Annotated in this window: 44 protein-coding genes, 2 tRNA genes and 1 pseudogene (2 of these 47 running past the window's edge); 13 read left to right on the top strand and 34 right to left on the bottom strand. The window is 70.0% G+C overall.

The features are described 5' to 3' along the window. Positions 1-625, bottom strand: partial view of a leucine--tRNA ligase gene (leuS, locus tag OG700_RS27815; protein ID WP_405618190.1) — the beginning only. The gene continues 2,276 nt to the left of window position 1, outside the view; the window shows 625 of its 2,901 coding nt (coding positions 1-625); the start codon lies at positions 623-625; the stop codon falls past the left edge of the window. Positions 626-1,132: 507 nt separating this feature from the next. Between leuS and OG700_RS27810 the strand changes: the two genes are divergently transcribed. Together OG700_RS27810 and OG700_RS27805 are read left to right on the top strand one after the other, a co-directional pair. Beyond that, positions 1,133-2,875: a hypothetical protein gene (locus OG700_RS27810; protein WP_405618188.1), complete on the top strand. Its 1,743-nt coding sequence runs from the start codon at positions 1,133-1,135 to the stop codon at positions 2,873-2,875. Further along, positions 2,872-4,467, top strand: coding sequence for a ferredoxin (locus OG700_RS27805; protein WP_405618185.1), 1,596 nt, complete (start codon positions 2,872-2,874; stop codon positions 4,465-4,467). Before OG700_RS27810 ends, OG700_RS27805 begins: the two co-directional genes overlap by 4 nt. A 28-nt stretch (positions 4,468-4,495) precedes the next feature. Here OG700_RS27805 and OG700_RS27800 read toward each other — a convergent pair whose 3' ends face one another. Both OG700_RS27800 and OG700_RS27795 read right to left on the bottom strand, forming a co-directional pair. Further along, entirely contained in the window at positions 4,496-5,395 is a 900-nt protein-coding gene (locus OG700_RS27800; RefSeq protein ID WP_405618183.1) for a putative RNA methyltransferase, read from the bottom strand. A gap of 123 nt (positions 5,396-5,518) precedes the next feature. Beyond that, a tRNA-Ala gene (locus OG700_RS27795) sits at positions 5,519-5,591 on the bottom strand. Positions 5,592-5,710: 119 nt separating this feature from the next. On the opposite strand from OG700_RS27795, the gene OG700_RS27790 reads away from it, so the two are divergent. After that, entirely contained in the window at positions 5,711-6,940 is a 1,230-nt protein-coding gene (locus tag OG700_RS27790) for a glycosyltransferase 87 family protein (protein WP_405618180.1), read from the top strand. Here OG700_RS27790 and OG700_RS27785 read toward each other — a convergent pair. From OG700_RS27785 to OG700_RS27775, 3 genes are all read right to left on the bottom strand, one after another. Beyond that, positions 6,919-7,152: a hypothetical protein gene (locus OG700_RS27785; protein ID WP_405618177.1), complete on the bottom strand. Its 234-nt coding sequence runs from the start codon at positions 7,150-7,152 to the stop codon at positions 6,919-6,921. The genes OG700_RS27790 and OG700_RS27785 overlap by 22 nt on opposite strands. Positions 7,153-7,155: 3 nt before the next feature. Next, positions 7,156-7,320, bottom strand: coding sequence for a hypothetical protein (locus OG700_RS27780; RefSeq protein WP_382569210.1), 165 nt, complete (start codon positions 7,318-7,320; stop codon positions 7,156-7,158). Between the two features lie 113 nt (positions 7,321-7,433). Then, positions 7,434-8,885, bottom strand: coding sequence for an MFS transporter (locus tag OG700_RS27775; RefSeq protein WP_405618174.1), 1,452 nt, complete (start codon positions 8,883-8,885; stop codon positions 7,434-7,436). Between the two features lie 94 nt (positions 8,886-8,979). On the opposite strand from OG700_RS27775, the gene OG700_RS27770 reads away from it, so the two are divergent. Further along, on the top strand, positions 8,980-9,864 hold the full coding sequence (locus OG700_RS27770) for a helix-turn-helix transcriptional regulator (RefSeq protein WP_405618172.1): 885 nt from the start codon (positions 8,980-8,982) through the stop codon (positions 9,862-9,864). Positions 9,865-9,890: 26 nt separating this feature from the next. Here OG700_RS27770 and OG700_RS27765 read toward each other — a convergent pair. From OG700_RS27765 to OG700_RS27740, 6 genes are all read right to left on the bottom strand, one after another. Continuing rightward, positions 9,891-9,963: transfer RNA gene (locus OG700_RS27765), tRNA-Ala, on the bottom strand. 117 nt (positions 9,964-10,080) lie between these two features. Next, positions 10,081-10,734, bottom strand: a complete 654-nt coding sequence (locus tag OG700_RS27760) for a histidine phosphatase family protein (RefSeq protein ID WP_405622019.1) — start codon at positions 10,732-10,734, stop codon at positions 10,081-10,083. Further along, a complete protein-coding gene (gene rsfS, locus OG700_RS27755; protein ID WP_405618169.1) occupies positions 10,731-11,162 on the bottom strand; it encodes a ribosome silencing factor in 432 nt (143 codons plus the stop codon). Before rsfS ends, OG700_RS27760 begins: the two co-directional genes overlap by 4 nt. A gap of 75 nt (positions 11,163-11,237) precedes the next feature. Then, positions 11,238-12,944 carry an LCP family protein gene (locus tag OG700_RS27750; protein ID WP_405618167.1) on the bottom strand — a complete coding sequence of 569 codons (1,707 nt, stop codon included), beginning with the start codon at positions 12,942-12,944 and terminating at the stop codon, positions 11,238-11,240. A 19-nt stretch (positions 12,945-12,963) separates the two neighbouring features. Further along, the gene (nadD, locus tag OG700_RS27745) at positions 12,964-13,590 is read right to left on the bottom strand and encodes a nicotinate-nucleotide adenylyltransferase (RefSeq protein WP_405618165.1); all 627 of its coding nucleotides are present in this window, start codon (positions 13,588-13,590) and stop codon (positions 12,964-12,966) included. A gap of 38 nt (positions 13,591-13,628) precedes the next feature. After that, a complete protein-coding gene (locus OG700_RS27740) occupies positions 13,629-13,793 on the bottom strand; it encodes a hypothetical protein (RefSeq protein WP_405618163.1) in 165 nt (54 codons plus the stop codon). Positions 13,794-13,998: 205 nt separating this feature from the next. Here OG700_RS27740 and OG700_RS27735 point away from each other — a divergent pair, with 205 nt between their 5' ends. Beyond that, on the top strand, positions 13,999-15,132 hold the full coding sequence (locus OG700_RS27735; RefSeq protein ID WP_405618161.1) for a M48 family metallopeptidase: 1,134 nt from the start codon (positions 13,999-14,001) through the stop codon (positions 15,130-15,132). Between the two features lie 37 nt (positions 15,133-15,169). Here OG700_RS27735 and OG700_RS27730 read toward each other — a convergent pair whose 3' ends face one another. The 5 genes from OG700_RS27730 to proB all read right to left on the bottom strand — a co-directional run bounded on the left by OG700_RS27730 (position 15,170) and on the right by proB (position 20,283). After that, positions 15,170-16,264 carry a hypothetical protein gene (locus OG700_RS27730; RefSeq protein WP_405618159.1) on the bottom strand — a complete coding sequence of 365 codons (1,095 nt, stop codon included), beginning with the start codon at positions 16,262-16,264 and terminating at the stop codon, positions 15,170-15,172. 141 nt (positions 16,265-16,405) lie between these two features. Further along, the gene (locus tag OG700_RS27725; RefSeq protein WP_405618157.1) at positions 16,406-17,002 is read right to left on the bottom strand and encodes a hypothetical protein; all 597 of its coding nucleotides are present in this window, start codon (positions 17,000-17,002) and stop codon (positions 16,406-16,408) included. 71 nt (positions 17,003-17,073) lie between these two features. Further along, positions 17,074-18,366 carry a glutamate-5-semialdehyde dehydrogenase gene (locus OG700_RS27720; protein WP_405618155.1) on the bottom strand — a complete coding sequence of 431 codons (1,293 nt, stop codon included), beginning with the start codon at positions 18,364-18,366 and terminating at the stop codon, positions 17,074-17,076. 116 nt (positions 18,367-18,482) lie between these two features. Continuing rightward, the gene (locus OG700_RS27715) at positions 18,483-19,010 is read right to left on the bottom strand and encodes a hypothetical protein (RefSeq protein WP_405618153.1); all 528 of its coding nucleotides are present in this window, start codon (positions 19,008-19,010) and stop codon (positions 18,483-18,485) included. A gap of 145 nt (positions 19,011-19,155) precedes the next feature. After that, entirely contained in the window at positions 19,156-20,283 is a 1,128-nt protein-coding gene (proB, locus tag OG700_RS27710) for a glutamate 5-kinase (protein ID WP_405618151.1), read from the bottom strand. 340 nt (positions 20,284-20,623) lie between these two features. On the opposite strand from proB, the gene OG700_RS27705 reads away from it, so the two are divergent. Further along, the gene (locus tag OG700_RS27705; protein WP_405618149.1) at positions 20,624-22,108 is read left to right on the top strand and encodes a hypothetical protein; all 1,485 of its coding nucleotides are present in this window, start codon (positions 20,624-20,626) and stop codon (positions 22,106-22,108) included. A gap of 94 nt (positions 22,109-22,202) precedes the next feature. Here OG700_RS27705 and OG700_RS27700 read toward each other — a convergent pair whose 3' ends face one another. The 8 genes from OG700_RS27700 to OG700_RS27665 form a co-directional block, all read right to left on the bottom strand. Beyond that, positions 22,203-24,353, bottom strand: a complete 2,151-nt coding sequence (locus OG700_RS27700) for a hypothetical protein (protein ID WP_405618147.1) — start codon at positions 24,351-24,353, stop codon at positions 22,203-22,205. 138 nt (positions 24,354-24,491) lie between these two features. Continuing rightward, complete coding sequence (locus OG700_RS27695) at positions 24,492-25,994, bottom strand: SDR family NAD(P)-dependent oxidoreductase (RefSeq protein WP_405618145.1); 1,503 nt, start codon at positions 25,992-25,994, stop codon at positions 24,492-24,494. 304 nt (positions 25,995-26,298) lie between these two features. Further along, positions 26,299-28,335, bottom strand: a complete 2,037-nt coding sequence (locus OG700_RS27690) for a glycosyltransferase family 4 protein (RefSeq protein ID WP_405618143.1) — start codon at positions 28,333-28,335, stop codon at positions 26,299-26,301. A 406-nt stretch (positions 28,336-28,741) separates the two neighbouring features. Then, a complete protein-coding gene (obgE, locus tag OG700_RS27685; RefSeq protein WP_405618141.1) occupies positions 28,742-30,178 on the bottom strand; it encodes a GTPase ObgE in 1,437 nt (478 codons plus the stop codon). Between the two features lie 149 nt (positions 30,179-30,327). Beyond that, positions 30,328-30,585, bottom strand: a complete 258-nt coding sequence (rpmA, locus tag OG700_RS27680) for a 50S ribosomal protein L27 (protein ID WP_405618139.1) — start codon at positions 30,583-30,585, stop codon at positions 30,328-30,330. Positions 30,586-30,599: 14 nt separating this feature from the next. Further along, a complete protein-coding gene (gene rplU / locus OG700_RS27675) occupies positions 30,600-30,923 on the bottom strand; it encodes a 50S ribosomal protein L21 (RefSeq protein WP_147873018.1) in 324 nt (107 codons plus the stop codon). A gap of 275 nt (positions 30,924-31,198) precedes the next feature. After that, on the bottom strand, positions 31,199-31,456 hold the full coding sequence (locus OG700_RS27670; RefSeq protein WP_405618137.1) for a hypothetical protein: 258 nt from the start codon (positions 31,454-31,456) through the stop codon (positions 31,199-31,201). Positions 31,457-31,625: 169 nt separating this feature from the next. After that, on the bottom strand, positions 31,626-36,335 hold the full coding sequence (locus OG700_RS27665; protein ID WP_405618134.1) for an RHS repeat domain-containing protein: 4,710 nt from the start codon (positions 36,333-36,335) through the stop codon (positions 31,626-31,628). 95 nt (positions 36,336-36,430) lie between these two features. Between OG700_RS27665 and OG700_RS27660 the strand changes: the two genes are divergently transcribed. The 7 genes and pseudogenes from OG700_RS27660 to OG700_RS27630 all read left to right on the top strand — a co-directional run bounded on the left by OG700_RS27660 (position 36,431) and on the right by OG700_RS27630 (position 43,727). Continuing rightward, the gene (locus OG700_RS27660) at positions 36,431-36,841 is read left to right on the top strand and encodes an FG-GAP repeat domain-containing protein (RefSeq protein ID WP_405618131.1); all 411 of its coding nucleotides are present in this window, start codon (positions 36,431-36,433) and stop codon (positions 36,839-36,841) included. Beyond that, positions 36,822-36,968 (top strand): hypothetical protein, encoded by a 147-nt coding sequence (locus OG700_RS27655; protein ID WP_405618129.1) that lies wholly within the window; start codon positions 36,822-36,824, stop codon positions 36,966-36,968. The genes OG700_RS27660 and OG700_RS27655 overlap by 20 nt, the downstream gene beginning before the upstream one ends. Positions 36,969-37,108: 140 nt before the next feature. Beyond that, on the top strand, positions 37,109-38,194 hold the full coding sequence (locus OG700_RS27650; RefSeq protein WP_405618127.1) for an acyltransferase family protein: 1,086 nt from the start codon (positions 37,109-37,111) through the stop codon (positions 38,192-38,194). Positions 38,195-38,260: 66 nt separating this feature from the next. Next, positions 38,261-38,860 carry an acyltransferase gene (locus OG700_RS27645; protein WP_405618125.1) on the top strand — a complete coding sequence of 200 codons (600 nt, stop codon included), beginning with the start codon at positions 38,261-38,263 and terminating at the stop codon, positions 38,858-38,860. A 413-nt stretch (positions 38,861-39,273) separates the two neighbouring features. After that, a pseudogene (locus OG700_RS27640) lies at positions 39,274-40,145 on the top strand (UDP-N-acetyl glucosamine 2-epimerase). Between the two features lie 115 nt (positions 40,146-40,260). After that, complete coding sequence (locus tag OG700_RS27635) at positions 40,261-41,589, top strand: glycosyltransferase (protein WP_405622017.1); 1,329 nt, start codon at positions 40,261-40,263, stop codon at positions 41,587-41,589. Beyond that, the gene (locus tag OG700_RS27630; RefSeq protein WP_405618123.1) at positions 41,586-43,727 is read left to right on the top strand and encodes a glycosyltransferase family 1 protein; all 2,142 of its coding nucleotides are present in this window, start codon (positions 41,586-41,588) and stop codon (positions 43,725-43,727) included. The genes OG700_RS27635 and OG700_RS27630 overlap by 4 nt, the downstream gene beginning before the upstream one ends. Positions 43,728-43,758: 31 nt before the next feature. Here the strand turns inward: OG700_RS27630 and galE are convergent, their stop codons facing one another. From galE to OG700_RS27585, 9 genes are all read right to left on the bottom strand, one after another. Continuing rightward, complete coding sequence (gene galE / locus OG700_RS27625; protein ID WP_405618121.1) at positions 43,759-44,784, bottom strand: UDP-glucose 4-epimerase GalE; 1,026 nt, start codon at positions 44,782-44,784, stop codon at positions 43,759-43,761. Between the two features lie 83 nt (positions 44,785-44,867). Continuing rightward, positions 44,868-46,151: a nucleotide sugar dehydrogenase gene (locus OG700_RS27620; RefSeq protein WP_405618119.1), complete on the bottom strand. Its 1,284-nt coding sequence runs from the start codon at positions 46,149-46,151 to the stop codon at positions 44,868-44,870. After that, positions 46,148-47,785 (bottom strand): glycosyltransferase, encoded by a 1,638-nt coding sequence (locus OG700_RS27615; RefSeq protein ID WP_405618117.1) that lies wholly within the window; start codon positions 47,783-47,785, stop codon positions 46,148-46,150. Before OG700_RS27615 ends, OG700_RS27620 begins: the two co-directional genes overlap by 4 nt. Then, positions 47,782-49,362, bottom strand: a complete 1,581-nt coding sequence (locus tag OG700_RS27610) for a glycosyltransferase (RefSeq protein WP_405618115.1) — start codon at positions 49,360-49,362, stop codon at positions 47,782-47,784. Before OG700_RS27610 ends, OG700_RS27615 begins: the two co-directional genes overlap by 4 nt. Beyond that, positions 49,352-50,374 carry a Gfo/Idh/MocA family protein gene (locus OG700_RS27605; RefSeq protein WP_405618113.1) on the bottom strand — a complete coding sequence of 341 codons (1,023 nt, stop codon included), beginning with the start codon at positions 50,372-50,374 and terminating at the stop codon, positions 49,352-49,354. Before OG700_RS27605 ends, OG700_RS27610 begins: the two co-directional genes overlap by 11 nt. Next, positions 50,371-51,489 (bottom strand): DegT/DnrJ/EryC1/StrS family aminotransferase, encoded by a 1,119-nt coding sequence (locus OG700_RS27600; RefSeq protein WP_405618111.1) that lies wholly within the window; start codon positions 51,487-51,489, stop codon positions 50,371-50,373. Before OG700_RS27600 ends, OG700_RS27605 begins: the two co-directional genes overlap by 4 nt. 368 nt (positions 51,490-51,857) lie before the next feature. Beyond that, complete coding sequence (locus tag OG700_RS27595) at positions 51,858-55,949, bottom strand: Rne/Rng family ribonuclease (protein ID WP_405618109.1); 4,092 nt, start codon at positions 55,947-55,949, stop codon at positions 51,858-51,860. Between the two features lie 246 nt (positions 55,950-56,195). After that, entirely contained in the window at positions 56,196-56,978 is a 783-nt protein-coding gene (locus OG700_RS27590) for a TIGR03936 family radical SAM-associated protein (RefSeq protein WP_405618107.1), read from the bottom strand. A 131-nt stretch (positions 56,979-57,109) separates the two neighbouring features. Continuing rightward, positions 57,110-57,671 carry the 3' portion of a hypothetical protein gene (locus OG700_RS27585; RefSeq protein ID WP_405618105.1) on the bottom strand. 551 nt of this gene lie beyond the right edge of the window, so 562 of the gene's 1,113 nt are visible here — the last part of the coding sequence; its start codon lies off the right edge, out of view; its stop codon occupies positions 57,110-57,112.

The following is a 57,671-nucleotide window of genomic DNA, read 5'->3' as shown; positions in this document are numbered from 1 at the left end:
AGCTCCGGCCGTCCGGCGTCGCGCGCCCGCCGCTCTCGAACAGCGCCACCAGCTCGGTGATCGGGCGGGCCTTGTCGGCGTCCGGGTCGTACCAGGAGTTGAAGATCTGTACGAAGATCCACTGCGTCCAGCGGTAGAAGCCGGGGTCGATCGTGGCGACCGAGCGCCGCTTGTCGTGCCCCAGGCCCAGCCGGCGCAGCTGCCGCGTCATGTTCTCCATGGCGGCCTCGGTCGACACCCGGGGGTGGGTGCCGGTGCTGATCGCGTGCTGCTCGGCGGGCAGGCCGAAGGCGTCGAAGCCCAGCGTGTGCAGCACGTTGTAGCCGCTCATGCGCTGATGGCGGGCGTAGACGTCGGTGGCGATGTAGCCGAGCGGGTGGCCGACGTGCAGACCGGTGCCGGAGGGGTACGGGAACATGTCCATGACGTACCGCTTGGGGCGTGCCACGACGGCCGGGTCCCCGGCCAGATCACCCGTCGGGTTCGGCGCCTCGTAGGTGCCGTCGGCGTCCCAGAAGTCCTGCCAGCGTGCCTCGATGTCGGCGGCCATGGCAGCCGTGTAGCGGTGGGGCGCGGTCGGCGCGGTCGTCTCCGCGCCGGCGGCGGCCGGATTCGTCTCGCTCATGTCCTGAAGCTCCATCGATCGTCTCTGCCGCGGGAATGAAAAAACCCCTCACACAGGAGGGGGCAGCCACGCTGATTCCGACCGGATCTGTCATCCGTCGGTACTGATCAGCGCGGCTCGCTAAGCAGAAGGCGTACGGCACGCATAGCGGCAGGGTACCGCAGCGGGCACAGGGCCCGCACGGCGCATTCGCGCCGGTGACGGCTCAGACGGGCCGTTCGAGGGCCATACGCGGGCCATACAGGATCGTTCGAGACCGGAACAGGCAATCGGTGGCTATGTGATTCATCGAACCTTCGATGCCCGAACCACTCCGCGTATCGCCCCTATCCGGGGCAACCCCAGGGGCAGTTGACACTCGATGCCCTCGGTAAACATGCAAACGACGAACTCCCCAGCAGGGGGCGACCTAGCATGCGGCAACGGGACCGCTTTGCCGAGCCATTCGGAGTTGCCCCTATGAACCTTCAAAGAAGGATCCGTTCATCGCTTCCCCCGAGCCACGGCATGGGCCGCTCGGTCCGAGGAGGGCTGTCGGTCGCCGCACTCGTCCTCGTCCCCCTCCTCGCCGTAGCGGGAAGTGACGGGTTCCGCGCGATGCTCGACTTCACCACCGGCGTTCTGTCGCTGGTGTCCCTGACGGCGGCCGTCGCCTGGGGACTGATGGCCACCGACCGGCTGCTGCTCTCCCCGCGCCACCGGCTGCTCGCCCAGGGCATCCACCGGTTCACGGCGATGGCCTCCCTCGGCTTCCTGCTGCTGCACGCCACGGTGAAGGTCTCGCTGGGACATGTCGCCCTGGTCGGCGCCGTACTGCCTTTCGGCCTCGGGATCACCGGCACCGACGGCCTCATCGGCTTCGGCTCGCTGGCCGGCTTCCTGATGGTGATCGCCGCCGCGACCGGCGCGCTGCGCAGTGCCTTCGCCGTCCCCGGCAAGATCGCCGGCCGCTGGCGCGCGCTGCACATGCTGGCCTATCCGGCCTGGTGCTTCGCGCTGATGCACGGGCTGTACGCCGGGCGTGCGGCCGCGACCTGGGTGATGACCCTGTACTGCCTGGCGCTCGTCACCGTCATCGGCGCGGTCTCCGTACGACTGCTGCCGCGGCCGGCCCAGCGCCGTATCGCCGACAAGATCCTGAAGCTGACCGGCGGCGTACGCGAGAGCCCCGAGCAGGAGCAGTCGGGGCGCCGTGACCCGGCCCGCGAAGCGCTGCCGGGTGCGGCGCCGGGTACGGCGGGTATGCCGCGGGTGGAGTTCGAGCAGCGGTTCCCGCGCCGGCGGCCCGCGTCCGCACCGGCCGCTCCCCCGGCGTCGGCGGCGCCGCTCGGTCCGCCGCTGGGCGCGGGGCGCGTCCCGCCACGCATCGCCCCGCCGTCGCCTCCTCTTTACGAGGCGACGGCGGGGCGCCCGCCCGGCGCCGACCCGTTCACGGACACCGTCGTCCCCGGCTCCTTCGCGCCCCCGTCCGCCGCGCCGTACGCCGCCGCGCCGCCGTCGCCGACCCCGGCTCCCTACCCGGACCCGCTCGCGGACACGTTCGTCGATCCGGGACGTGGCTCCCGTACGGGCCGCCCCGGCCCCGGTACGGGCCTGTCGGCCGGGTACCGCGCCGTCTCGCTCGGCGCCGATCCCTCGGCCGGCACCGGAGCACCGGCGCCCTCGCCCTTCGCCGGCCCGCCCCTCGCCGACCTTCCCTTCGCCGGCCCGCCCCTCGCCGACCTTCCCTTCGCCGACCCGCCCCTCGCCGACCTTCCCTTCGCCGACCCGTCCGATCCGCTGACGCCGGTCGAGATCCCGTACGCCGAACGCGTCCCGGTGACCGAGGAGATACCGGTCATCGGCGAGCCGTCGGCGGCCGGGGCCGGTCTGTGGCCGACGCCGTCACCGCCGCCTCCCGTCCAGGCCCATGCCCAGGCCCGTGTCCAGGCCCGTGTCCACGAGCCGGGCGCCGCCGCCGCGCCGCCCGTGGCCGACCCGTACCAGCGGCAGGAGACCTACCGACAGGACCACCAACGGCAATTCCAGCAGGAGTACCAGCGAGCTGAGACAAACCAGCGGTCCGACACGTACCTACAGTCGGCCCCCTACCCGCAGCCGCAGCCCGACGCCGCCCCCGGGCCCGACCTGTACCAACAAGCCGATCCGTACCGGCAGTCGGACGACGCCTTCCAGCAACCTCCCGCCAACGGCGGGGGAACCCCGAGTGCCGGTGAACCCTGGTACCCACCCGCAGGAGACCGACCGTGAACGCCCCTCTCCCCGATGTCCCCGAAGTCCGTGTCGTCGGCCTTCCCCAGCTGACACAGGGATTCGACCTCGTCGAGCGAATCGACCTCTCCATGCACCTGAAGGTGCACGGGCCGCTGGAGCCGATGACCGGGGAACTGCTCGCGCAGCTCGCCGAGAACATCACCCTGCGCGGACGCGGGGGCGCCGGCTTCCCCTTCGGCAAGAAGCTCCGCGCCGTCGCCAAGGCGTCGATCCGGCGCGGGGTGCGCCCCGTCGTCGTCATCAACGGCAGCGAGGGCGAACCGGCCTGCCGCAAGGACACGGTGCTGCTCAACCGCGCGCCCCATCTCATCCTGGACGGCGCCCTGTTGGCGGCGGAGGCGCTGGGGGCGCGCACCCTGGTCGTCGCCGTCACCCGCAACTCGACCGAGATATCCATGCGGGCCGCACTCGCCGAGCGCGGCCTGTCCGACCGGCGCGGGCAGCGACTGCGGGCACGGGTGGTCCGTACGCCCGAGCGCATGGTCTCCGGCGAGGCCTCGTCCGTCATCCGCGCGGCGAACGGCGGGCCGGCCCTGCCGCCGGGCCGCCGCGAGCGGGCCGCCGAATCGGGCGTCGGCGGCGCCCCGACGCTGCTGTCCAACGCCGAGACGTACGCGCAACTGGCCATCGGCGCCCGGATCGGCGCGCGCCGTTACGGTCACACCGGGCTCGACGCGGAGCCGGGCACCGTCATGCTCACCGTCTCCGGCGCCGTCGCGCGCCCGATGGTCGTGGAGGTGCCGACGGGCGTGCCCCTGCGGTACGTGCTCCAGCTCGCCGGGGCGCCGCCGCTCCCCCAGGGTGTGCTGACCGGCGGCTACCACGGCGACTGGATCGACTCGGTGGCCGCGCACGACGCCGTCGTCTCGCGCGAGTCCCTCGCTGCGGTGGGAGGTCCGCTCGGCGCGGGCGCGATCCTGCCGATCGGCCCGGAGACCTGCCCGCTGGGTGAGGCGCTGCGGGTGGCCAACTGGCTCGCCGCCGAGACGGCCGGTCAGTGCGGCCCCTGCAAGCTCGGCCTGCCGGCCGCGGCGGGCGGTCTGAGCGACGTGCTGAACGGGGGCGGTCCCGCGGCCCTGGAGGCGCTGCGCGAGGTCACCCAGGCGGTACGGGGACGGGGGGCGTGCAAGCATCCCGACGGGTCCGCGCGGTTCTTCATGTCCACCCTGTCCGCCTTCACTGACGACCTCGCCGCGCATGTGCTGGACGGCGGCTGCGGGCGCGACACCACCGGTGTCCTGCCGCTACCGGGTCCGGACCACCAGAGCGCGGAGGAGTCCATCCCGAGCGGCGAGAGGCTGGCCGTGGACTGGACGCTCTGCCAGGGCCACGGGCTCTGCGCGGACATCGTGCCCGAGCTGATCCGGCTCGGCCCCGACGGCTACCCCGCGCTCGCCGACGCCTCCGTACCGATGCATCTGCGGGGCCGCGCCCAGCGTGCCGTACGGCGCTGTCCGGCGCTCGCGCTGCGTATCGAGCAGCCCGCGCCGCGGCGCCCCGCGCGGCAGGGAGGCCCGGCGGCCCTGCCGCCGGGCGGTGGCAGGAAGGCTCTCGGCAGCGGGCGCTGACGCGCCCGCCTCCTAAGGAGGCCGGTCGTCAGTGCGGCCGGTAGACCGAGACGAGGAACGAGACGGTCACCGGGAGCGGAGTGGTGAGCGACGCGACGCTCCGGTGCACGTCTTCGACGCTCAGATGGTGGGCGCTCGGACCCATCAGGATCAGATTCCGTACGTCCTGACCGGTCATGGCCGCCTCCCGCTCCACGACATCCGTACGCTCCTGCCGGAAGTGACCGGACAGCGTGCGGCGCAGCCGGTCCTCCTTGGCCGTGTCGACGGACAACATGCCCAGGCTCGCGGGGAGTTCCGCGAGATGGCGCGCGGTGGGGGTGACGACGACGAGGGCGCCGTCCGGCCGCAGGACGCGCTGGAACTCCGGGCCGTTACGGGGCGCGAAGACGTTGATCACGACGTCGGCGGCGCCGCTCACGACGGGCAGCGGCTTCCAGATGTCCCCGGTCGCCGCGCCGGCGCGCGGGTGGGCACCGGCGGCCCGGCGCAGCGCGAACTTGGACGCGTCGAGGCCCAGTCCCACACCGTCGGGCAGGGCGTCGAGCACGGTGGCCAGGTAGTACCCGGTGCCTGCGCCGGCGTCCAGGACGGTGCCGTCCGGCGGGCACAGTTCCGCGACGGTGTCGGCCAGCGCGCGGGCGAGCGGCTCGTAGTGGTCGGCTTCCAGGAACAGCGTCCGGGCGGTCACCATGTCCGCGCTGTCGGCGTTCGCCGTGTTCGTGTTGCCGGTCAGCAGGCTGACGTAGCCCTGGCGGGCGACGTCGAACGAATGGCCCCCGGCGCATCCCAGGGACTTGACGCCCCGGAGGGTCTTCAGGGATGCCGCGACGCCGTGCGGGGGTGCGAGCGGTCCGCCGCACAGGGGGCACCTGAGCACACCGAGCAGCCGGTGCCAAAGGTCGGGCGCGGTGGGCGAGTTGGACACGGCGTTCCTCCGCGACGGGCGGTCAACGAGAAGGGCGGTTTCAACGAGAAGGGGCTGTCAACAAGAAGGGGCAACAAGAAGAACCCGCCCGGACGCGGCGTCCGGACGGGAACTTCTGAGATGTGGAGCTAAGGAGAATTGAACTCCTGACCTCCTGCATGCCATGCAGGCGCTCTACCAACTGAGCTATAGCCCCTTGTGAGGTACCGCACTTCGGGCATCCCCTGAGCGGCGGTGCCAACATTACACGGTCCCTCGGGCCCACCGCCAAATCGTTTCCGATTTGTACCGATAAGACTGCTACTGTCACCCTTCGTGACCGTATCAACGCCCGTGCTCACGCGAGTCACCGCCGGTCGGCGGTCCGTCCTCGCCGGCGCCTGTGTCTGCCTGTTGTCCTTCGCCGGGTTCTGGATCGCGCAGCGCCTCGCCGCGGTCTCGATGATCGACCTGATGGTCTACCGGGCCGAGGGCCGCACCGTGCTCGACGGGCTCGACCTGTACGCGATGCGCGCGACCCGGGCGGGTCTCCCGACAACCTATCCGCCCTTCGCGGCACTGCTGTTCACGCCGCTGACCCTGCTGCCCGTCCCGGAGATGCGCACCCTCGCCACGGTGGGCAATCTGCTGCTCCTCGTCGCGTTCGTCCACCTCTCACTGAGGCTGACGTTCCGGGACGCGGTGCGGCCCGGCGCCGCGCTGTGGGTGGCCGCCGCCGCCGTCTGGTGCGAGCCGGTGTGGACGACCCTGCGCTACGGACAGATCAATCTGCTGATCGGCGTCCTGGTCCTGTGGGACCTCACGCGCCGCGGCGGCCACCGCTGGGCGGGCGTCGGCATCGGTCTCGCCGCGGCGATCAAACTGACCCCCGCGCTCTTCGCCGTCATGCTGCTGATCACCGGCCTGCTGCGGTTGCGCGAGGCCGGCTGGAACCCCTGGCTGCGGCAGGCGGCCGTGGCCACCGGCGCGTTCCTCGCCGCCAGCGTCGCGTCGGCCGTCGTCCTGCCGCACGACTCCCACCGCTTCTGGACCGAGATCGTCTTCCGGGCGGACCGGGTGGGGCGCGTGGAGGCCGCCGCGAACCAGTCGCTGCGCGGGGTGTTCGCACGGGCGCTGCACACCACCGATCCGTCGCTCTGGTGGCTCCCCGTGGCCACCGTGGTCGCCGTGGCCGGGCTGGCCGTGGCGGTGGCCGCGGCCCGTCGCGGCGGGACGGCGGAGGCCACCGTCGCCTGTGCGGCCACCGCACTGCTGATCAGCCCGATCTCGTGGTCCCACCACTGGGTGTGGTGCGTGCCGATGGTGCTGCTGCTGGTGGCGCACGGGCGGACGGAGTGGGCGGCGGCGGTGGGGATGGGCTTCTACGCGTACGCGCTGTGGCGGGTGCCGCACGGCGCGGCCGAACGGCTTGAACTCGCCCAGAGCCGTTCGCAGATGGTGCTCACGGCGCTCTATCCGACGATGGCGCTGGGGCTGCTGGTGTATCTGTCGGTCGCCGACCGGAAGGAGCGGGCGCCCGCGGGTTACGCGGTGGCGAACGAGTAGAAGCGCTTGAGCGCGCAGTGCTCGTCGAGGAGCCGGCCGTAGATGGGCTCGCCCTCCAACTCCCGGTAGGTCTCGATGGGGTCGCCTTTTATGATGAGCGCGCGGGCGCATTCCTCGCACCAGTACTGGAACGAGACGTTGAGCGGATCCATGTCCCGGACGATGGGGGTGCCGCTGCCGCACCAGTCGCATTTTCTCCTGTGTGCACCCATCACTCAGCTCCAGCTGTGGCCGCAGGCCGTGCACACGTAGGAAACTCCGCCGTTGTCGCCGAGCACTTGGGCCACATGGAAAGAACCGCACGACGGGCAGCTCAGGCCGGTGGCCGAATCCGCCGCCGCGAGCAGGTCACCGACCTTGTCGATGCTGCTGGCGGGCATCGCGCTCGCTCCTCCCCATCCGTGCCGTCATCCCCCTCCGGCTGTCCGATTCTGTCATGGCTTGGCAAGAAGGACACCATGATCAGGCCGGGTGGTCGCCTTCGGCGGGGCCTTTACGCCGTCCCGGACCGGCGGCCGTACCGCACCGCGCCGAGAACCGCGCCGAGAACCGCGGCCCCGGCCAGCGCGAGTGCGCCGGCCCACAGCGCGTGGCCGGACGCGACAGGCCCCGGCCCGTCCAACTGGTTGAGGTAGAGCGTGCCGAAGGTGGCGACGCCGATCAGCTGGCCGAGCTGCGTCACGGTCATCAACAGCCCACTGGCGTCCGTCGCGTCCTCCTTGACGACGGTGGCGAGCGCGCCCGTCAGCGTGGGGCTGTACCCGAGCGCCAGGCCCGCGCCCAGGCCGAGGAACGCGACGTACATCCACACGCCGCCCTCGCCGCCGTCACGCAGCACCAGTCCGACAGTCACCGTGAACAGCGCGATGAGAGTGAACCCGGCCGGGATCAGCCTCCTTTGGAGGCGGACGGGCCAGCCGCGCCAGGTCAGCCCGACCACGCCGAAGACCACGGCCGTCGGCGCGAAGCTGAGCCCGGTGCGCAGCGCGCTGTGCCCGAGGCCGCCCTGGAAGTGCAGCGCGAAGATGAACAGGAAGCCCGCGTTCACCGCCATCACCAGGGTGATCCGCAGGGCCGCGTGACCCATTCCCGGCAGACGCAGCACATGCGGTGCGATCAGCGGGGCGCCGCCGCGCCGGGCGAGCCGGGACTCGTACCCGAGGAAGGCACCGAAGGACAGGGCCGCGGCTCCGAGCGACAGCCAGGTCCACAGGGGCCAGTCCTGATCCTGCCCGAGGACGAGCGGGACGGTGAGCAGCGAGACGGCGGCGGCCAGCAGCACGAGACCCGGCAGATCCAGGCCACGGGTCCGGCCGCCGGACGTGGGCCGGTCGTCCGGCAGCAGTCGCGCGCCCAGGACGAGCAGGGCGAGCCCGACGGGGACGTTGACCAGGAACACCGGCCGCCAGCCGGTGCCGAGGAGATCGGCGCTGACCAGGAGTCCGCCGGTGACCTGCCCGGCCGCCGCGCCGGTGGCGATCACCGCCGCGTACGCGCCCAGCGCCTTCATCCGCCGCTCGCCGGCGAATTCGCGCTGAATGATGCTGAGCACCTGCGGGATCATCAGGGCCGCGCCCGCGCCCTGCACCAGCCGGAAGGCGATCAACTGGCCGGTGCCCGCTGCCAGTCCACAGGCGAGCGAGGCCGCCGTGAACACCGCGAGCCCGCCGAGATACGCGCGGCGGTGGCCCAGTATCTCGCCGAGCCGGGAGCCGGTGATCAGCAGGACGGCGTACGAGATGGTGTATCCGGCGATGACCAGTTGCAACTCGGCTCCGGAGGACCCGAGTTCGGTACGGATCGTGGGCGCGGCCACATTGACGATGAAGCCGTCGAGCAGGGCCATGAACTGCGCGGCCAGCACGACGGCGAGCAGCGGGCCGGGCCGTCTGTCAGTGCCACCGGCTTTACTGGGTACCGGGGTTACGGATGAGGTGGTCGTCATGGCCGTGAGCCTCACCCGATTCGGACACCGGTGCCGAGAGCCCCCTGATACGGGTACTGGCAGCACCTGGCAAGGGCGGGGCGGGCGCGGCACGATGGGGGACATGACGGCGATGACGGTGACACACACGACGGGAGGGCGACGCCCCCAGCTGGCGGCGTTCCTGCGCGGGCGGCGGGCCCGGGTGACACCGGCGGACGTCGGGATGGCGCCGGGGCTGCGACGGCGCACGCCCGGTCTGCGCCGTGAGGAGGTCGCCCAGCTCTCCGGTGTCGGGGTGACCTGGTACACGTGGCTGGAGCAGGGCCGCCCCATCAACGCGTCCGCGCAGGTGCTGGACGCGGTGGCGCGCACGCTCCGTCTCGACCAGAGCGAGCGCGAGCATCTCTACCAGCTGGCTCAGGTGCCGTACGCGCCGGACCGGGAGGTCGCCGCGCACCGGGTGAGCGATGAGGTGCGGAGCATCATCGACGGCCTCGACCCGCATCCGGCCGTCGTCTACAACGCGCGCTACGACATCCTGGCCGCCAATGCCGCCTATCTCGATCTGTTCGATCTCCCGGCGCTGCGGGAGATCGGGGTGCGCAATGTGCTGTGGATGCTCTTCGCCGTCCCGGAGGAGGACTGTCCGCTGGTCTGCCGGGAGAAGGAGCTGCCGGTGATGGTGGCCACGCTGCGCGGTGCGTACGGACGGCATGTGGGCGAGCCCGCGTGGGAGTCGTTCGTACGGCGCCTGTCGGCGGCCAGCCCGTATTTCGCGGAGCTGTGGAGCGGCGGCGACGTGGTGCCGCCGGGCCCCCGGGTGAAGAGGTTCCGGCACGAGGTGGTCGGTGAGATACGGATGACGTCGGTGTCGCTGTCGATCGACGGGATGCCGGACTGCCGGATCGTGGTCTACACCCCGGACGACGAGGAGAGCCGCCGAAGGACGGCCGCGCTGCGCAGCCTGCGCCCGCGACAAGAAATCCCGCCCTCGTGATGAGGACGGGATTCAAGGTGAAGGTGTGGAGCTAAGGAGAATTGAACTCCTGACCTCCTGCATGCCATGCAGGCGCTCTACCAACTGAGCTATAGCCCCTCATGTTCTTCGCGCTCCGCGCTGTGAACAAGAAGAACTTTAGCCTGCGATCTGCCGGAAAGTGAAATCACGCCCGGCGGGGTCCGGTGCCCTCGGCGGCCGTCGGTCAGCCACCGGTCAGTCGTCGTCGCCGAGCACCGGCTCGGGGAGTGTCCCCGCGTTGTGCTCCTGAAGACGCCAGCCGCGCGCACCCTCGCCCAGGACGGACCAGCAGCAGTTGGAGAGCCCGCCGAGACCTTCCCAGTGGTGGGCCTCAAGACCGAGCAGCCGGCCGATCGTGGTGCGGATCGTGCCGCCGTGGCTGGCCACGACGAGCGTGCCGTCGTCCGGCAGCTTGTCCGCGTGGTGGAGCACGACGGGCGCGGCCCGGTCGGCGACCTCGGTCTCCAGCTCGCCACCCCCGCGCCGTACGGGCTCACCGCGTTTCCACGCCTGATACTGCTCGCCGAACCGCTCCACGATCTCCTCGTGGGTCAGGCCCTGCCAGGCACCCGCGTACGTCTCGCGGAGCGCGGAGTCGTAACTCACGGGGAGCCCGGTCAGCGAGGCCAGCTCGTTGGCCGTGGCCACGACGCGCTGGAGGTCGGAGGCGACGATCGCGTCCGGGCGCAGCGACGCGAGCAACCGGGCGGCGCGACGGGCCTGCGCGACGCCCTCCGCCGTCAGCTCGATGTCCGTCGTGCCCTGGAAGCGGCGCTCCACGTTCCACGCCGTCTGGCCGTGCCTCCACAGGATGACGCGGCGGCCCCTGCCGGCCTTGCTGCCGTTCAGCTCAGCTCACCGTCCACGGTGCCGTTCACCTCGGCGTGCTCGGCGCCCTTGCCACGGGTCTTGGCGGCGTCGTCCGGCAGCGGCAGCTCCGGGCAGTCCTTCCAGAGGCGTTCGAGCGCGTAGAAGACCCGCTCCTCGCTGTGCTGGACGTGGATGACGATGTCGACGTAGTCCAGGAGGATCCAGCGGGCGTCGCGGTCGCCCTCGCGGCGCACCGGCTTGGCGCCGAGCTCCTTGGAAAGGCGCTCCTCGATCTCGTCCACGATCGACTTGACCTGACGGTCGTTGGGCGCGGAGGCGAGCAGGAACGCGTCGGTGATCGACAGCACGTCGCTGACGTCGTACGCGATGATGTCGTGCGCGAGCCGGTCTGCTGCCGCCTGAGCGGCGGCGCTGATGAGCTCGATGGAGCGGTCCGTGGCGGTCACAGGCGATGCTTTCGTCGGCGGTCTGGAGACCCCCAGGGTCTCACGGACCGCCGACAAGCCGACGCAGCTTTTTGATCAGCCGCTTTCGTAGTCCGCGCCGAGGGTGACCGAGACATCGGCGTTGGGTGCGGCCTTGCCCTTCTTGACCGCGCTCACCGGCAGCCCGAGCGTCTTGGCGACCTCTTCCGCCTGCGCCTTGTTCTTCGCGTCACCGTAGGTGACCTGCGAGGACGCGGCCGGATCGGCCGTACCGCCGTCCACGAAGGCGTAGCCGCCGTTGATGATCGAGACCCGTGCGGCATCCGTGTCCGCCTTGTCGCCCGTGGCGTTCTTCACACCGACCCGCAGGGCGGCGCCCTGCTCGGGGGCGCTGACGTTGCCGCCGAGGACGTCCTTGACGACGGTCTCGGTCGCCTTCTCGCCGAGGACGCCGTCCCCGGCGACGGGCAGGACCGTCGTCTTGTAGTCGCCGACCTTGGCGTAGGCCGCGAGCTTCGCCAGGGCAGCGCCCAGATCCTTCTCGGTCATCGGCGGTTCGAGGATCTGCGCCAGGGTCTCGACGGTGATCGTGGCGCCCTTCGGGTCCTCCGAGATCTTCCGCAGGACGCCCTGCATGACCGAGCCGAAGCGCTCCAGCTGCTTCACCTCGGACTCGCCGGGACCCAGATACGTGGCGTAGGCGACGGCGGCGGGGCCGTTCAGCGTCTGTTCCTCGCCCTTGGTGACCAGCGGGTCCTCGCCCTTCTTGGCGGCCGGGACCTCGGTGTTCGTGGTGATGTCGACGTTGCCGACCAGCTCGACGAGCATCTCCAGATACGGGGTGTCGAGCCGCCAGGTGCCGGAGATCTTGGTGCCGAGCAGGGTGTCGACGGATTCGCGGGTGCCCTGGGAGCCGTGGTCGGCGACGGACTTGGCGAGGGTGCCGGTGGTGCCGCTCTCCGCGTCGGCCACGACGAGGGAGTTGGGCAGCAGGACGGTGGTGCCCCGCTTGGTCGTGGAGTTGTTGACGAGCAGCGCCGTGGAGGTGTCCTTGTTCTTCGTGTTGTGCAGATTCACCATGATCACGTCGCGCTTCTGCGGCCCGGTGGCGGTGTTCCCCTTCTCCGCGTCCGCCGAGAAGCCGGGCAGCTTGCCCGCGTACCAGAGGTAGCCGACGCCGCCGACGACCACCAGCGCCATGACGACGACGAGGGCGACGACGCGGCTACGGCCGCGGCGGCGGGCCTCCTCGCGGCGCTCGGAGCGGCTTTCGGTGAACTTGAGCCAGTCGATGACGTCTTCGGATTCGGCGTCCGGCTCTTCTATGAAGGAGAACTGCTCGGTCTTGTACTCGCCGTCGGGCGCGGACCGCCGCTGCCCGGGTACGGCGGGCTCGGGGGCCAGTACGGGGGTGGGCGCGGGTGCGGGTGCGGGCTCTGCGACCGGCGCCGACTCCTGCTGCTGGTGTTGTTGCTGCTGCTGCTGCTGCGGAATGTTCCACTGCGTGGTGTCGACAGCCGCGGGCTGCTGGCCGGTGTCGTAGCCGTAGCCCTGCTGCTGTTGTTGCGGCTGCTGTTGCTGGGCGTACGGGTCGTACGGAGCCTGCTGCTGGGCGTACGGGTCGTAGCCGTACCCCTGTTGCTGCGCGTACGGGTCGTACTGCTGCCCCTGAGGCTGCTGTTGCTGCTGTGGATCCTGCTGTTGCTGTTGCTGGTACACCGGTTGCCCGTACTCGTCGTAGCCCACGATCTGCGGCTGCTGGTAATACGGGTCGTACGGGTCGTACGGCTGCTGGTCGTTCACCGGTGCCCCTCTCCGTGGCTCATTCGCCGCGGTACAACTGGCGCTTGTCGATGTAGCGCACCACACCGTCCGGCACCAGATACCAGACCGGATCGCCCTGCGCGACCCTTCCCCGGCAGTCGGTCGACGAGATCGCCAGCGCGGGCACCTCCACCAACGAGACGCCGCCCTTGGGCAGTCCGTCGTCCGTCAGATCGTGTCCGGGCCGGGTGACACCGATGAAGTGGGCCAGCGCGAACAGCTCTTCCGCGTCCCGCCAGCTGAGAATCTGGGACAGCGCGTCCGCCCCGGTGATGAAGAAGAGATCCGCGTCGCCGTGCAGGGAGTGCAGATCCCGCAGCGTATCGGTGGTGTACGTCTTGCCGCCACGGTCGATGTCGATACGGCTGACCGAGAACTGCGGGTTGGAGGCCGTCGCGATGACCGTCATCAGATAGCGGTCCTCCGCCGGCGAGACCGCCGAGTGGCTCTTCTGCCACGGCTGCCCCGTCGGTACGAACACCACCTCGTCGAGGTCGAACAGCGCGGCCACCTCGCTGGCCGCCACCAGGTGTCCGTGGTGGATCGGGTCGAACGTCCCGCCCATCACCCCGAGACGGCGCTTGCCGCCACCTCCCGCGCCGGCCGGCGCTGCCTGCTTTCCCATGCCTGCGGAGCCTACTGGCACGGCGTTACGGCTCCGTCTCAGCGGTCGCGGTTGAAGCGGGTGGTGATCCACAGCGCCAGAAGCAGCGCGAACAGCGCGCCACCACCGGTGAGGTACGCGTTGAGGCTTTCGTGGTTGCCGCTGTGCTCGCCGCCTTCGGCGGCGACGGTGACCAGGTTGGCTGCGGTGCTGTAGAGGCTCATCTTCGGCGGGACCTATTCGATCGGGAGCATCGGGAGCGGAGACTTCGCGCACATCGTATGCGGGCCCTCCGGGCACGCTCACGCCGACTCGGACGTTGTTGTCGACGACGGCGCACCGCGGCCCACGCACAACCGTAGCCGCAGCACATACGGTGGGGGCTGTCAGGGGGACGAGCCGACGACTCGTACGAACAGGGGATTTTCCATGACCGAAGACAGCCACGAGGCAGCCAGTCACGAGAATGTGCCGAGCAGGCAGCGCAAACGCTTCCCCGGCATCTCCTCACGGGCGTACGAACATCCCGCGGACCGCTCGGCCCTGGTCGCGCTGCGCAAGCTGAGCGGTTTCGACACGGTCTTCAAGGCGATGAGCGCCCTGCTGCCCGAGCGCAGCCTGCGACTCCTCTTCCTCTCCGACTCGGTGCGGGTCAGCGACGTGCAGTTCGCGCATCTGCACACGATGCTGCTGGACGCCTGTTACATCCTGGACCTGGAGAAGGTCCCCACGATGTACGTCGCGCAGAATCCGATGCCCAACGCCATGTGCATCGGTCTCGACGAGCCGATCATCGTGGTCAACACGGGTCTCGTCGAGATGCTGGACGAGGAGGAGATGCGGGCGGTCGTCGGGCACGAGGTGGGCCACGCGCTGTCCGGGCACTCCGTGTACCGCACGATCCTGTTGTTCCTGACGAATCTCGCGCTCAAGGTCGCCTGGATCCCGCTCGGCAATGTCGCGATCATGGCGATCGTGTCGGCGCTGCGCGAGTGGTTCCGCAAGTCCGAGCTGTCGGCGGACCGGGCGGGCCTGCTGGTCGGCCAGGACGCCCAGGCGTCGATGCGCGGCCTGATGAAGATCGCGGGCGGCAACCACCTCCACGAGATGAACGTCGACGCGTTCCTGGAGCAGGCGCGGGAGTACGAGGCCGGGGGCGACCTGCGCGACTCCGTACTGAAGATCCTCAACGTCCTGCCGCGTACGCACCCGTTCACGACGGTGCGCGCCGCCGAGCTGAAGAAGTGGGGCGAGAGCCGCGAGTTCCAGCGGATCATGGACGGGCACTACCCGCGTCGTTCGCAGGACAAGGACACGTCGGTCAGTGACTCGATCCGTGACTCCGCCTCGCACTACGCGGACACGGTCCGCACCAGCAAGGACCCGCTGATGAAGCTGGTCGGCGACATCGCGGGCGGCGCGGGCGACCTGGGCGGCAAGCTCCGGGACCGGTTCACGGGCGGCTCGTCGGGCAACACCGGTGGCGGCAACGCCGACAACGGCAACGGCGACAGCGCCGAGGGCAACGGCAGCCGGCCGACGGGCGACGGCGGCGGCAAGTAACCGGCACATAGCCGCCGCGCGGGCTGCGTTGGTGTCCTCAACCGCCGGGCTGTGCGCGGCTGTCCAGTACGCCGCACAGCCCGGCGGTGGGTGGTCCCGTCGCGTACGGATCGGTGCCGGCCGGGCCCGCGGGCGTCGCCCTGCCGCCGGCCAGCAGCGGCCGCAGTGTGCTCGGCGACCCGTTCGAGCACACCTGTGGTCCCGCCTGCACCTGACTGATCAGCAACTCCGCCCGGTGTCTGGGCAGATCCTCGCGGTCGAAGCGGAAGTGCAGTGTCCGGCGGACGGTGAACAGCGAAGCGTCCCGCTCCGCCGGCTGCCCGGCCGGGCGCAGCGCGTAGACGAAGGTGTGGTCCGAGAGCACGTCGATCGTGCCGGCCGCCGACTCCGCGTAACGGAGCGTGCCCCGGACACGGACGGCCGGTTCGGCGAGCGTCACCTTCGCCGGGTCGAAGCGCACCAGCCAGCCCGCGGGCGCGTGTCTGCCGTCGTCGGCGGGGTCGGCGAAGCTCTGGTCGAACTGGGCGAGCTGATCCGGGTCCAGCAGCGTCCGCACCGAGCGCCGTTCGGCGCCGGTGAGGACGTCGGGGTCGACGGACGAGGCGACGAGGTAGTCCTTGGCGGTGGTCAGCGCCGTCATCACCTCGTTCTCGGTGAAGTGCGGTGTGCGCCGGGACGGTGGGAGCGGGATCCCGGAGGCGCCCGTGGGGAACTTCGCCGCGGGGCTGCGCCGCAGCAGGCTGTCGGGGTTGTCGCCGGGCACCGCGCCGGCCGGGGCGAGCGGAATGACCATCATACGCAGCGGTTCCGCCGAACGGGTGAGCGGCGGCCGGTACGGGGGCCGGACCTCGACGTAGACGGCGGTGCCGAAGGCCACCGCGATCACCAGCACCAGCAGCAGTACCTGGACCGATCCCCTCCGGGGAGTCGACGAGCCGAGGTCGGGCCGATCGGCGGGGTCACGCCGGCGTACGGCGTGGGAGCGGTCGCCCATCCGCTCCCGGGCGGAGAACTCCTGGAGCCGGGCAGCGCGGATGAACGATTCGTCGAAGACGACGGACCGGTACTCGTCCTCGTCACCGCCGGGATTACCGTCAGGCGTGCCCTCGGGTGGGTCTCCGCGCGCTGCCATACCTTCAGGTTAGGTCGGCCGGGCCGAACGTAAACGCGGACGCCGTCCTCAGGAGCGACCCCCGCGACGCGGCGTCACCACGCTCCCCCGGGACTCACGAGGCTCTTGGGACTGACGGGACACATGCGACCGACGCGGGCCTCACTGGGTGCTGCGCGGCACCGCCGAGACCTCGGGGACCGAGTACCGCGTCGAGGCCGCCGGACCGCCTCCGCCGCGCGATGTGTCGACGCCCGTCGTGGCGGGCGGCGGCACCCGGTCCTGGCGGTTGCCCGAGGCCCCTCGGTAGACGGCGGTGAACGCGAGGGCGACCATCCCGATGCCCATCACCACGGCGAGAATCCAGGCGACGGGCCGGTGCCAGCGGGCGCTGCCGCGGTAGGGGCGCAGGGCGCCGCCGTGGCGTCCGTAGGGGCCGAAGTCGCCGTGCGGATCGTCCGGGTCGTACGCGGCGCCGTACGGCCGTCGGTCGCCGTACTCACCCTCCGGGCCGAAGCCGTCCTCGTAGCGGTCGTCGTCGGACGAGCCTCCGTAGGACCGCGCACGGGCCGCCTCGGCGTCGGCGCGCGCCTGCGCGGCGGCCAGCAGCCGCTCGACGGCGGTCGGTTCATGGACGGGTGCGGACCGGATGAAGTCCTCGTCGAACACCACGGAGGCGAAGTCCTCGTCCGCGCCTCCGCGGTCGTCGTCGGGCTCCCAGCCGTCCGGGAACGGCTTGCCCCCCACGTCGTCCGGCACCATCTCAGAGTAGACCGGGGAGGGCGTTTTCGGCAGAGACAGCGGAGATTCCCCCGGATTCCCCCACCCCACTACCGGGTGTGACCGTCACCCGTGACGATGTACTTGGTCGAGGTCAGCTCCGGCAGCCCCATCGGCCCCCGCGCGTGGAGCTTCTGCGTGGAGATGCCGATCTCGGCGCCGAAGCCGAACTGGCCGCCGTCGGTGAACCGCGTCGACACGTTGACCGCGACGGTCGTGGAGTCGACCAACTGGGTGAAGCGGCGGGCCGCCGCCTGCGAGGTGGTGACGATGGCCTCGGTGTGCCCGGAGGACCAGAGCCGGATGTGGGCGACGGCCGCGTCCAGCGAGTCGACCACGGCGGCGGCGATGTCGTACGACAGGTACTCGGTCTCCCAGTCCTCCGCGGTGGCCGCCACGACGGTGGCCTTCGTGCCGCCCGCCGCCGCCGCGAACTCCAGCACCCGCTCGTCGGCGTGCACGGTGACCCCGGCCTCGGCGAGCGCGTCCAGGGCACGCGGCAGGAACGCGGCGGCGACGTCCTGGTGGACCAGGAGCGTCTCGGCGGCGTTGCAGACGCTCGGGCGCTGCGCCTTGGAGTTGATGAGGATGTCGACCGCCATGTCGAGGTCGGTCTCGGCGTCCACGTAGACATGGCAGTTGCCGGTGCCGGTCTCGATGACGGGGACGGTGGACTCCTCGACGACCGTACGGATCAGCGAGGCGCCACCGCGCGGGATCAGCACGTCCACCAGACCGCGGGCGCGCATCAGTTCGCGTACGGAGTCGCGGTTCTCGCCGGGCACGAGCTGGACGGCGTCGGCCGGCAGCCCGGCCCCGCCGACGGCGTCGCGCAGCACGCGTACGAGCGCGGTGTTGGAGGAGTACGCGGAGGACGAGCCGCGCAGCAGTACGGCGTTGCCGGACTTCAGGCAGAGCGCCGCCGCGTCCACGGTGACATTGGGGCGGGCCTCGTAGATGATCCCGACGACGCCGAGCGGGACGCGCACCTGGCGCAGGTCGATCCCGTTGGGGAGGGTCGATCCGCGCACCACCTCGCCGACCGGATCGGGCAGCGCGGCCACGTCCCGTACGTCGGCGGCGATGGCCCGTACCCGCTCGGGCGTGAGGGTCAGCCGGTCGATGATCGCCTCGCTGGTGCCCGCTTCCCTGGCCCGCGCGACATCCTCGTCGTTCGCCTTGATGATCTCCTGCGTGCGGACCTCAAGGGCGTCGGCGATCGCCAGCAGCGCGTCGTCCTTGACCGAGCGCGGCAGTGGGGCGAGATCGGCGGCGGCGGAGCGGGCGCGGTAGGCGGTCCTGGTGACCGGGGTCAGGTTGTCGTACGGCGAGAGCGAGGTCATGCCCGCAGAGTAATGCGCGCGCTGCGGGCACTTCCCCCGTATCCCGTACTGCGAGACGGCCGCGACCTCTACGGTGTAGGGCGCGGCCCCTGCTCGCCCCGGCTCCGCCCCGGCCGTCAGAACGGGTGGACGCCCACCGGCGCCGCGGGCGGTGGGCCGTAGCCCTCCGCGATGCGCAGGTGGTAGGTCTCCCTGTCGATGACTTCGAGGCCGACGATCTCCCACGGCGGCAGCTTGGCGCTCGACCGGTGCTCCCCCCAGAGCCGCAGCGCGACGGCCGCGGCGTCGTGCAGATCCCTGGCCTCTTCCCAGTAGCGGATCTCCGCGTGGTCGTTCGCGTATCTGCTGGTCAGCAGGAACGGATGGTCGTGGGCGAGCTGTTCGAGGCCCCGTCTGACCTCGGTGAGCGGCGCCTCGGAACCCGACACGCTGAGCGTGATGTGCCAGAGCTTCGACGCCGCGCGGTCCTCCCCGCGCGACTGTGTCTTCCGGGACGTGCCCGGATCCTGTACGTCGTCGAAGGCGTCGAAGTCCGGCCCGGCTCCGACGCTGGTCAACGTCCGCTCTTCCCCCGCGGCCCTCCGGGCGTGCAAGGTGCCTCCTCCTGACCCGGGGGACCCCGCCCCCGGGCGCGTTCGTCTCACCGGCGGCCTCCTGTCGCTGCGTCGTCCTACTGCTACCCCGCCTCGTTCCCCTGAGACAAAGTTGACCAGCCCGGGACGGGGCATGGGGTGCTTTCGGTAAAGGTCCCTTCCAAAAAACCGGAGTTTCAGCCGTTTCAGGGGAAGGTCAGGGATGCAGGATGACCAGATCGTCTCTGTGTACGACCTCCCGCTCGTACGCGGGCCCCAGATCCCGTGCCAGGTCCCGGGTGGAGCGGCCGAGTAGCTGGGGAATCTCCTTGGCGTCGAAGTTGACCAGACCACGCGCGACGGCCCGGCCCGCCGTGTCCCGCAGCTCGACCGGATCCCCCGCGCTGAACTCGCCCTCGACCGCGGCGATCCCGGCCGGCAGCAGTGAGGTGCGCCGCTCGACCACGGCCCGTACGGCGCCGTCGTCGAGGGTCAGCGCGCCCTGCGGGGTGGAGGCGTGGGCGAGCCAGAGCAGCCGGCCGGCCGACCGGCGCCCGGTCCGGCCGAAGTACGTGCCGGTGTCACGTCCGGCGAGGCCGTCGCCCGCGTGTCCGGCCGACGTCAGTACGACGGGAATGCCCGCGGCGGCGGCGATCCTGGCCGCCTCGACCTTGGTGACCATCCCGCCGGTACCGAGCCCGGCCTTGCCCGCGCTGCCCATGGAGACGCCGACCAGGTCGGCGGGGCCGTCGACGCGGGCGATCCGCGCGGTGCCCGGCTTGCTGGGGTCGCCGTCGTACAGGCCGTCGACGTCCGAGAGAAGGACGAGCAGGTCGGCGCGGACGAGATGGGCGACGAGCGCGGCCAGCCGGTCGTTGTCGCCGAAGCGGATCTCGTCGGTGGCGACGGTGTCGTTCTCGTTGACGACCGGGACGATGCCCATGGTGAGCAACTGGTCCAGGGTGCGGTAGGCGTTGCGGTAGTGGGAGCGACGGCTGGTGTCGTCGGTGGTGAGCAGGATCTGGCCGACGCGCAGCCCATGGCGCGCGAAGGACGAGGCGTAGCGGGCGACGAGCAGCCCCTGCCCGACGCTGGCCGCCGCCTGCTGGCGGGCGAGGTCGCGTGGGCGGCGCGCGAGCCCGAGTGGGGCGAGACCGGCGGCGATGGCGCCGCTGGAGACCAGCACGATCTCCTTCTCGCCGCCGCCGCGGGCCTTGGCGAGTACGTCGACGAGGGCGTCGACGCGGTCGGCGTCGAGTCCGCCGGAGGCGGTGGTGAGCGAGGAGGAGCCGACCTTGACGACGATCCTGCGGGCTTCCGATACGTACTGCCTTGCCACTGTCACGCGCCCGAATCTATGCCAGCGGGTCGCGTCGGCGCGCGCTCGTTTCACGCGCTGGACAGGGCGCGAACGGAGCCCGGACAGGGTCCGGGAGGGGTGGGAGGAGCGCCGACACACCCGGCGGGAAAACCATGGGCGCCGTCAACTGCGGCTCTGCGAGCATCGGTTCGTCCCCTTCCATCCATCCGAACCAGATCCGAGCCACAGCCGATTCACATCCGATTCACATCCGATTCAGGGGGAGAGCGCATTGCCACAACGACGGATCAAACGACGGATCACAGGCCCACGCCGCGGACGAATCCTCACGATCGCCGCCGTCGCGGCACTCACGGTGAGTGTCATGACCCTCCCGGCGGCGGGCGACGCAGCAGGTCCCACGCCGCCGCCCGATCAGCGGCCCACGGGGACGGCGCAGGAGCCGGACGCCCGAAAGGCCGCCCCGCCGGAGTCGGCCGCGCGGGACTGGAGCGCGCCGGGCGGGACCACCGATCCCGGTCAGTTCGCCATGCGCAAGGGCAGCGATCTCAGCGGCCGTATCAAGGCGCTGGACGCCGCGCTGCCCAAGCAGGGCGTCCAGAACCTCCTGGCCCAGGCCAATCGGAAGGTGACGACCGGAGCCGCCTGTGCCACGGACCCGTTCGGGCGGGGTGATCGCGGCGCCCCGCTCGCCCCGGTCCGGAAGTTCTGCTGGGAGCCGGACGACGCCACCAGCACCGAGTGGATCCCGCAGGCGGTCTCGGGGGTCTCGGACGCCCAGCAGGACGAGGTGTGGGGCACGGCACGGCCGATTCTGATCGGCGCGTACGACACCGAGAATCCCGGCCGCGGCAACGGCTGTACGGCTGCCGAATCGGATGCCTGCAACGAGAAGGGCATCCGGGTCACCTTCCTCGACCCGGCGACCGACAAGTACCGCCATGTGCTGCTGGCCTGGCCGTACGTCAACAATCCCGGCAACACCTCGTTCGACGCGGTCCACGCCTCGGAGAATCCGCAGCAGAACGGGATCCACGCCGGCGGCATGGTCTGGTACGGCAACTACCTCTATGTCGCGGACACCATGAACGGCGTGCGGGTCTTCGACATGCGCTACATCATGGATCTCAACCCGGACGGCGACGCCGCGACCGACGACCCGACCGCCGACGGCCTCAAGTCGAACGTGCGGGACAAGCGCCAGGTGGGACGGCAGAACAACGTCTGGTACAGCTACGGCTACCGCTACGTGATGCCGCAGGTCGCCACCTGGATCTTCGCCGAGCCGCAGCACAACAGCCACCAGGTCACGACCTGCCAGGACCGTGGCGCGCCGAAGGCGTCGTACCTCTCGCTCGACCGATCGGCGACCCCCGACCAGCTGCTGATGGGCGAGTACTGCCGCGCCACGTCCGCACTGCCGTCGACGGGCCGGGTCAGCGCCTTCCCGCTGAACGGTGACACCGGTGAGATCGCCTCGACCGGTGGCGTCACCGACACGGCGGGCTGGGGCAACTACCTTCCCGAGGAGGGAACTCAGGGCGTCGCGCGGTACCGGGACGACTTCTTCGTCAACCAGAGCCGTAAGTACTCCAACGGCAGCATCTTCCGGGCCGGGCTGGACGCGGACAAGCGGCTGAAGGTCGTGGGCGGGGAGGTCCCGACCGCTGTCGGGCCGGAGGATCTGTACGTCGAGCACGGCAATGCGACCGGCGCCCCGCCACTGCTGTGGTCCGTCTCGGAGCACAGCGCGAACATCGCCGACGCGTCGTGTGCGCCGGGCAGTATCTCTCCCTGCGGGCGGGTGATCTACGCGCACCATCTCGGCGACGTGCTCGCGCGGCCGTAGGGCGGGGCGGACCCGCCGCACACACGCGTACGGCCCGGACGGGCTCCCGCACGGGGAGCGGTCCGGGCCGTACGGCCGTACGTGTGTCGTCGCGTCAGCGGGCGACCGGGGCCTGCGCGCCGTTCGGCTCCGTGGCGTCGGCCGCGGCGCTCTCGGCCGCCGCCTCGGGGTCGGCGGCGGGCTCGGGCTCCGGCTCCGTGCCGGGCTGCTCCTGGGCGCTGAGCCGCTGTGCCACCCCGGTGTTGCGGGCCGCGGCCTTGGCGCCCAGGGCGGCCACGGCTGCGTTGAACTGCTGGATCGACGTCGGCTCGTCGGGCCCGAGCAGATACGTCTTCAGCTCGCGCCTGGCCGACGCCAGCCGGTCGGCCGCCGGATCGGCGACCGCCGTCAGCAACTCGTCCAGTTCCGCCGCGCTGTTGGACAGGACGACCGCGGCCCGTACGGCGGTGTTCTGCCGCTTGAACTCCTCGACGCCCAGCTGTGCCGAATCGGTCACCGCGTACGGCTTGCCGCTCGCGATGAAGTCCGACACCACGCTGGAGATGTCCGAAACCATGCCGTCGGACTGGTTGAAGCAGTCGTACAGCTTGGGCTCGGCGCCCGAGACGACCTTGTGCTCCCACCAGCCGAAGGTGCGCCAGTACGTGTCGTTCCACTCGGCCCGCAGCGTCTTCGCCCGGTCCAGCCGCTCGGGGTCGGCGAGCGAGACGCGTGACTCCTCCGACTCGTCGCCGCCGGAGCGGCCGGGCGCGGTGAGCGCGGCCAGTCGGCCCTCGATACGCCTCAACTCGGCGCGTGCGGCGGCCTGTCCGGCCTGCGCGTCGGCGGCTTCCTTCGTCCAGCGGGGTTCGGCGGCGCGGGCCGCGTTCGCCGCGCCGACCATGGCGGTGATCCGGTTGTGGACGGCCTTGGCCTTCGGGTCGCGGATGCCGGTGAACGGGTGCGGCTTGTAGATGACCCGGACCGGCTTCTCGGCCTTCAGCAGCTTCTTGACGATGTTCTCGCCGGCCAGCAGGAGTGAGGTGTTGCCGGGGTTGTCGTCCCAGCCCTCCCAGGTGGGGGCGTACAGGATCGTCGGTACGGGGTGTCCCGGCGCGCCCGAGCCGGTCCTGATGGGGGCGAGTTGCGGGCGGCCCACCTCGACGATGTCGTCGTCGCGGACGCCGACGTCGGCCAGCGCGTACCGGTCGCGGCCGGCCCGCCCGGCCGTCCACACCTCGTCGTACACCTTGCTGAACGGGTTGACGCTGGCGATCTTGTCGCTGTCGCCGTGGCCGATGAAGACGTGCTTCATGGTCGGCACGCGCAGCAGGTGGATGTTCTTGCCGACGTTGGCCGCGTAGAGCGCGACCTGGACCGACGACAGGTCGAGGTTCATCAGGTGCGTGCCGCCGGGGACACAGAGCACCGGCAGCCACGTCGGGGCGAGTTGGGTCATGATGGCCCGCTCGCGCATGATGACCAGCGGCCGGCCCTCGGACTGCTCCAGGGTCTCCAGCCACATGTTGACCTGGTACGCCGACTCCTTGGAACCGGAGAAGTACAGGACCACCGAAGGCTGGTACTCCCGCAGCCAGTTGTCGACGGCGCCGAGGACGGCGGGCGCCGTCGGCACGTGGCGGCTGCGGCGCAGGTAGGGCACGAGCAGCAGGATGTAGATCGCGCCGAGGACGAGCGTGATGCCGAGGCCCGCGTAGCCGTACGCGTCGGTGCCGGTCTGGGCGGCGACGAGCAGGCCGGCCATCGCGAACACGTCGAGGTGCAGCATCTTCTCGGCGGAGCGGTTGACCAGGTAGTTCGGCGGGGCGTCCGGGATGCGCAGGGCGTGCAGGTCCACGTTGCGGGCGACGACCGGCATGCTGCGGCGCAGCCGGATCAGGGTCGCCAGCGCGCCCTGGGGTGCCTGGATGCCGTAGAAGAGCAGGAAACCGGCGACCGCCGCGTAGAACAGGGGCTGTTCGGCCAGGTCCATCCGGGCCAGGAGCAGCACGAGCAGCAACTGGCGTACCAGGAAGCGGATCGACAGACCGGCCCGGACCTTGTTGAGCCGGTTGATCAGATAGCTGTTCCGCTGATGCAGGAATCGGTCCGCACCGTAGGTCACGGCGCAGGCCGCCGCGAAGAACCAGAGGTTCGGGATCAGCGCGGCGAGCATGACGCACGGGTATCCCAGCCCCATCAGGGCTGCCGCGGCCAGCTCGGCTCGGCTGCCCACGCGGGCCAGGCGAATGGCGGTCGAAATCACGAAACCTGCTCCAGGAGAGGGTGCCGGTTATTTCATGGTTGGCGGGAATTGTGAAGCCGGAGCTTCACGCACACGGGCCTCTGCAATTCGCCGAATGGCGACCGCAAAGGCCCGTAAATGCAAACTTGTCGAGAATTATTACACATCTTCCTGACGGTCAAGAACCGAGGCGAGCGCCTGCTCGAATCCCGAGCCCGCGGCGGAGGCCTCCCGGGTCGGGTCCTGCTGCCGTACGTCGATCACATGACCGGTCAGTTCGGACAGCAGAACGTCGAGCGACGTGCGGGCCACCGCCTCGGAGGAGAGCAGCGAACCGGCGGGCTCGACACCGAACGCCTTGGTGCGCATCGGGGTCGCGGTGCGTTCCGGATTGACGCAATTCACCCGGATGCCGTCCCCCGCCCATTCGTCCGAGAGGGCCTGGGTGAGATTCACCATGGCCGCCTTGGTCGACGAATAGAGGCTGTATTCGGCGCGACCGCGAGTGTAGCTGCTCGATGTGTAGAGGAGCAGCTGGCCCTTGGTCTCGGCCAGATACTTGTACGAGGCGCGGGCGATCTGGACGGGCGCGAGGTAATTGACGTTCAGCGCTTCCTGAATCGTCGTGTTGTCCGTCTCGGCCAGCTTGCCGATACGCAGCACGCCCGCCGTGTTGATCACGTAGTCGATCCGGCCGGTCGCGGAGTACGCCTTCGACAGCGCGTCGTCCACGTGCTCCGGGTTCTCGACATGGGTGCCGGTGGTGGAGCGGCCCAGCGCGTACACCTTCGCGCCGTACTGCTCGGCGAGCGAGGCGATGTCGGCGCCGATGCCGTACGAACCGCCGAAGACGACCAGGGTCTTGCCGGACAGCAACTCGCGGTAGGCCGCTTCGTCCGCCTGGACGGGGGCGGCGGTGGAGGCGAGCTGGAACAGCTTGTCGGCGATGAAGACGTCGACCGGCTGGGTCACCTTCATGTTGTACTCGTCGCCCGCGACCACGTAGATCGGCACGTCGGGCAGATAGCGCAGGACCACCGAACAGTCGTCGGTGGCCTGGAAGTTGGGGTCGCCCGCCGCGATCTCGTACGCCTTGCGGATCGTGGAGAGCTTGAACGCCTGCGGCGTCTGGCCGCGCCGCAGCCGGGAGCGGTCGGGGACCTCGGTGATGAACTCGCCGTCACCGCCGTGGGTGCGGGTCACGATGATGGTGTCGGCGGAGGGGATGGCGACGTCGACGGCCTGATAGCGGTCGAGCGCGTCGACACAGTCCTTGATGACACGCTGTGACAGCAGCGGACGGACGGCGTCGTGGAACAGGACGTTGCGGTCCTCACCGTCGGCGAGGCCCTCGCCCAGTGCCGAAATGGCGCGCTCGGTGGTCTCGTTGCGGGTCTGGCCGCCCTCGATGACCTTCGTGACCTTGGTGAGACCGGCCTTGGCGACGATCTTCTCCACGTCGGGCACGAAACCCGGTGCCATCAGCACGATCACGTCGTCGATCGAGTCGGACTGCTCGAAGATCGACAGCGTGTGCTCGATGACAGCCTTCCCCGCGATCTTCAGCAGCTGCTTGGGGATCGACAGGCCCACGCGCTGGCCGGTACCGCCGGCGAGCACGACGGCCGTGGTACGGGGATGGGCTGCATGCGGCACAGACACAGAACGACCTACCTTGAGATGAGTGGGGGACGCTGTGATGGTCGCACTCTCCGTGACCGTCTCGCAAGGCGGACGCCGGATGCCCCTCACTCACAGGAAACCATCTGTTCACCCTCTGGCCAGCCACATTGGGCCCGCATCCGGCCAAGTACGGCGTGACCGACGCCACATCGGCCCGCCGACCGGGCAGGTACCTCCACCGGACCTCTACTTCGCGTCCGCTATTTCCCGGCCGCGAAGTAAGTTCCACGTAAGCGAAATCCCCTGCTCGTCAGGGGGTTTCCGGGTTTGCCGGGGCACCGCGCTACTTCAGCGGTGCGTCCGCCACGTTGACGATGAGGTCGTTGGTCCCCATGTACATGATCCGTACCCGCACCCACTGGGCCGGCCGGCTCCTCAGTTTACGGACCACTCTGCGCAACGGTCCCCACGGTCGGCTCTTGCGCACCTCCGTGACCGGGTACTCGTAGATCGGCCGCTTCTCCACGACGTCGTCGAGCACCCGCGCGACCTTCACCGGCGCGGCGTCCGGGGCGTACTTGAGCAGCAGGTCCCACGACTCCGACCTGGCGATCTGGCGTCCGGCCGGTCCCGATACGGGGAAGGTGAAGCGGAATCCGCGCTCCCCCTGCCGGGTGCCCGCGTACGTCAACTCCTCGGCGGGCTTGCCCCGTCGGCGTACCACCAGCGAGGGCTGCCGGTCCATCGTGCCGGCGCCGTACAGCTCGCCCGCGAGCGTGATGCGCTTGCCGTCGACACGGATGTCACCGGCCTCCGCGTGGATCGGCCGGACCCAGGAGCGCAGCGCGAGCTGCTTGTGGGGCCGGGTGGCGTACGGCACGAGATTGTGGACGGGCTCGCCGTCCCGCGCCCGTTCGCACGCGCTCATCGCGCCGCGCTGGTCGACGGAGCGGGCCGCGAGCCGTACCCGCCGTCCGGATTCCGGGAGTTCGGCGTAGCACTCCCAGACACCCTCGGCGAAGGCGGCGTCCGCCGCAATCGTGACCGTGCCGTTGCCGGACAGCGGGAAGACATGCTCCTGCGTACGGACGTCGGCGCGCACACAGACCAGCTTCAGGCCGTCGTGGACGACCGCGGCGGCCTGCGGGGCGACGAGGGAGACGGTCAGCGCGCCACCGGGCTCGACCACACAGTCGGCGACCGGCGCGAAGTCGCCCACGGCCACGCGCTGGGCGGCGACGGTCCGCAGCTCGCCGAAGAGTTCCTCGTACTTCTTGGCGATCTGGCCGGGGTCGAACCGCGCGGCGTTGCGTACGGCCGCCGCGCTCATCCGGCGGCGCAGCGGCTCGTCGTCGATGAGGGTGAGCAGCGCCCGCGCGACGGCGTCGGGGTCCGCCACGGGGACCAACAGGCCGTCCACACCGGGCTGGAGGATTTCCCGGGGGCCGTAGTCGCAGTCGCTGCTGACGACGGGCAGGCCGCAGCGCATGGCCTCCACGAGGGTCATCCCGAAGGACTCGTGGCGCGAGGTGGACGCGGCGATGGCGCCCTTCGCCCACTCCGGCTCGATGGGTGAGACCGAGCCCATGAGACGCACGCTGTTGTAGAGGCCCAGCGTGTCGATCTGCTTACGGAGGTTCTCCTTCTCCGGGCCGCCGCCGTAGATCCGCAGATCCCACTCCGGGCGGACGGCGACGACCTTGGCGAAGGCGTCGACAAGCACGCTGTACTGCTTCTCGGAGGACAGCCGCCCGGCGGCGACGATGGTGGTGCCGGAGCCCGTGGACGGCTGGATCGGCGGCTCGGGCACGCTGTTGGGGACGGCGAGCACGCGGGTCGCGGGCAGCGGCATCCGCTCGCGGTAGACGGCGGCGTCGCCCTCGGAGACGGTGACGTAGGCGTCGAGCGCGTCGATGTGCTGGTACATCTCGTTCCGCAGCGCGGGCTTGTGGTGGTTGTACGTCATGTGCTCCTGGCCGATGAGCACGGCGCTCGCCGGGGCGAACTGGGCGACGTACGCGGCGAGTCCGGGCCGGGTCCCGATGACGACGTCGGCGTCCGAGCCCGCGTAGTGGTCCCTGACTCGTTCGTCGGTGAGCTTGCTGTACTCGCGGTAGCGCGCCTCGTACCGCGGGAAGTGCTCGGCGGGCTGGAGATGGAGCGGGTGGTCCTTCTCGTACGCCGGGGAGTCCTTCCAGGTGTGGATGAGCGGCACGAGTGTGATGCGGGGATCGACGTCGAAGAGCGGGACGGGCCGGTGCCGGAAGACCGACACGATCTCCACCTCGTGCTGGTCGGCGAACGCCTCCGCGAGATTCACCGTGGTGCGGATGGTGCCGCCGATGCCATAGATGGTGTGGATGAGGAAGGAGATCTTCATCAACGCTCCGTTCGGTGTGCGGAATCCCCTGGGCGGTCACTCCCAAGTTCCCCTTCAGGTCCGGACGGGTTCACGCGGCGCCCGACCGCCCCTCGAACGCAAGACGGGCGAGGGCGGCCGTCGGTTGTGCGAGCACTTGAAAAGAAACCGTATGAGCCAGTATTCCGCCCATATCGCTCCATACTCGTAGATGCCTTTCGGCCAACCCGGCGCGTCGCCCGGTGCGCGCACGACGAAGGCCGCGGTCCGCTCCTGATGGAGCGGGCCGCGGCCTTGGCGATCGAAGCCGTTGCGTTACATAATCGAGCCGTCACCACTCGAAATCGACGGTTACGGACCCGAACCGGAACCGAACGCGAGTCGGGACCCAGCCGGACGGCGTCCCACCGGGGCCGAACCGGAACCGCTAGAACGGCTTGAAATCGTCGTACTCCTTGTCCGAGTCGTCCCTTTCCGCGTCCCGGTCCTTGCGCCGAATCGCCGCCGGGCGCGGCACCTCCAGCCGGTGGTCCTCGCCACGCCGGCCGAGCATCTCGGCGCCGGCCAGCACGGTCGGCTCCCAGTCGAAGACGACCGCGTCGTCCTCGGGGCCGATCGCGACGCCGTCGCCGGAGCGGGCACCGGCCTTCATCAGTTCACCCTCGACACCGAGCCGGCTGAGCCGGTCCGCGAGATAGCCGACCGCCTCGTCGTTGCTGAAGTCGGTCTGCCGCACCCAGCGTTCGGGCTTCTCACCGCGTACGCGGTAGAGGCCGTCCTCCTCCAGCGCGACGGTGAAGCCCGAGTCGTCCACCGCCTTCGGCCGGATGACGACCCTGGTCGCCTCCTCCACGGGCTTCGCAGCGCGCTGGGCGGAGATGATCTCGGCGAGCGCGAAGGACAGCTCCTTGAGGCCGGTACGGGCCACGGCGGACACCTCGTACACCCGCAGTCCGCGCGCCTCCAGCTCGGGACGGATCATCTCGGCGAGGTCCAGGCCGTCCGGGATGTCGATCTTGTTGAGGACCGCGATGCGCGGGCGGTCGTCGAGACCGCCGTACTGCTTCAGCTCCTCCTCGATCGTGTCGAGGTCGGAGATCGGGTCGCGCTCGGACTCCAGCGTGGCGGTGTCCAGGATGTGCACGAGGACCGAGCAGCGCTCCACATGGCGCAGGAACTCCAGGCCGAGGCCGCGGCCCTGGCTGGCACCCGGGATCAGGCCGGGGACGTCCGCGATGGTGTAGACGGTCGAACCCGCGGTGACGACGCCCAGGTTGGGGACGAGCGTCGTGAACGGGTAGTCGGCGATCTTCGGCTTGGCCGCGGAGAGCACGGAGATCAGCGACGACTTGCCGGCGCTCGGGTAGCCGACGAGCGCGACGTCGGCGACGGTCTTGAGCTCCAGGACGATGTCGCCGGAGCGGCCGGGCTCGCCGAGGAGCGCGAAGCCGGGGGCCTTGCGGCGGGCGGAGGCGAGAGCGGCGTTGCCGAGACCGCCGCGGCCGCCCTCGGCGGCGACGTAGGTGGTGCCCTGGCCGACGAGGTCGGCGATCACGTTGCCCCGCTTGTCGAGGACGACCGTGCCGTCGGGGACGGGCAGGACGAGATCCTGGCCGTCCTTGCCGGAGCGGTTGCCGCCCTCGCCGGGCCTGCCGTTGGTGGCCTTGCGGTGCGGCGAGTGGTGGTACTCCAGGAGCGTCGTCACCGCCTGGTCCACGACCAGGATGACATCGCCGCCACGGCCGCCCGTGCCGCCGTCGGGGCCGCCGAGCGGCTTGAACTTCTCACGGTGAACGGAGGCGCAGCCGTGGCCTCCGCTACCCGCGGCGACATGCAGCTCGACGCGGTCCACGAAGGTGGTCATGGTGTTGCCTCCAGTACAGACGGAAAGTCTTGCCTTCACACATCTCGTGTCAACCGGTTCAACAAGCGAAGGGCGGACCCGCTTCCCCTTACGGGAAGTGAGGTCCGCCCTCGCGAGAAACCGATCGAAATCGCTCTACGGGTACCGAATTACTCGGCGACCGGAACGATGTTCACGACCTTGCGGCCACGGTGGGTGCCGAACTCGACCGCCCCGGGGGCGAGCGCGAACAGCGTGTCGTCGCCACCACGGCCCACACCCGAACCGGGGTGGAAGTGGGTGCCACGCTGGCGGACAAGGATCTCACCGGCGAGCACGACCTGACCGCCGAAGCGCTTCACGCCGAGCCGCTGAGCGTTGGAGTCGCGCCCGTTACGGGTGGACGATGCGCCCTTCTTGTGTGCCATGTCTCCTCAGTCCCTTACTTCTTCGCGGCCGCGGGAATAGCGGTGACCTTGATCGCCGTGTACTGCTGGCGGTGACCCTGGCGACGGCGGTAACCGGTCTTGTTCTTGTAGCGAAGGATGTCGATCTTCGCGCCCTTGTGGTGGTCCACGACCTCGGCGGTGACCTTGATGCCGTCCAGGACCCACGGGTCGCTGGTCACGGCGTCGCCGTCGACCACGAGCAGGGTCGAGAGCTCGACCGTGTCGCCAACCTTGGCAGTGGGAATCTTGTCAACCTCAACGATGTCGTCAACAGCAACCTTGTGCTGACGACCACCGCTGCGCACGATGGCGTACACGCGGATCTCACTCTCGCTCGGAACGGGACTCCTGAAGCCAGCCGCTCACGGGACCCGGGGGCCCCGCTGCATCCGGATTGGACGAGCGGCCTCCGCCGACGGCGTCGAGGACAGCCACCGGAAGGTGAGGTGCTCAGGAGTTGGCGCGCACAGAAACACGCCGACGGTCAAGAGTACGGGGCGGCTGGGCGGGGGGTCAAACCAGGTGGGGGCGGCCGGGCCGGCGGGGCATCGACCGTCAGCGGAGTGGGCCATCGGCAAGGCGCGGAACTCCTTCAGTCTTTGTGGAAGTCCAGATCCTCGTCAACCATGTCGGGGTCCCTGAGATGAAGCACGAGATCACCCGGGTCTTTGTAAGCATAAAATCCACTCTCCGAAGCACCTTCGGCACCGCAGGCTCCGGCGGGAAATTCAAGCGACACCCACGGGCTCCCGCCACCGCGAGGAGGCTGCACACGCCATTTTCCGGCGAGACTCACCGCCTCGTTTCCCTCGATGAAAACCTGCCCACACGTGACGTCGGAGAGTTCCACCGCGCCATCCCTCGAGAACACGGCAAGACCGCCACCGCCGCCACGCCATGTCCCGACGACCGCCTCCTGATTCAGCTTTCTCGACCCGTCGTCGCCTCCGGCAGCGGCGCAGCCCGAAACAGCGAAAAGGAGCAAGAAGAGACCGGACAGTACAATCCGGCGATCCCGCCTAACGGAAATCAACTCGTTCGGTCCATGAGATCTTTATGGCGGTAGGGCGTTGGCCGTTCGGGAATGCCTTCTGCGCCGCGTTGAAGGCCATGCTCAATGCGAGGTTCGAGCTGCCATCCTTGTACCCGCCTCCGCTGGGGCTCCTCATCCCCGATTCGCGAGTCATGTTGTTTGTGAGCGTGAACTGCACATTGGCACTCTTTCTGTCACGTTTGACAGAGGTCAATTTCGCGGTCAGGTTGTAGGAGCCGAGAACTGCGGCGGACTGATTGAAGCTGCGCCCCCCGTCTTCTTCGCTGCTCCACTTCCCTCCGGTCGCCATACCGAAAGCGTCCTCCAGCATCTGGACATATTTTTTCACCTGTCCCAGATCGGAGAGTTTGCGATCGTATCTGGCTGAGTCACCGACCGCCATTCCCTTCATGTCCTCACCGAGCATCTCCCGTACCTGATCGAGCCACCGCTGTCGTTTCACTTCCTCGGTGAACTCATCTCCCTCGCCGAACGCCCAGGTATCAGGCGCGTTTCCCAGCATCCAAGCCGCGAGGACCACATAGGAATCAACGGTTTTCGCGTAGGTCTGCACGCCCTGCCGATACGAGCTCTTGTGAAGTTGGCAGAGAGCACTACAGCTCAGCCCACCGGAACCTCCGGTGCCATCACTCCCACCGGCGGAGCTACCGCCGTTGCAACCACCACAGCCACCGGAACTCCCGTGTGAGCCATTGCCATTGGAATCACTCGGGATCCACGTCTCCCACTCGGGCTCCTCCGGAGTTCCGACGTTACATGGGCCGGATCCGCCGCAGGCCCCGTCGGGGCGAAGCCCACTCGGGTCACTGAGAGAGACCGGGTTGTTGTTGCCGTACGTGTAGCCGTGCGTCTGTTGCGGGTCCGCCAGGTCGAGGATCGGGTCGACGCTGATGAAGCGGCCGATCGACGGGTCGTACTCGCGGGCGCCCAGATGCGTCAGGTCCGTCGTCTTGTCGATCGTGCCGCCGACGAAGCCCTTGTCGCCCGCCCAGTTCGTGGGCTGTGTCCCGCGCGGGGCGCCGAAGATCGTCGTCTTGCGGCGGGTGACCGCCTGGGCCGTGTCCGCCGTGATCTGGGTGGTCGCCGTGCCGTGGTGGTCGCTGAGCAGGAACGTCAGCTTGCCGGCCGTACGCATCGCGACCGTCTGCTCGCCCGCCGTGTAGTAGCGGGTGCCGGTGACCTTGCCGGTCTTGTCCAGGAGGAGTTCGTTGCCGCCGGGGAGGTAGAGGGTGGTGCCCGTCGCGTCGCGGCGGATCATGCGGGCGCCGGCCGTGTCGTAAACGTACGACGTGGTGTCCGTGACCTTCGTGACCGAGCCCAGGTGGCCCTCGTCGTCCCAGACGAAGGTCTGCTTGTCCGCGTTGCCGATCTTGCGGGTCTCCGTGTTGCCCGCCGCGTCGTACGTGTATGTCTCCGTACGCGGCGCCGTACCCGTCTGGGTCACCGACGGGAGGTTGTGCCTGCCCGCCGCGGGGGCGGCGTACGTGCGGGTCGTGTCGGCGGCCGGGCCCGAGGCCGTCGTGTGCTGGGTCTCGGTCTTGCGGTTGCCGACCGCGTCGTACGCGTACGTGCTCCAGTACGCGTCCGGCCCGCCGACCACGGCGGCCGAGGGGGCGGCGGCGCACGTCGTGCCCGTGTTCGTCCACGCCTCGGTGATGCGGCGCAACGCGTCGAGGGCGAAGCACTGCGTGTCCGTCGTACGGGTCGCGTCCTGGCCGTACGCGGTGGCGATCTGCTTGATGTTGCCGGCGGGGTCGTACGTGTACGCCGTGTCCTCGACGCGCCGCGGCGCGACCTCACGGTCGATGTAGGTGCGCTTCAGCTCGCTCGTGTGCTCGTCGTACTCGCTCGCCACCGAGATCGACTGGGCGAATCCGCCCATCTTCTGGATGATCGGGCGGCCGTAGTGGTCGTAGGTGCTGTCCGAGACCAGCGAGTCCGCTCCGGCGCCGACCGTGTCGAGCAGGCCGTGGACCGGCGTGTAGGTGTTGGCGATCCGCTCCGCCGGCAGCCCGCCCATCGCCGGCTGCTCGGTGCGGGCCACCTGCCCGCTGATGGGGTTGTAGCCGGTGGTCCACTTGTAGGTGCCCGCCAGCGCGCCCTCGTTCGCCGGGATCGTCATCTGCGTGAGGATCGGCTGGTAGAAGGCGTCGTACGAGGTGACCGCGGTCTCGTAGGCGTTGGCGCCGACGTAGCGCGTGGTCTTCGCGGTCTGGCCCTTGCCCCGGGACGCGGTGTCGTACGTCCACGTCGCGAGCGTGCTCGTGCCCTTCTTGAGCGCCGTCTGCCGCCCGAGGTCGTCGTAGTCGGTGTGCAGGCTGATGCCGCGTGCGTCCTTTGTGTCCGTGGCGCGGTCGCCCTTGTCGTACGTCGTGGTCGAACTGCCCTTGTCCGGGTCGCTGTTGGTGGTCTGGCGGCCCCGGATGTCGTAGCCGTACGTCCACTTGGCGCCGGAGGGGTCCGTGACCTCGGCGAGGCGGCCCTTCTTGTCGTGCGCGTAGGCGGTGGTCTGCGAGGCCGTGCGCGCCGCGTCCGTGTACTGCTTCAGCTCCGTCGTACGGCCCCGCGCGTCGACCACCGTCGTCGTCGCCGTCGCGCCCTTCGGCGGCACGACCGTGGTGGTGTCGCCCGTGTACGACGTCGTGGTGCGCTTGGTCTCGTCCGTGAACTTCTTGGAGACGACGGCGGTCGGGCGCCCCGCGCCGTCGAAAAGAGTCTCCGTGTGGGCCGGGTACTTCGTCTCCTGGCCGGTGACCAGGACGGGCTCGGCGGGCCCGTCCGCGTAGTACGTCCCCGAGGAGCGGTCCGCGAGGCCACGCGTGTCGTGGAAGGTCTCGGTGATCAGCCGGCCCGCGCGGTCCGGCGACTCCTCCTGCGTCTGTCTCGGCCGCAGCAGCCCGTCGTAGAAGGCGTAGCTGGTCGCGTACTTGGCATCGTGCGTGAGGTTGGTGGTGGTGACGACGTTGACGTTGTCACGGCGGATCAGATACGCGAACGAGTAGTTCGGGGAGTCGGGATTGGTCGCCGCCGGGCGGTTGGGCAGCCATGTCTTGGTGACGCGCCCGAGCGGGTCGTAGGCGCTGGTGGTGACGCGGTCGTTCGCGTCGGTGACCGTCAGGGCCTGGGCGCGCAGCGGGTCCAGGGTGGTGGTGACGGTGTGGCCGAGCGCGTTCGTGACGGCGACGCTGGTGGGCACCTCACCGGTCGCGGGCGTGTGGACGGTGCTGGTGACCTTGCCGTACGCGTCGGCCTCCGCCAACTGGCGGCCGTAACCGTCGAAGCACAGCTCGTTCTTCGCCGTCCCGCAGACGCTGGGGGTGGACGACACGGTGTCGTATCCGTCGCCCTTGCCGTTGACGCGCTCCGTCTTGGTGAGATTGCCCTTCGTGGGGGCGGCGCCCAACGCGAGTGAGTCGTAGTACGTGCGTACGTCGTCGATCACGTCGTCCGGGCGGCTGACGGTCGCTCCGCAGGCGGCGGCCACGGTCTCCGAGCGCGACACCTTGTCCAGCACCCGGGTGGTGGTGTTGCGCGCGTATGTGGTGGTGGTGCACTGCTCGTCGCCGGTCTTGGCCGTGTCGCCGAGCTCGGAGACGCTGGTGACCATGCCGTACGCGTCGAAGTCGCGCGTGGTCCGTACGGTGCGCGTGCCGCCCGCGACGGTGGTGCGGGTCTCCTCCGCCTGCGTCCCGGTGAGATACGCCTCCAGGTCCGGCAGCCCGGTGCGGGCGCGGGTGGCGGTCTTCGCCGAGCGCCATGGGGTGTACGACACCGCGCTGACGAGCGCACCGCCGTCCCCGTTGTAGGTGGCGCTCTCGCGCTGCACCCCGGCGTACTGCTCCCGGTCGGTGACGGCGGTGCCCGCGGAGTTCTTCACCTCGGCGCCGTCCATGCCGCGGAAGTAGCGCGCCTCGCTCAGCAACCGGGTGTCGGCTCCGGCGCCCTTGCGGGTCTGCACCCGCTCGTAACCGCGCGAGAGGGAGTAGGCGCGGTCGGCGGCCTTGGTGAACTCGTCGGTGCTCTTGGCCCATTCGGCGCCTCCGAGGTAGTCGTACTCGGTGACGGTGTCCGGCGTCGCGGCCAGGTTGTCGCCCTCGAAGACCCGCTGCACGACGTAGGAGTTGAACCAGTCCTGCTTGGCGGTGTCGCCTTCGAAGGCCCACTTGACCGGGTAGCAGCGCGTGCTGTTGGAGTCGTCGGTCGGCGGCAGGTTCGTGGCGGTGCAGTCGGGGTCCCGGTAGTCGACGGCTATGGTGCCGCCGGACTCGGTGGTGATCTGGTAGAGCCGCAGGCGGATGAACGGGGCCAGGCCGTCGCCGAGTTTGTCGACGCGGTTGGGCTTCTGCTGACCGGCGAAGGTCACGGCGGGCAGCGCGCTGCTGCCGCCCGCCTTGCCGGTGCGGGTGATGGACTCCAGCCACATCGGGGTGGAGATGCCGTCACCGGCCGCGGGGAAGCCCTGCTTCAGTGACCAGGAGTCGACGTCGCTGTACGCGCCGCCGGTCAGCACCTTGGTGGTGATGGTGGTCAGGCGCTTCTTGGACCAGAAGGTGGGCGAGTACTTGTCCTTGCACTCGGCGTCGTCCTTGCAGTGCTGGTCGAAGGGGACGTCGGGCCAGTTCTTGGCGTGCGACTCGTCGAACGTGCCGCAGTCGGCGAGGCACCGCTCCTCCACGCCGAAGTGGACCTGACCGGCGGACTTGGCGGAGAAGAGACTCCGGCGCCGTCACGGCGTGGACCAGGAGCGCCGGTGGCTGGGACTGGAGCCAGATGAAGATCGTGTCTGGCGACTACACCGGTGACGGCACCGACGATGTGGCAGCCGCCTATCAGTACGACGACGGAATCAAACTCTGGACCTGGATCGGCAAGGGCAACGGCACCTTCAGCGAGCCGGTCAGTTCCTGGGCCGGCTCGTGGACCCTGGACCGGATGACCCTGCACAGCGGGGATTTCAACGGCGACGGACGGGACGATTTCGCAACCTGGTACGACTTCGCCGACGGGCATGACATCGTCCACGCCTTCGCGGGCAACGCCAACGGCACGGTCAAGTCCCCCACGGTCCTGTGGAACGCGGCGGCCGACCGGTTCTGGCGCTCCGAGACGAAGATCGTGGCCGGAGGACTACGACGGCGACGGGCAGGACGGCCTGGCGGCCATGTACCGGTACAACGATGACTCGACGGTCAAGATGTGGACCTGGATCACCACGCCGACCGGCACGTTCAATGAGCCGACAGCGAGTTGGCAGTCCCCACCCGGCAACTGGTTCACCCGGTCCGAGATCTTCGGCCGCTATCTCTGAGCCGTCGAGGGATTCACTGACGGCGTTCCACGACTGCCCCGGCGCCCCGGCACCGGGGCAGTCGTGCGCCGGATCACCGTGCGGGTCGCCGCCGTCTCCGCCGCCGTCGGAGCCCGGAATGACTCGTCTAGGGTGTCGTGATGGTCTCATCCCTCTCCCAGGAGCGCCCCGAAGCCGCCGCAGAAGCCGCCGGAGCCCCCGGATCCGGAGCGGCGGAGCGGGATCCGTTCTTCGACAACGCGAAGTATCTGGCCATCGTCCTGGTCGCCGTCGGGCACTCGTGGGAGCCGCTGCCGGACAGTGGGCGGGTGGTCGAGGCCTTCTACACCTTCGTGTACGCGTTCCACATGCCCGTCTTCATCGTGATCGCGGGCTACTTCTCGCGCGGCTTCGACCTGAGCCCGAAGCGGTTGTGGCGGCTGGTCACCGGGGTGCTGGTGCCGTACGTCGTCTTCGAGGTGGCGTACACGCTCTTCCACCGCGTGGTGGAGGACCCAGGATTCCCGCTGACGCCGGCGGACCCGTACTGGATCCTGTGGTTCCTGCCCGCCCTGTTCCTGTGGCGGCTCACGACACCGTTCTGGCAGCTGGTCCGGTGGCCGGTGCCGCTGTCCCTGGCCGTCGCCGCGCTGGCGTCGATGTCGACCGGGATCGGGGACGACCTCCAACTGATGCGCGTCCTTCAGTTCCTGCCGTTCTTCGTCCTCGGGCTGCGGCTGCGCCCCGAACACTTCGCGTGTCTGCGCCGCACCCGGGTACGGGTCGCGGCGCTGCCCGTCGGCCTGGTCGCCCTCCTGGTGGCGTACTGGTCCGTCCCGCGCCTGAGCACCTCGTGGCTCTTCAGGAGCTACAGCGCCCGTGAGCTGAACGAGCCGGTCTGGACGGGCGCGGTGATGACCCTGCTCCTGTTCGCCGCGGCGCTCGTGCTGGGCGCGTGTTTCCTGGCGTGGGTGCCACGCCGCCGCCTGTGGATGACCGCGCTCGGCGCCGGGACGCTCTACGGCTATCTGCTGCACGGCTTCTTCGTCCGCGGCGCGCGGTATCTCGGCGGCTACGAGAACCCCTTCCTGGAGACCCAGTCGGGCCGGATCGCGGTCACCCTGGCCGCGGCGCTGCTGGTGACGGCGCTGTGCACACCGCCGGTACGACGGGTGTTCCGGTACGTGGTGGAGCCGAGGATGCGGTGGGCACTGCGCCAGGAGGACGGGGCCGGGAAGCGGGCATAGCCGGGCGTGGAACCCGACGTATGCTCAACCGCCGGAAACTTGCTCGGAAATCCGAAAGGCGACAGCGTGAACTACAGGGTCCAGCCAACCGCCCAGGTCGACGAGACCGCGGTGGTCGGTGACGGCAGCAGCGTCTGGGAGCTCGCGCAGATCCGGGAGAACGCGCGCCTGGGTGAGAACTGCGTGGTGGGGCGCGGCGCCTACGTCGGGACCGGGGTGCGGATCGGCGACAACGTCAAGATCCAGAATTACGCGCTGGTGTACGAGCCCGCCGAGCTGGCCGACGGTGTCTTCATCGGGCCCGCCGTCGTCCTCACCAACGACCTCAATCCCCGCTCCGTGGACCCGGACGGCAAGCTGAAGCGCGGCTCCGACTGGGAGGCGGTCGGCGTCAAGATCGCGGAGGGTGCCTCGCTGGGCGCCCGCTCGGTCTGTGTAGCGCCCGTACGTATCGGCCGCTGGGCGATGATCGCCGCCGGCGCCGTCGTCACGAAGGACGTGCCGGACTTCGGGCTGGTCGTGGGGGTTCCGGCCCGCCGGATCGGCTGGGTCGGGCGCGCCGGGGTGAGGCTCGTGGAGCGGGCCGGGGAGCCCGGTGTGTGGGAGTGCCCCAGGACCGGCGCGCTCCACGACGACAGGGACGGCGTCCTCACCGAGCGCCTCTGATCGCCCGGACAGCGAAGTGGTGGTGCCCGCTGCCTCCGACGACCAACTGTTCCTGGCCGCCGATCGCGGCACGAAACCGAAAGGGCCCGATCCGTCTCGGTCCGCGCTTCGGTACCGCATCACGTCGTGCAGGCGGGTGCGGTGTGTCCGGCGCCATACAATCACCCGCCAGAAAAGCTGAGTACGCCGTTCCGCGCGAGCGGCGGGCGAATGCGGACTACCGCGTGGATCGCGGCGGTGATTGCCTATCATGGTCCAGCAGAACCCGTTCGAACGACTGCCGAGCCACATCTGCCGGTCGAGCCAGGTCCGCGATTCCCTGCCCCTTCGTGCGGCGAGAGTACGTGCGGACGAGAACCTGGCCGCGCCGGAGCCCCGGCCGCCTCGATCCTTGCCCAGAAGAAGAGTGTCCGATGAAAGTGATCAGCGTCGTTGGTGCGCGTCCCCAACGGGTGAAGCCGGCGCCCGTGGCGGCGGCGTTCGCCGGAACGGACCACCAGCACGTCATTGTGCACACGGGGCAGCACTACGACGCCGACCTTTCCGATGTGTTCTTCGACGGGCTGGGAATCCCCGCTCCGGACTTCCATCTCGGTGTGGGATCCGGCAGCCACGGTGCCCAGACCGGCGCGGTCCTCACCGCGCTCGATCCGGTTTTCGAGTCCGAGCGGCCGGACTGGGTTCTGGTGTACGGCGACACCAACTCCACTGTCACCGGGGCGCTTTCCGCGCTGGAGATGCATCTGCCGGTGGCGCACCTGAAGGCGGGACTCCGCTCCTTCGACAGGCGGATGCCGGAGGAGCACAACCCCGTACTCACCGACCACTGCGCCGATCTGCTCCTGGCTCCCACCGAGGAGGCCATGCGGCATCTCGCCGCCGAAGGGCTCGCCGACCGCGCGAGGCAGGCCGACGATGTCATGGCATCACACTCGCGCGAGGGTCCGTCCGTGTCGGCCGTCCGCGGCCCTACGCCGGACTTGTCGCGGCCGCTCTCGCCTCGTCCGGGGTGGTGACCGACTCCGGAGGGCTCCAGAAGCAGGCTTTCCTCCTGGAGCGGATCTGCACGACGGTACGCCCCGAGACCGAGTGGATCGAAACCGTGACGGCCGGCTGGAACGTCCTGGTTCCCGACCCGCGAGAACTCACAGCCGAGGAGTGGGCCGCCACTGTGACGCGGACCACTCCGACCGAAGACCCGGGCGCCCCTTACGGCGACGCACTGGCAGCACAGAACGTCATCCGACTCATGGAAGAGTGGAAGGTAGGTAGCCGACGCGCGTGACACACAGGCAAGGGAGGCGACTCCCCCGCGATTCCTGATGTGCACAGTGTCGACGTCAGCCAATATGTCAACGTCTCCCCGATCCGGGCCGCCTTCGAACCGTACGCGCCCCCATCTGATCTATCTCGCCATCGGATTCCCGCCCGCCGCCAAGAGCTGCGCCTGCCGCATGCGCGAGACCGCCAATCAGTTCATCAACGCGGGCTGGGACGTCACGGTCGTCACCATCGCCCAGGATTCCTGGGAGCGGGACTCCGGCATCGACCTCACTCTTCTGAATGAGGTCGACTCCCGAGTCAAGACCGTCGAGCTGCCACTGTCACGCGTCGACCTCGAAACGGACATACGGCTCTTCGACGAAGAACGGGCCGCGAGCCCCAACGGTTGGCTGACGAAGCTGCGCAATCGCCAGCGCCAGACCTTCCCCGAGCCCAACTTCGGTGCGTGGCGGGGCGATCTGGAGCGGGCCGTCCTGGACATCCACGCGGAGCATCCCGCGGATCTGCTGCTCGCGAGCTGCGTTCCGTACGTGACCCTGGCAGCGGCCTGGAAACTCTGGGAAGAGGCCCGGGTGCCCTACGCGGTGGACTTCCGCGACGGCTGGTCCATCGACGTCGTCGACGGTGTCGAGGCATTCTCCCGTGACTCCGAAGAGGCCCGCTGGGAAAAGAAGATCTTGGACAACGCGCTCTCCCTCTGGGTCGTCAACGACCCCATCGCGGATCACTACCGCGCGCGCTATCCGGAGTTCGCCGACCGTGTGCACGTCGTGCGCAACGGATACGACGCCGACAGCGCGCCGGGCCGCGCCCACACCCCCGACGTCGAATCCGGCCTGATGTTCGGCTACCTGGGAACGGTCAACTTCTCGACCCAGCACCTTGAGACGGTGCTCAACGCCTGGCGGACGGCACGCGAACACGAGCCGCTGCTCGCCAACGCGCGCTTCGAGGTACGCGGTCGCATCGGCAACGGCGCCGGACGCGAGGCGAATCGCCACACGGAGCTGCTCAAGCAGGCCGCGGCCGACGGTGTCGTCTTCGGCGGCCCCGCCGCGAAGTCCGAGGTGGCGTCGGTCTACGCGAGCTGGGACGCGTTGGTGCTCATCCTCATCGGCGGTCGCTTCGTGACTTCCGGCAAGGTGTACGAGTACATGGCGACCGGGCTGCCGATCGTCTCGGCCCACGTCGTCGAACACGACGCATCGAACGTGCTGAACGGGCATCCGCTCTGGACGGGGGCCATCGGCATGGACGAGGAGAAGATGGCGGAGGCATTCGCTGAGGCGGCACGCATGGCGATCAAGACCAGCGACGAACTACACGCCGAAGCGATGACCCACGCCGACCGGTTCACCCGCGAGACGCTGATGACCGTCGCGGTCCGGAACCTCGTCGAGGCTCTCACCGAGAAGTCGAGCGTCAGCGGAGGTACAAGCTCGTGATCGAAGTCCTGTTCATCGCCTCGACCCGGCCTCAATTCGGTGTGCTCGCCGACTCGGTAGGGGAGTTCCAAGATCATGGCGCCCGGGTGCGCCTGGCCGGCACCTTCCACGTGCGAGCGGTCACCTCGGACCTCGCCCCGATCGACCTCACCGAGGTCCACCAGCTTCCTCGGAGTCTGGCCCTGCGTGGCTCGGCCGTGCGGCGCAAAGCCGACCGGCTGCCCGCGGGAATGCGCATATGGATACAGGTCAAGGGCGACTCGTGGATGCGCGCATGCGCGCGCCGGGCGCATGTGCTGGTGGCTCTGGACCCCGGCGCCGTCTACACCGTGTGGCGACTGGCCCAGTACAACCGTCACGCCAAGGCCCTCTTCGGCCTCGCGCCCGCCCTGAAGGCCGTCGAAGAGCTGGCGAGTAGCGGTTTCGTCGAGCCCCGCAACGTCCTGGCCGGCATTCCGTCCCCCACCGTCGTCGCGCGCAATGTCCGGCGTTCCGTGAACGGCGTACCGGCCGCGGTCATGCGTACGGTCACCGCGAGGCCACTGATGCGCTCCGCGATCGGCGCCAGGCTGTGGCGCCACGCGGTGACCGCACCAGGTATTCCGGCGCAGGCACGGGTCAACATCTCGCGGCACGTCGCTGAGGGCATGCTCTCGGCCGGCCGCACCAGCGGGGCCGCGATAGCCCTGGCCGCCGCCGCGGCCAGGATTCCGGACCAGGGGCGCAGGGCCGAACTGCTGGACGAGTCCGTGATGAAGGAGATCTCCAATGGGCTCAGCCCACAGGGACTCTCCCAGGCGGTCGGGGCGCAACTCGCCCATGCCGACTCACAGTTCGCCGCCGGCGAGCACGACGAGGCGGCGCAGGCCCTCGACCGCGGTCTCACACTCGCGTTCCACCGCGTGATCCACTTCGACCAGCTCTCCTCACCACTGGCGAAGGACGCGGAAGGCTTCGTCGAACCGCTCTACGCCTCGAAGGCCATGCGGGCCGCCGCCGCCCCCCGAGGCAGAGAGGTCCCGGCAGCGCCGACTCCCACGGACCGCCCGCTCCGGCTGCTCGTGACCACGATCGGCAACGCCAACTTCCTCCACCACATCCTGGCGCACTTCGGGAACCACCCGGGGGTCGAGCTGCGCTTCCTGGACCTGACCTCGCAGAAGTCCCTCAAGCGGATCGCGGGGGCGGCACCGCGGATGCTGGCCGACCGGCTGGCGGATGGGTCGACCGATTATCAGGAAGAGGTCGAACGGCTGATCCGCCCGCATCTGAATTGGGCGGACACAGCGTTCATCGAGTGGTCCGGGGGGCCTGCGGCGATGTTCACGGCGATCGATCCCCGGGACACGCGCGTCATCCTGCGCCTGCACAGCTACGAGGCGTTCACCCGCTGGCCCCACATGACGGATTTCTCGCGCGTCGACGACTTGGTGTTCGTGGCGCCGCACGTCCGCGATCTGGTGACCTCGCTGACCCCTCAGCTGCGCGGTGAGCACGCGCCTCGTATACATGTGCTCGACAACGCGATGGACCTGACCGATTTCCGGCGCCCCAAGTCCCCCGAGGCGCGGTTCACCCTCGGCCTGATCGGCATCGGTCAGGTCGCCAAGGACCCGCTGTGGGCCATCGATGTCCTGCGCCGGATACGCGAGCGGGACGACCGGTACCGGCTGCTGCTGATCGGCGGTGACATCAACCCGAAGGCCAGCCGCGCGACGCTGGAATACCGTCAGGAACTGGACCGGGCGCTCGCCCCGTTGGTGAAGTCGGGAGCGGTCGTAAAGCTCGGCCCGACGAACGACGTCCCGTCCGCCCTTACCGGCATCGGGACGATTCTCAGTTCGTCGGTCCGTGAGGGTTGCCACATCGGTCTGATGGAGGGCGCCGCGAGCGGAGCGCTTCCCGTCGTGCGGGACTGGCCTTTCTACGCGGGCCGTCCCAACAGCGCCCGTACCCTCTATCCCGATTCCTGGGTTGTCGACTCCCCCGAGGACGCCGCGCGGCGGATCGTCGAGCACACGGCCACCGAGGAAGCCTGGCGGGCGGCGGCCAAGCTCGCCGCCGATCATGCGGTGTCCGCCTGGGACTGGCCCGTGGTGCGCGCGCAGTTCGACAAGTTGCTGCTCGGCTCGCGGTAGTGGCCGACGAAGACAGCGCCGGGCGAGGGGTTCACCGGATGACCCGTGAACCCCTTGCCCGTCCCGTCGGACGTCCGCCCGGGGACTCTCGGAGGTGGCGAAACCGCCAGCCCTCCCAGGCCGATGCGACCATCTCACGTACGTCGTGACGCGCCGTCCACCCCAGCTCCTCGCGGATGCGCCCGGCCGAGGCCACCACCCGTGCGGGATCGCCCGGACGGCGCTCCACCACCCGGGGCACGAGGTCGGCCCGGCCGGTGATGTCCTGGATGATCGCGATCATCTCGGCGACGGAAACCCCCTCACCACACCCGATGTTGAGCACCAAGGAGGTGGTGGTGTCCTCGGTGAGCCGTCGTACCGCCGCGAGATGCGCCGAGGCGATGTCCTCGACGTGGACGTAGTCACGTACGCAAGTGCCGTCGGCGGTCGGGTAGTCGGCACCGAAGATACGCGGCGACTCGCCCGCCTCCAGGCGTTCGAAGACCATGGGCACCAGGTTGAGAACACCGTCGTCCCCCAGTTCCGGTGAGACGGCTCCGGCGACGTTGAAGTAGCGCAGCGACACGGTGGCCATGGAGTGCGCGACACCCGCCGCGGCGACGAGGCGTTCGCCCGCCAGCTTCGTCTCGCCGTAGGGACTGAGCGGCAGACATGGCGTTCGCTCGGTGACGAGGTCCGTGTCCGGCATGCCGTAGACGGCTGCCGAGGAAGAGAACACGAATCGAGCGACATCGGCGCGGACCGCGGCCTCAAGGAGGGTACGAAGACCTTCGACGTTCTCGCGGTAGTAGTGGAGCGGCCTGGCGACGGATTCCGCGACCTGCTTCTTTCCCGCGATGTGCACAATGCCGGTGACCGAGTGGCGCTCGATCACCCTGCCCGTCAGCTCGCCGTCCAGTACGCTGCCGATCTCCAGCGGCACGTCGTCGGGCAGACGCTCCTTGCGGCCCGTACTCAGATCGTCGAGCACGACGACGCTCTCACCGGCGTCGGTCATCGCCTTCACCACGTGGGAGCCGATGTATCCGGCGCCGCCCGTGATCAACCAAGTCATGGAGTGGCCCTCCGTGAACAGGCCGTGCCCGCCGGACGGCGAGGCACGGCCGCTGTCAGTGTCTCTCTTCGCGCGAGCGGGGATCAGCCGCCGATGACGACGCGGCGTACGCCGCGCCAGGCATCCGGGTCGGTGGTACGCCGGCCGTCGACGAGCACCGTGACGTCCGGCAGGTCGGCCGGCTTCAGTTCGCGGTACTCGGCGTGGTCCGCCTGGAGCACCGCCGCCGTGACCTTCTGGCCCTCGTGCGGCGGCAGGCCGTGCGCGGTCAGTTCCTCGGACGTGTACATCGGGTCGGAGACGTAGGGTACGGCGCCGCGCGCCCGCAGCGCGTCGACGGTCGGGAAGACGCCGGAGAACGCCGTCTCCTTCACGCCGCCCCGGTAGGCCGCGCCCAGCACGAGCACGTGCGCGCCGGTCAGGTCGCCGTACGCCGCCGCCAGCAGGTCCACGGCGTATTCGGGCATGGCCGCGTTCGCCTCGCGCGCCGAGCGCACGACGGTCGCCGACGGGTCGTTCCACAGGTACATCCGCGGGTAGATCGGGATGCAGTGGCCGCCGACGGCGATGCCGGGCTGGTGGATGTGGCTGTACGGCTGGCTGTTGCAGGCCTCGATGACCTTCTTGACGTCGATGTCGTTCTGGTCGGCGAAGCGCGCGAACTGGTTGGCCAGGCCGATGTTGACGTCGCGGTAGGTGGTCTCGGCCAGCTTCGCCAGCTCGGACGCCTCGGCCGTGCCGAGGTCCCACACGCCGTTCTCGCGCGGCAGGTCCTCGCGTACGTCGAAGTCGAGCACGGCCTCGTAGAAGTCGACGCCGTGCTTGGCCGACGCCTCGTCGATGCCGCCGACCAGCTTGGGGTAGCGGCGCAGATCCGCGAACACCCGGCCGGTCAGGACGCGTTCGGGCGAGAAGACGAGGTGGAAGTCCTCGCCGGGGGTGAGCCCCGAGCCCTCCTGGAGCATCGGCGCCCAGCGGGTGCGGGTGGTGCCGACGGGCAGGGTGGTCTCGTAGCTGACGAGGGTGCCGGGCTTCAGGCCCTTGGCGATCGCCTTGGTGGCGTTGTCCATCCAGCCGAAGTCGGGCACGCCCTCGGCGTCCACGAACAGCGGGACGACGACCACGACGGCGGCGGCCTGCGCGACGGCGGCGGTGGTGTCGGTCGTGGCCGTCAGCAGCCCGGCGTCGACGGTCCGCTTGAGCTTGACATCGAGGTCGTGCTCGCCGGGAAAGGGCTCCGTACCGGCGTTGACCAGCTCGACGACCTTCTCGTTGACGTCGGCGCCGAAGACGCGGTGGCCCTTGACGGCGAACTGCACGGCGAGCGGCAGACCGATCTTGCCGAGCGCGACTACACAGATATTCATCGGATTACTTTCCTCTTGAACCGGGGCAGCAGGCTTCGTACCCGCGTGCGGAAGGATGGTTTCGGCTCCCACAGCGGAGCCGTGGTGATCACCAGTCGCCCCTTGGAATTCACATTGGCCGACGCCCGGTACGGGACGGTGTCGCCCCATCGGCGGGCCAGCGGCATCGGCAGACCCCGGGTGCGGATCGGGATCTCGTACGTCGAGCCGGCGACGTCCACGTAGACACGGGCGCCCAGCTTGGTCCTGACGGGCGGCAGGGGAATGCGGGCGGTGAGTACGGTTCCGGTGGCGTCCGGTGCCGAGGTACGGACAAACTCACCCACGGGCGGCGGGAGTTTGGCCTCCGGCGGCAGCCGTCGGCTGTTCTCCACGCTCTTGGGCAGGGCGCCGGAGCGAAGGCGTGTCACGGCGGAGTCCGTGTCGCCCAAGACCGGGACGAGCACTCTGACAGCGAGGTAGAGGTCCTTCCCGTCCCGCTGTTCCCATTCCGCGGCCAACAGGCGGGTGCCGCCTGCGAGTCGACCCGTGATGGGGCCCAGCAGCCGGAAGGCGCGGAGCGCCGCCTCGTCGGCCCCCGCCCGGAAGCCGGGGTACAGCGCGTAGGCGCGGTCACCGTCGAGGAACGTCGGGGGCAGGGCGCCACCCGCGGTGTCGACGCGGACGAGTTCGGTGAGCGTCCGGCTGTCGCGCTGGAAGATCCAGTGGAAGCGGAGCCGTTGGGGAACGGCGACTCTGTCCTGTATGCGTACGAACAGGGCCTTGTAGTACTCCTCCAGGAAGTCGGCCGTCGCCAGCACGCACGTCTCGCGCCGCACCGGATCCATGGAGAGATAGTTCTCACCGAAGATCCAGGCCAGGTCCACCTTCAGCAGCCTGAGCGCGAACTCGTCGTACAGCTCACCGGGGCCCACGAGCCGGTCCAGCAGGTCGAGGACATACCGGCAGACCTGCAACCGGTCCTCGAACCGGGCCCGGTAGGTGATGTTGCTGTCGTCCGGCCGTCGTACCGCGTAGTAGCAGTCGTAGTCCGCCACGACCGAGACGGTCGCGGCGTGCACGTACGCCTCCAGCGTGAAGGGCATGTCACTGCTTACGGGCAGAGCCTCGGAGAAGCGCATGCCATGCTTCTCGATGAGGGCACGCCGGTAGAGCTTGGTGTTGGAGATCGCGTACAGCGCGCCCGAGCCGACCAGTTCGATCTTGTCCTTGGTGCTCCGGAAGACCGCGTGGGGCACCGACCGGTCCCCCACCGCCACCATCCTGCCGAGAACAACATCCGATTCGTTCCGGTCCGCCATGGCGACCAAGCGCTCCAGCGCCTCACGACCCAGGTAGTCGTCGGAGCCGACAAAGAACACGTAGCGGCCGGACGCCTGATCGAGCGCGCGGTTGCTGGGAGCCGCGGGGCCACCCGAGTTGGCCTGATGAAGCACCTTGACCGTGCCGGGGTGGAGCACGGCGTAGCGGTCGAGCTCCGCCCCACTTCCGTCGGTGGAACCGTCGTCGACCGCGATGATCTCCATGCGGTCGTGGCCGATCGTCTGCCCGACCAGCGAGTCCAGACACTCGGTGAGCGCCGGCATCGTGTTGTACACGGCCACCACGACCGTCACATCGGGCCGGTCGCTCATGCCACCACCCGGCTCTTCGCGGTTCCGGTCCTGCCGCGCTGGCGGCCCAGGAGCCGGGAGTAGGTGCCGTCGAGAATCTCGGCCTGTGCCTCCCAGGTCCATTCGGCGAGCAGATCCCGGTCTTCGTAGACGTCGCGGTACTTCTTGGGGTCGGCGAGAACCGCCTTGACCGCGCGGACGTAGTCCGCGACGTCCTCCGCCGTGAAGACCTCGCCCTGCCCGGTCTTCGCGACCATGTCACCCATCGTCTTCACGTCGCTGACCACGAACGGCAGCCTGGCGTGCGAGTACTCGAAGAACTTGGTGATCAGGGCGATCTCGTGGTTCGGCCAGTGGTGGATCGGGATGACACCCACGTCCGCCGCCGAGAGGAACGGCACGACCTGGTAGTGGGGTACGTACGGCAGTATGTGGACCCGCTCGGTCACATCCAGCTCCGCCGCCCTCACCCGCAACGACTTCATGTACTCCGAGTTCGGTCGCAGCACCACGAACGCGACGTGCACGCCCGGCAGTTGAGGCAGCGATTCGACCATGATGTCGAGGCCGCGCTGCGAAGCCGCCGCGCCGCTGTAGACCGTGAGCGGGACGTCGGGGCCGATGCCGCACAGGGCGCGCAGGTCGGGCACCGGCTCGGCGGCCTCCTCCGGGGAGATCTCGGCGTCCGGGGCGTTGAGTACGACCTCGGGAGTGGTCGGCAGAGCGTGCCGTTCGACGAGCATCTCCCCGAGCGTCGCGGAGACGGTGGTGACCGCGTCCGCGTGCTTCGCGTACTCGCGCTCGTGCGCGCACTGGGCGATGTGCCAACGGGGGTGCGAAAGCCACGGTTTGATGCCCGGCAGGAACTCGTGCGCGTCCCAGACCAGCTTGATCTCACGGCCCTTGCCCTTGGCGCGCAGCTTCGCGCGGGCGCCCACCCCGATCATGCGGAAGTCGTTCGCATGGATCAGGTCGGGTTCGAGGGCGTCGATGACCTTGCCGTACGCCAGTTCCAGGTCCCACAGGTACGGGTCGAGCCGGCGCCAGGCACGGTCACCCATCGTGCGCTGCCAGAACGCGGTGGTGAAGCGGTCCAGCCGGGACGTCATGTCCTTTCGGCGGCGCTCCAGCGAGCGCGCCTGGCCGGCCCGCAGGCTCACCCACTTGCTGAGCACCTTGGAGCCGACACGCGGCAGAATCAGCGCCAACTTCCGGATGGTGGAGCCCGCCAGCTTCGCCTCGATCAGCCGGAGGCTGAGGTCGGCGCGCCACGCCTTCATCCGCTGCCTGCGGTAGGCGGCGAGCGGGCCCGGGCGGTAGGCGAGGGGGGCGCGCAGGATCGCGCGCCGGTACTCGTACCGCCGCCTTGTCATGGGGACGGGTACATGCAGCAGCCTGACCTCGGCGTCCCCGATGCGCCAGGTCTTCTCGTTCTTGTTGGGCGACTTGCCCAGCAGAACGACGTCCCAGCCGGCCGCGGCGGCCGAACGTGCTTCCTTCTGTACGCGCGAATCGCCGTTCACGCCGTTGTCGACGAGCATCACGATCCGCCCGCGCGGGCTCTTGTGCCGCCGTGCCACCACATTGTCAGCCGACATCGCTCGCAGAGCCTCCTGTCTCAAGAACCACCGTGCGACCGCTCGCGGCCGACTCCAGCAACGACGCCGCCACCTCGACCGTGCGCAGCCCCTGCCGCAGGGTGCAGATGTCGTGCGACTCGCCGAGTACGGCGTCGCGGAACAACTCGTGCTCCACCAGCAGCGGCTCGCGCTTGGGAATGGCGTAGCGGATCATGTCGCCCTCGGCCACGCCGCGGAAGGCGCGCAGCGCCTCCCACTCGGTGGTCACCGCCGCGTTGGAGTGGAAGGTCAGGTCGGCGGTCAGGGTGTCGGCGATGAAGCAGCCGCGTTCGCCGGTGACCGAGGTGAAGCGCTCCTTGAGCGGGCTCAGCCAGTTGACCAGGTGGTTGACCATCGTGCCGTCGGAGAGCCGGCCCACGGCGGAGACCATGTCCTCGTGCGGACGGTCGCTCTTGGACACCGTGTGGGCGGCGATCGAGGTGTACGTCTGGCCGGTCACCCAGCCGGTCAGGTCGATGTCGTGGGTGGCGAGGTCCTTGACCACGCCGACATCGGCGATGCGGTGCGGGAACGGCCCCTGACGGCGCGTCACCACCTGGTACACATCGCCGAGTTCACCGGCCTCCAGGCGGGCGCGGAGGCTGCGCAGCGCCGGGTTGCAGCGCTCGATGTGGCCGACGCCGGCGACGAGGCCGCGCGATTCGAACGCCTCGACCAGCCGGCGCGCGCCGTCGACGGTGTCGGCGAGCGGCTTCTCGATGAGCGCGCTCACCCCGGCCTCGGCGAGCTGGAGGCCGACCTCCTCGTGCAGGGCGGTCGGGCAGGCGATGACGGCGTAGTCGACGCCGATCGCGAGCAGTTCGTCGACGGTGGCGAGGACGGGCGCGCCCTGCGCCAGTCCGTTCTTGTCGCCGAGCGGGTCGACGACCCCGACGAGCGTGACGCCGTCGAGGCCGGCCAGTACACGGGCGTGGTGGCGCCCCATCGACCCCAGTCCGATCAGGCCGGCGCGCAGTCCCCCGGTGGTCACAGGTTCTCTCCCAGCTCGTTCACGGCGGTCGCGATCCGCTCCAGTTCGCCCTCGGACAGCGAGGGGTGGACGGGGAGCGAGACGACCTCGGCGGCGGCCCGCTCGGTCTCGGGCAGATCCCAGTCGCGTCCGGCCTTCTGGTCCGGCTCCCAGAACGGCCGCAGCCGGTGGATGGGGGTCGGGTAGTAGACGGCGTTGCCGACGCCCGCCTCGGTGAGCTTGGCCATCGCGGCGTCGCGGTCACCGGTGATCCGGACGGTGTACTGGTGGTACACGTGGTACGCGCCCTCGGCGACCGGCGGTGTCACCACACCGGGCGCGGTGATGTGCTCGTCCAGGTACGCGGCGTTGGCGCGGCGCCGCTCGGTCCAGCCGGCCAGCTTGCCGAGCTGTACGCGGCCGACGGCGGCGGCCACGTCGGTGAGGCGCATGTTGGCGCCGACGATCTCGTTCGCGTACCGCTGCTCCATGCCCTGGTTGCGCAGCAGGCGCAGGGTGCGGGCGATCTCGGCGTCGCCGGTGGAGATCATGCCGCCTTCGAGGGAGTGCATGTTCTTCGTCGGGTAGAAGCTGAAGGTGCCGCCGGAGCCGAACGCGCCGACCGGTGTGCCGTGCAGCGACGCGGCGTGCGCCTGGCAGGCGTCCTCCACGACGGCGAGCTTGTGCTTGTCGGCGATGGGCATCAGCTTGTCCATGGACGCCGGGTTGCCGTACAGGTGCACGGGCATGATCGCGGCGGTGCGCGGGGTGATCGCGGCCTCGACGGCCGCCGGGTCGAGACCGAAGGTGCCGGGCTCGATGTCGGCGAAGACGACGTCGGCGCCGACGAGCCGGACCGCGTTGGCCGAGGCGGCGAAGGAGAAGGACGGCACGATCACCTCGTCGCCCGGACCGATGCCGAGGGCGAGCAGCAGCAGGTGGAGCGCCGATGTGCCGGAGTTCACGGCCACGCAGTGACGGCCGGCGACGAGTTCGGCGAAGCCTTCTTCGAAAGCGACCACCTCGGGACCCTGGACGACCCGGCCGGTACGCATGACACGTACCGCGGCCTCGATCTCTTCCTCCCCGATAACCGGGCGGGCAGCGGGGATGGGTTGCACTTCACTGCTCGACATGGACGTCGTCCTCCTTGAACACCGCGAAAGCTCTCTGTGGCAGAGGCCAGGGGTGCAGCGGGCGTCTCGCGAGGCCGCGTATACCCCCACGGCGTAATTGGCCGACGCCCTGCCGAGGAATGTGGGACCGCTGTCCCTGTACGGGCCGGTCACCGACCGCAGGTTCCGGGCGGGGACTGCCAACGGCGGGGACCGTCGGTCACATTATCAGCAAATTCTCACGGAATTTCGGGCCGGTTAACGGCCAAACGCATCAATTCCGAAAACAGAGAAGCCCGTGCCCCGCCCTGGTTTCCCAGGGGAGGGCACGGGCCGTTCAAGCGGCTGTCACCAAACGTTCAGCTCAGGCGCCGGTGCCGGGAGGGGCACTAGTCATCCGTGGGTACCGACACGGTGGGGACCGTCGCCTGCTCGGCCGCCGACGTCTTCTTGGCCGCCGACTTCGTGGTCGTCTTCTTGGCGGTGGTCTTCTTCGCGACGGTCTTCTTGGCCGCCGTCTTCTTCGTCGCCGCCTTCTTGGCCGTGGCCTTCTTGGCGGTCTTTCGAGCCGCCTTCTTGGCCGGAGCAGAAAATTCCGCATCGTTGTCGTCGGATTCGGCCGACTCCGAAGCCGAATCCACCACCAGGACCGCCGCCTCCTCGGCACCCGCCGGCGAACCGGCCGGGGCCGACGCCTTACGGGTCGCCCTGCGGCGCGCCCGCGGCGGTGCCGCCTCGGGCGTGTCGCCGGTCGGCGCGTCGGTGGCGGGTGTGTCGGTGGCGGACTCGGCCCGTACGGTCTCCGGCTCCGCCGCGACGGGCGGTGCCGACTGCTCAGCGGGCTCGGAGGGCTGCTCGGAGTCGGCCGTCTTCGGCGATCCGGCCGGGGCCGACGCCTTACGGGTGGCCCGGCGGCGGGTACGGCCCTGCGGAGCCGCCTCCTCCACGCGCGCCTCGGGCTCGGACACCGGGACCGGCGCCTGCGCCGGCTCCTCGGCCCGTTCCGTCGGCACAGCCTCGGCCTCGGGCTCGGGCCGCGTCGACCGCGGCGAACCGGCCGGCGCCGACGCCTTGCGCGAGGCCCGGCGGCGCGAACGCCCGCCACGGGCGGCCGTCTCGGCCTCCGCGACGCTGCTGTACAGCTCCTCGTCGGGCACGAACTCGGGCGAGGACAGCGCCACCGGGGCGGCGACCTCAGCCGCCACCTCGGCCTCGGACTCCGTCTCCGGGTCCGTCAGGCCCTCGGCCGTCTCGTGCTCGTGGTCATGGCTGTGGTCGTGGTCGTGGTCCGTGCCGGACCCGCCGCGGCGCTTCTTCGCGCGCTTGCCGTTGCCGCCACCGCCGACGTTGCCACCGCCGCCTCCGGAGCTGGTCGGCTGCTCCATGTGGACGATCACGCCACGCCCGTTGCAGTGGACACAGGTCTCGGAGAACGACTCCAGCAGCCCCTGGCCCACCCGCTTACGGGTCATCTGGACCAGGCCCAGCGACGTGACTTCGGCGACCTGATGCTTCGTACGGTCCCGGCCCAGGCACTCCAGCAGTCGCCGCAGCACCAGATCCCGGTTCGATTCGAGCACCATGTCGATGAAGTCGATGACGACGATGCCGCCCAGGTCGCGCAGCCGCAGCTGACGCACGATCTCCTCGGCCGCCTCCAGGTTGTTCCTGGTGACGGTCTCTTCGAGGTTGCCGCCCTGACCGGTGAACTTCCCGGTGTTGACGTCGACCACGATCATGGCCTCGGTCTTGTCGATCACCAGCGAACCGCCGCTCGGCAGCCAGACCTTGCGGTCCAGCGCCTTCATCAGCTGCTCGTCGATCCGGTACGAGGCGAAGACGTCGACCTCGCTCGTCCAGCGGTTCAGCCGGTCGGACAGGTCGGGCGCCACGTGCGCCACGTAACCGTGGATCGTCTGCCATGCCTCGTCACCGCTGACGATGACCTTGGTGAAGTCCTCGTTGAAGATGTCGCGCACGACCCGGACGGTCATGTCGGGCTCGCCGTAGAGAAGGGTCGGGGCGTTGCCGCTCTTCGCCTTCTTCTGGATGTCCTCCCACTGCGACTGGAGGCGCTCGACGTCGCGGCGCAGCTCGTCCTCGCTCGCGCCCTCGGCGGCCGTACGGACGATGACGCCCGCGTCCTCGGGGACGATCTTCTTCAGGATGGTCTTCAGCCGCGCCCGCTCGGTGTCGGGGAGCTTGCGGCTGATGCCGGTCATCGAGCCCTCGGGGACGTACACGAGGTAACGGCCGGGAAGCGAGACCTGGCTGGTGAGGCGCGCGCCCTTGTGGCCGATCGGGTCCTTCGTCACCTGGACGAGGACCGACTGGCCGGACTTGAGCGCGGTCTCGATCCGGCGCGGGCCGTTGGCCATGCCCAGCGCCTCGAAGTTGACCTCACCGGCGTACAGGACGGCGTTGCGTCCCTTGCCGATGTCGACGAAGGCGGCCTCCATGGACGGCAGTACGTTCTGCACCTTGCCCAGGTAGACGTTGCCGACGTAGCTGGTGGCCTGCTCCTTGTTGACGTAGTGCTCGACGAGCACGTCGTCCTCAAGGACGCCGATCTGGGTGCGCTCGCCGTTCTGGCGGACGACCATCACCCGCTCGACGGCCTCACGGCGCGCCAGGAACTCCGCCTCGGTGATGATCGGCACACGGCGGCGGCCCTGCTCGCGGCCCTCGCGGCGGCGCTGCTTCTTCGCCTCCAGACGGGTCGAGCCCTTGATGGACTGGACCTCGTCCACGCCCGTACCGGGCTCGGTGTCCTTCGTACGGCGCTCGCGCGGCTCGCGGACCTTGACGACCGTACGCTCCGGGTCGTCCACGCCGTTGTTGCTCTCGGCGTCGGAGCCACCGTCACCGCTGCGACGGCGCCTGCGGCGACGCCGGCGGCTGCTGCTGCTTCCGCCGCCCGACTGGTTGGCGGAGTCGTCGTCGTCCTGCTCGTCGGAGTCGCCTTCGGCGCCGGTGTCGGCGCCGTCCTCGTCCTCGGCCGCGTGCTTCTTGCCGCGGTCCCGGTCCCGATCCCGGTTCCGGTCCTCGGGGGCTTCGTCGGACTGCTCGTCCGACTGCTCGTCGGCCTCGGCGGACTCGCCACGGCGGCGGCGCCTGCCGCCCCTGCGACGGCGGCGCGACGGACGGTCGAAGTCGTCGGAGTCGTCCGACTCGGACTCGTCGCCCTCGGCGGACCGCTCGGTGTCGGGCTCGTCGTCGGCGTCCCGCTCGGCAGCGGTGGCGGGGGCCGGTGCGGGCGCGGGCTCGGGCTCGGCGATGTCGGCGGACTCGCCGCGGCGACGGCGCCGGCGGCGGCCCGAAGGCTCGGGGGCGGGCGCGGCGACGGGCTCGGCCGTCGTCTCGTCCTCGATGTCGAGATCGTCCTCGTCCTCGACATCACCGGCGGCGGCCATCGCGGCGGCCGTCTCGGGGGTCTGGAACATCGGCTCGGCGAAGACGGGCGCCTGGAAGACGGCCACGGCGGGCCGGTTGGCGCGCCGACGCGACCGCTCGGGCGCGTCGGTCTCCTTGTCCTTCGCGGCGTCCTTGGCGGCGGACGGGCCGGAGCCGTTGCGCTGCTCGGCCTTCGGCTTGGCCTTGGGCTCCGCCTTCGGTTCGGCGGTGAACTCCGGCGAACCGCCGGCCCTGCGGCGCGTACGGCCACGGGTCGCGGCCTTCTCGGCCGCCTCGACCCGCTCCTCGTCGGCGGTGATCTGCGTGACGGCGGCCGCGGGAAGCGTCTCGCCCGGCACGGTCACGTCGCTCTCGGCGTCCGTGTCCGCGTCGGCGGGGCGGGGGGTGGTGGCCGGTGCGGTCACCTTCCGGGTCGCCCGGCGGCGGGCACGCGGCGGCGCGGCCTCGTCGGCGACCGGCTCGGCCACGGGCTCCGGAGCGGTCTCGGCCGCGGGCTCGACGACCGGCTCCGCCACACTCTCGGCGGGCGCGGCGACCTTACGGGTGGCCCGGCGGCGGGCACGCGGCGGCGCGGCCTCATCGGCGACAGCGGCCTCAGGGGCGGCCACGGCCTCGGCGGCGGCGGGCTCGACCACGGGCTCGACCACCGGTTCGGCGACCGTCTCGGCGGGGGCGGCGACCTTACGGGTCGCCCGGCGCCGGGCACGCGGCGGCGCGGCCTCATCGGCGACAGCGGCCTCAGGCGTGGCAAGGGTCTCGGGGGCGGCGGGCTCGGGAGCGGGCTCGGCCACGATCTCGGCGGAGGCGGTGGCCTTACGGGTCGCCCGGCGGCGGGCCCGCGGCGGCGCGGCCTCGTCCGCCGTGACGGCGTCGCCGTCGGCGCCTGTGGTGGCGTCCTCCGTCACGTTCGCCGTGACCTTCGCCCCTTCGGCGGCCTCGGCCGCCGCGGACGGCGGCCCCGCCGGACGCGACGCGGCGCGGCGCCTGCGGCGCGGCGGCAGCGTGTCGCTGGGGCTGTTCAGTTCTTCTTCGGTGACCCGGTTCGTACCGGGTTCGTTCTGGGACATGCGGGCGGTTCTCCCGTCACGCTCCCGGGCGCCACGCCTTGTTCCGGTCCGGCCGCGGCCCGCGCCAGTGCGCGAATGCCGCCGTCCGGGGCGCGGGCGCCGCACAGGAGCTGTTATGTCTGGGTCGCCGGTTCCGTACGTACGCGTTTGTACGTACGGCCTGGCGAAAGTCTTCGTGGTCGGCGCGCTGCCCGACCCGGGTGGCTCCCGAGGCTGTTTTCAAGGGCTGCGCTACAACAACCGTCCCTACGCGGAACCTGCACCTTCCGGCGCCTTCGCGGCGGCGGGTCCGGCGGCCGTGGACAGGCCTGCCGTGACTGCCTCGCGGTCGGGCGCGAGCGGGTCGGTCACCGTTCCGGACTCCTCGTCGAAGAGCCCCTGCGCCAGCCTGGTCACCGCTGCGGGGACCGGCGGCGCCAGGTCGGCCACAGCTCGGAGACCGGAAAGGACGTCGTCGGGTCGAACGGCGGGTGTCATGTGCCGAACTACCAGCCGCAGTATCGCACAGCGCTCACCCTGCGGCCTATCGGCCTGTGGAGGAAGGGTCCGCAGGTCGACCACGGCTTCCCGGGTGTCGAAGGTCCGCATGCCGTTCTTCGCACGCCGTTCGACCTCCACCACCTCGGCGGCGAGGAAGGCGGTCACGGCGTGCTCGGCCCGCTCGCGCTCCACCCCGTCGAGCCGCAGCTCCCACACGGACGCGGTCAGCCGGTCGGCGAGACCCGATGTACGGGCCTCGACGGCGTCGATGATGTCGAGCCCGTTGGGCAGCGACTCGTCGAGCAGCTCGCGCAGTGAGTCGGGGTCGCGCGGCGCCGCGAGGGCGATCTCCAGATACTCGGCCTCGCTGCCCGTGCCGGTGGGTGCGGCATTGGCGTAACTCACCTTCGGATGCGGCGTGAAGCCCGCCGAGTACGCCATGGGGACGTCGGCGCGCCGCAGTGCCCGCTCGAAGGCGCGCTGGAAATCGCGGTGACTGGTGAACCGGAGGCGGCCACGCTTGGTGTAACGCAGTCGGATGCGCTGCACCGCCGGCGCGGGCGGTGGGCCTTCGGGCTGTCGCTTGCCCAGTGGTTCTTCTCCTCGCTGCGGGGTGCGCGCGGTGGCGCACACCCTCTTAACGCGCGGCCGACCGGGCGGTCGGCCCCGGAAAACCCGGCTCACACCTGCTTGCGCAGGGAGATCTCGGGTGCGGGTACCGCGCCGGGGACGGTTGTTGTACTACCCAGCGTACGCGCCCCGTCGACCGGTGCGTCCACAGGCTCGGCCGAGCGGGGAGGGCCGGCGAGGGCGCGCCACGCGTCGCGGCGGGCCTGCCGGACCGTTTCCCCGGCGGTGCGTAGCGCACTCCTGGCCGCCCGGCCCGCCTCGGTGGCGGCCTTCTTGGCCGGGGCCCAGACGTAGGCGCGTACGACGTGACCGACCGGCGTGCACACGGCCCGGTAGAACCAGCCGACCGGCCGCCCGATCAGGATCCGGGCCAGCCAGGTCACCGCCCGGCCGACCGCGCGGGAGATGTGTCCGGCGATCCGCCAGGCGACGCCGATCGCGTCGGCGATCTCCCGGCAGACGGGGACGAGGACGGTCCGGTGGAGCCGGCTCAGCGGGGTGACGAGCAGGGTGACCAGGAGGGTGTCGACGAGCCGGACGGTGCCGCGTCCGAGGGGGGTGAGCAGCCGTTGGTAAAGCCACACCACCGGCACCACGAGCCCGTAGCGCACC

It is taken from the genome of Streptomyces sp. NBC_01508 (genome assembly GCF_045040315.1).
In the GTDB taxonomy this organism is placed as follows: Bacteria; Actinomycetota; Actinomycetes; order Streptomycetales; family Streptomycetaceae; genus Streptomyces.
The sequence above is the reverse complement of the archived record's forward strand: the minus strand, read 5'-3'. Positions and strand labels throughout refer to the sequence as shown.

Coding starts and splice junctions, on each gene's coding strand:
- OG700_RS27810 (WP_405618188.1), top strand. CDS start 1,133: ATGGGCCGCTCGGTCCGAGGAGGGCTGTCGGTCGCCGCACTCGTCCTC.
- OG700_RS27730 (WP_405618159.1), bottom strand. CDS start 16,264: ATGGCAGCGCGCGGAGACCCACCCGAGGGCACGCCTGACGGTAATCCC.
- OG700_RS27690 (WP_405618143.1), bottom strand. CDS start 28,335: ATGAAGATCTCCTTCCTCATCCACACCATCTATGGCATCGGCGGCACC.
- OG700_RS27720 (WP_405618155.1), bottom strand. CDS start 18,366: ATGACCTCGCTCTCGCCGTACGACAACCTGACCCCGGTCACCAGGACC.
- obgE (WP_405618141.1), bottom strand. CDS start 30,178: ATGACCACCTTCGTGGACCGCGTCGAGCTGCATGTCGCCGCGGGTAGC.
- OG700_RS27615 (WP_405618117.1), bottom strand. CDS start 47,785: ATGAGCGACCGGCCCGATGTGACGGTCGTGGTGGCCGTGTACAACACG.
- OG700_RS27780 (WP_382569210.1), bottom strand. CDS start 7,320: ATGCCCGCCAGCAGCATCGACAAGGTCGGTGACCTGCTCGCGGCGGCG.
- OG700_RS27650 (WP_405618127.1), top strand. CDS start 37,109: ATGGTCTCATCCCTCTCCCAGGAGCGCCCCGAAGCCGCCGCAGAAGCC.
- OG700_RS27655 (WP_405618129.1), top strand. CDS start 36,822: ATGTACCGGTACAACGATGACTCGACGGTCAAGATGTGGACCTGGATC.
- OG700_RS27610 (WP_405618115.1), bottom strand. CDS start 49,362: ATGTCGGCTGACAATGTGGTGGCACGGCGGCACAAGAGCCCGCGCGGG.
- OG700_RS27775 (WP_405618174.1), bottom strand. CDS start 8,885: ATGACGACCACCTCATCCGTAACCCCGGTACCCAGTAAAGCCGGTGGC.
- OG700_RS27735 (WP_405618161.1), top strand. CDS start 13,999: ATGACCGAAGACAGCCACGAGGCAGCCAGTCACGAGAATGTGCCGAGC.
- OG700_RS27785 (WP_405618177.1), bottom strand. CDS start 7,152: ATGGGTGCACACAGGAGAAAATGCGACTGGTGCGGCAGCGGCACCCCC.
- rpmA (WP_405618139.1), bottom strand. CDS start 30,585: ATGGCACACAAGAAGGGCGCATCGTCCACCCGTAACGGGCGCGACTCC.
- OG700_RS27600 (WP_405618111.1), bottom strand. CDS start 51,489: ATGTCGAGCAGTGAAGTGCAACCCATCCCCGCTGCCCGCCCGGTTATC.
- nadD (WP_405618165.1), bottom strand. CDS start 13,590: ATGGGAAAGCAGGCAGCGCCGGCCGGCGCGGGAGGTGGCGGCAAGCGC.
- galE (WP_405618121.1), bottom strand. CDS start 44,784: ATGACTTGGTTGATCACGGGCGGCGCCGGATACATCGGCTCCCACGTG.
- OG700_RS27770 (WP_405618172.1), top strand. CDS start 8,980: ATGGGGGACATGACGGCGATGACGGTGACACACACGACGGGAGGGCGA.
- OG700_RS27595 (WP_405618109.1), bottom strand. CDS start 55,949: ATGTCCCAGAACGAACCCGGTACGAACCGGGTCACCGAAGAAGAACTG.
- OG700_RS27660 (WP_405618131.1), top strand. CDS start 36,431: ATGAAGATCGTGTCTGGCGACTACACCGGTGACGGCACCGACGATGTG.
- OG700_RS27705 (WP_405618149.1), top strand. CDS start 20,624: ATGACCCTCCCGGCGGCGGGCGACGCAGCAGGTCCCACGCCGCCGCCC.
- OG700_RS27740 (WP_405618163.1), bottom strand. CDS start 13,793: ATGAGCCTCTACAGCACCGCAGCCAACCTGGTCACCGTCGCCGCCGAA.
- OG700_RS27620 (WP_405618119.1), bottom strand. CDS start 46,151: ATGAATATCTGTGTAGTCGCGCTCGGCAAGATCGGTCTGCCGCTCGCC.